This is a genomic window from Streptomyces sp. NPDC093252 (genome assembly GCF_040683675.1).
Classification (GTDB): Bacteria; Actinomycetota; Actinomycetes; order Streptomycetales; family Streptomycetaceae; genus Streptomyces.
In genome coordinates this window covers 114395-171069 of the sequence record NZ_JBFBEM010000014.1, presented here as the reverse complement: position 1 = coordinate 171069, position 56675 = coordinate 114395, and the positions used below count along the sequence as shown (strand labels likewise).

Below are 56675 nucleotides of genomic sequence, written 5' to 3'. Positions count from 1 at the left end.
TGCGGGGCCTTCTCGCCGAACTGCCGCAGATGGACCTTGCTGCTCTTGTAGGAGCAGTGCTCGGACCACATCACCGAGTACATGGCCAGCTCGGCGCCGGTCGGGCGGCGGCCGAGGATCTCCACGACCCGCTCGTACTCGTCCTTCTTCAGCCCGAGCTCGGCCCAGGGCAGCTCGACGTCGGGGGTCGCGGTCGCATGCTCGACCGTGTCCAGAGGCGTCCGGCTCATGCGGTGACCAGCTTCTTGAGAATGGAGGTGAAGAAGGGGAGACCGTCGGTACGGCCGCTGCCGATCAGCGGCTCGACGGCGTGCTCGGGGTGCGGCATCAGACCGACGACGTTCCCGGCCTCGTTGGTGATGCCCGCGATGTCCCGCAGGGAGCCGTTCGGGTTGACGTCCAGGTAGCGGAAGACGACCCGGCCCTCCGCCTCCAGCATGTCGAGGGTGCGCGCGTCGGCGACGTACCGCCCGTCCATGTTCTTCAGCGGGATGTGGATCTCCTGCCCGGCGGTGTAGTCCCCGGTCCAGGCGGTGCCGGTGTGCTCGACGCGGAGCTTCTGGTCGCGGCAGATGAAGTGCAGGTGGTCGTTGCCGAGCATCGCGCCGGGCAGCAGATGGGCCTCGGTGAGGATCTGGAAGCCGTTGCAGATGCCGAGCACCGGGAGACCGGCCCTGGCCTGCTCGATGACGGACCCCATCACCGGCGAGAAGCGGGAGATGGCACCGGCGCGCAGATAGTCGCCGTAGGAGAAGCCGCCGGGCAGGACCACGGCGTCGACCTGCTTCAGGTCCTTGTCCTTGTGCCAGAGGGCGACCGGCTCGGCGCCCGCGTGCCGGATGGCGCGCTGGGTGTCCCGGTCGTCGAGACTGCCCGGGAAAGTGACGACGCCAATACGAGCGGTCACTTCGCGGCCCCCGCGACTTCCGCCGCCCCTTCGACCTTCACCGTGAAGTCCTCGATCACCGTGTTGGCGAGGAAGGATTCCGCAAGATCATGGATACGGGCGAGCGCGGCCTCGTCGACCGGGCCGTCCACTTCCAGTTCGAATCGCTTTCCCTGACGAACGTCCGAGATCCCGTCGAAACCGAGGCGGGGCAGCGCACGCTGGACCGCCTGGCCCTGGGGGTCGAGGATCTCCGGCTTGAGCATGACGTCGACTACGACGCGTGCCACGGGCACTCCCGGTGTGTGGTGCTGAGCAGGTCCCTGCTGGGTCGCTTCAGACTACCCGCACAAAATTTCTACGCGCGTCGACTTGTAGGAAGCTACGTAGCTGCCGCGGGGATGTCCGTGCCTGCCGCAGGGACGCCCGTACATGTCACAGGGACGCCCGTAGATGCAGCAGGGGCGCCCTGTGAGTGTGCTCACGCGCCCGCACGGAGAACCGCCGTCCGTGAAAATTTCCGGGAAAGATCCCGGATCGACACCCGGTACCTATTGCGTTCGGACACGCGGAAGGATTTAGTCGAGCCTCGCAATACATTGTCAGGCACTGTAGAAGTAGAAATGAATTCGGCACCGTGCCGTACGAAGGGACCGATATTCGTGGCGCAGAAGGTCGTGGTCACGCTCTTTGACGACATCGACGGCTCGGAAGCGGCGGAAACGATCGCCTTCGGACTGGACGGCAAGTCGTACGAGATCGACCTGAATGAAGCCAATGCCAAGAAACTGCGTAAGGCGCTCGCGCCGTACGTGGAGGCCGGCCGCAAGCGGTCGAAGTCGGGCCGGGCGTTCAAGCAGACCGAGGTCGCTCCCGACCCGGCGGCGGTCCGCGCCTGGGCCCAGGCGAACAAGATGGACGTACCGGCGCGGGGCCGGATCCCCAAGAAGGTCTACGAGGCGTTCGCGGCGGCGCGCTGACGCGGGGCGCCGTGCCGGTGGGGCCGCCGGGGGGGAGTCCCCGTCCCGGGTGCCGTCCAGGGCCCGGCAGGGGCCGCCCCCGGGTGCCCAGGGAGCCCGGCAGGGCCCGTCCCGGGTGCCGGTCGGGTCGCGGCAGGGCCCGGGTGCGGGTGGTCGGGTGTCCTCAGGGTCCGTCAGTGGGCCCTGGGAGCAACCGACTTGCGTTACCCCCCTGCTGATCAGCTAGTGTCTGGAGCACGCCACCGGGCGGGGCCGAAAAGCCCAGCTCAAAAGGTCGCGCGGGTGTAGTTCAGTAGTAGAACATCCCCCTTCCAGGGGGAAGGCGCAGTGTGCAATCCCTGTCACCCGCTCTGCATCACCGTCCTGACCACTCGATTGGATCAGGTAGGGTGGTGCTCGCGCCGATCGGTGAGAGCCGGTCGGAGGCAATGCGGACGTAGCTCAGTTGGTAGAGCGCAACCTTGCCAAGGTTGAGGTCGCGAGTTCGAACCTCGTCGTCCGCTCCAGTTGAAGCCCCCGGTTTCCGGGGGCTTTTTCGTGCACCCATCTACTCCCCTCCCCCGGCCTCCCCCTCCCCGTCTGACATTTGTCATGTCGGGTGATGACAGCGCGCACTGCCGATCCGTCCCGGCGGCCGGGACGCTGAAGGTATGGAAACCAACGAGCACGTGATCGAGGTCACCGGGCTGCGACGGGTGTACGGGGGCGGGTTCGAAGCGGTCCGGGGGATCACGTTCTCCGTCGGCCGGGGTGAGATCTTCGCGCTGCTGGGCACCAACGGGGCCGGCAAGACCTCCACCGTGGAGGTGCTGGAGGGGCTCGCCGAGCCCACCGAGGGCGAGGTCCGCGTCCTCGGCCACGACCCCTACCGCCACCGGGACGCCGTACGGCCGCGCACCGGGGTGATGCTCCAGGAGGGCGGCTTCCCCTCCGAGCTGACCGTCGCCGAGACGGTACGGATGTGGGCCGGATGCGTCAGCGGGGCCCGGCCCCGGCGGGAGGCGCTCGGCCTGGTCGGGCTCGCCGACAAGAGCGACGTACGGGTCAAGCAGTTGTCCGGCGGGGAGCGGCGGCGGCTGGATCTGGCGCTGGCGCTGCTGGGGCGCCCCGAAGTGCTGTACCTGGACGAACCGACCACCGGACTGGACGCCGAGGGCCGCCGGGACACCTGGGAACTGGTCGCCTCGCTGCGCGACACCGGCACCACCGTGCTGCTGACCACGCACTATCTGGAGGAGGCCGAGTCCCTCGCCGACCGGCTGGCGATCATGCACAAGGGGCGGATCGCGGCCACCGGGACCCCGGCCGAGGTGACCGCCGCGCAGCCGTCCCGGATCTCCTTCGAACTGCCCGACGGCTACTTCCTCGGCGATCTGCCGCCCCTGGCCGAGCTGGGCGTCAGCGGCCACGAGGTGCACGGCAACGTCGTCCGGCTGCGGACCATGGACCTCCAGCGGTCGGCCACCGCAGTGCTGGTGTGGGCCTCGCGGGCCGGGGTCGAGCTGCGGCGGCTGGATGTGCGGTCGGCGTCGCTGGAGGAGGCGTTCCTCGGGATCGCCGGACGCGCGGCGGCGGCCCACGACGACGGGGCGCCGGAGACGGCGGCGAAGCAGACGGCAGGCATGAGCACGAGGGGGACGGGACGATGAGCAGCACGACGACCGGGACGGGGCGGGACCGCCGGGGCGGCACGACGACGGGGACGGGGCAGGACCGCCGGGGCGGCACGACCACCGTGACCGGGCGGCTCGGCGCACTGGCGCGGGCCGAGCTGACCCTGCTGGGGCGCAGCCGCGCCACCCTGGTGACGGCGGTGTTCGTACCGCTGGTGGTGCCGTTCAGCCTGCGCGGCGCCGCCGGGGAGATGGACCTCGCGGAACACGGCCTGGATGTCGGCACCATGCTGCTGCCCGCCGCCATCGCCATGTCCCTGCTGTTCGCCGTGTACGCGGCGCTGACCGGGGTGTTCGTGGTGCGCCGGGAGGAACTGGTGCTGAAGCGGCTGCGCACCGGGGAGCTGCGGGACAACGAGATCCTGATCGGGGCCTCGCTGCCGTCGCTGGCGATCGGGCTCGGCCAGTCGGTGCTGCTGGCGGCGGGCTGTGCGCTGCTGCTCGACATGGAGGCGCCCCGCGCGCTGCCGCTCGCGCTCCTCGGCCTGCTGCTCGGGCTGGTGATGTGCGCGGCGCTGGGCGCGGTCACCGCCGCCTGGACCAGGACCGCGGAGAGCGCCCAGGTCACCAGTCTGCCGCTGCTGTTCGTGTCGCTGCTGGGCTCCGGGGTCGCGGTACCGCTGGAGGTGCTGCCGGACCGGATCGCCACGGTGTGCGAGCTGCTGCCGCTGTCGCCGGTGGTGACGCTGATCCGCGGTGGCTGGACCGGCGCGCTGTCCGCGGGCGAGGTGCTGGCCGCGGTGGTCACCGCACTGGCCTGGACCGTTCTGTCAGTGTTTGCTGTACGGCGGTGGTTCCGCTGGGAGCCGCGGCGCTGACCGCGGGACGGTGGGCCACCGGGCAGTGACCGGCAATCGGTAGCCGGCAGCCGGTAGCCGGTAGCCGGTGGCTGGTGGCTGGTGGCTGGTAACCAGTAGCCGGTGATGTGGCGGCGGGCAGGCGCCGACGAAGAAGGACGCGAGGGCACGACGAGATGCGCGAGAACATGCGCGGGCCCGCCGGGTGGTGGCGGAGCAAGAGCAACCCGGCGAAGGTGGAGATCTACACCCGCTGGTCGTTCCATCTGTTCGTGGTCATGGAGATCGGCCTGTTCGGTCTGCCGCTGTTCCTCCAGCCCGGACACCCCGCGGTGATCTGGCTGTTCCCGGCCATCGCCGTGCACGGACTGCTCTGCGGGCTGACCGCCTCGCACGGCCTGGACTGGGTGCGCGGCCAGCGCGAGCAGCCGGTGCTGCTGATGTGGGTGCTCGGGGCGGTCAGTGTGCTGGTCGCCTGCGGCAGCCTGGTCGCCGCAGGCGACGCCACCGGCGACGAGACCACGGGCGCGCTGGGCGCGCTGGCCGGCGGTGTGCTGATCTTCGGCGCGGGCGCCCTCACCATCTCGCAGCGCTGCCGGCGGCACACCGTGTACGTGGTGCTCGGCTTCGCGACGGTGGTGGGCGCGCTGTCGATCGCCGTCGGCGCGTCCTGGTCCGCCGTGCTCACGGCCGTGATCGGCATCCTGCTCGGCGGTGCCTTCTTCGCCGCCGCCTCCTACTTCTCCGTCTGGCTGGTGAGGGTCGTCTACGAACTCGACTCCGCCCGCGAGAACCGGACCCGGCTCGCGGTCGCCGAGGAGCGGCTGCGGTTCGGGCGGGATCTGCACGATGTGATGGGCCGCAATCTGGCGGTCATCGCCCTCAAGAGCGAGCTGGCGGTGCAGCTCACCCGACGCGGGCGGCCGGAGGCCGTGGAGCAGATGATCGAGGTGCAGCGGATCGCGCACGAGTCGCAGCGCGAGGTGCGCGATGTGGTGCGCGGCTACCGGGAGGCCGAACTGGGGGTCGAGCTGGCCGGTGCGCAGGGGGTGCTGACGGCGGCCGGGATCGACTGCGAGGTGCGCGGGGAGGCGCTGGCGGGCGGGTTGCCGGCCGAGGTGCAGTCGGCGCTCGGCTGGGTGGTGCGCGAGGCCACCACCAATGTGCTGCGGCACGGGGACGCCGGGCGGTGCACGGTGGGGCTGCGGGTCCGGGAGGGGTTCGTGGCGCTGACGGTGGAGAACGACGGGGTGGGGGTGGGGGTGCGCGAGCCCGGGGACGGCGGGGACAGCGGGGGCGGCGAGGGTGCTGTTCCGGCTCCGGCGGGTGGGGGTGCCGGGCTCGCCGGGCTGCGCGAACGGCTCTCCGCGGTCGGCGGGACGCTGGCGGCGGGGCCGGTGGGCGGGGACCGCTTCCGGCTGCTGGCCGAGGTGCCGCTGGGCGCCCCGGTGGCGGGCAGGCTGAGCGGGATCGTGGCGTGACGGACGCGTCCCGCCGAACGGCGGACGGGGCGACGAGGACGGACGAGTCGGTGAGGGACGGGACAGGGATGTACGGCGGCACGGGCGGCACTGACCGCGAGGACGGCGGGGGCCGGAGAGGGGAGGGCGTCGCGTAATGGTCAGGGTGCTGCTCGCGGACGACGAGCATCTGATCCGGGGGGCGCTGGCCGCGCTGCTGTCGCTGGAGGACGATCTGGTGATCGTCGCGGAGGCGGCGAGCGGACCGGAGGCCCTGGCGATGGCACGGGCGCACCGGCCCGATGTGGCGGTGCTGGATCTCCAGATGCCCGGCGCGGACGGTGTGAAGGTCGCCACATGGCTGCGCGCCGAGCTGCCCGCCTGCCAGGTGCTGATCGTCACCAGCCATGGCCGCCCCGGGCATCTGAAGCGGGCGCTGGCGGCGGGTGTGCGGGGGTTCGTCCCGAAGACGGTGAGCGCGCAGCGGCTGGCGGAGATCATCCGGACCGTGCACGACGGAAACCGCTATGTCGACCCCGAGTTGGCCGCCGACGCGATCTCCGCCGGGGACTCGCCGCTCACCGCGCGGGAGGCGGAGGTGCTGGAACTGGCGGCCGACGGGGCCCCGGTGGCGGAGATCGCCGAGCGTGCCGCGCTCTCCCAGGGGACGGTACGGAACTATCTCTCGTCGGCGGTCTCCAAGCTCGGGGCGGAGAACCGGCATGCCGCGGTCCGGCTCGCCCGGGAGCGGGGTTGGGTATAGTTGGCGTCGCGCCGGGGCGTTTCCACGTCACAGCGCGGTGCGGACGTAGCTCAGTTGGTAGAGCGCAACCTTGCCAAGGTTGAGGTCGCGAGTTCGAACCTCGTCGTCCGCTCTGGATCATGAGAAGGCCCCCGGTGTTCCGGGGGCCTTTTCGTATGCCGATGGCCGGTGGCCGGTGGCTGGTGACCGGTGGCCGATGGCTGGTGGCGGCCTGCGGTGGGGACTACGACCAGGTGAGCCCGGTGAGCCGCTCGTAGGCCTCGACGTACTTGGCGCGGGTGGCGTCCACGACGTGCTGCGGCATCGGCGGCGGGGGCTGCTCGCTGCGGCGGTCCCAGTTGGCCTCCGGCGAGGTCAGCCAGTCCCGCACGAACTGCTTGTCGTACGACGTCTGCGCGCGGCCCGGCTGCCACTCCTCGGCCGGCCAGAAGCGGGAGGAGTCCGGGGTGAGCACCTCGTCGGCGAGGACCAGGGTGGTGCCCTCGTAGCCGAACTCGAACTTGGTGTCGGCCAGGATGATCCCGCGGTCACGGGCGATGTCCCGGGCGCGGGAGTAGATCGCCAGGGTCGCCTGGCGCAGCTCCGCGGCGGTCTCGGCGCCGACCTGGCGGGCGACCTCCTCGTACGACACATTCTCGTCGTGCTCGCCGACGGCGGCCTTGGTGGCCGGGGTGAAGATCGGGGCGGGGAGTTCGCTGCCGTCGGCGAGGCCCTCGGGGAGGGCGAGTCCGCAGACCGTGCGGGAGTCGTTGTACTCGGTCAGGCCGGAGCCGGTGAGATAGCCGCGGGCGACCGCCTCGACCGGGATCATGCGCAGCGACTTGCAGATCAGGGTGCGGCCGGTCCAGTCGGCGGGGGCGCCGGGCGGGAGGTCGGTGCCGAGGACATGGTTCGGGGCCAGATCGCGGAGCTGGTCGAACCACCACAGGGACAGCTTGGTCAGGATCCGGCCCTTGTCGGGGATCTCGGTCGGCAGGACCCAGTCGTAGGCGGAGATCCGGTCGCTGGCGACCATCACCAGCTCGCCCGCCGCGTTCTGGTACAGCTCGCGCACCTTGCCGGTGTGCAGGTGTGTCAGGCCCGGAATCTGCTGCGGCTCGGGCTTTTCTACGAATCCGGACACGGTTCCTCCCCGTCCTTCTGACCAATGGGGTCGATTCTTCCGTATGGGGAGGATCGGTGTGCGCCAGGGGTCGGGGTCCGGGGTGGGGCGCGGTCCGGTGGGCGGGGTTCAGTCGCGTTTGCAGATGCGGTCGAGGAGGTTCGCGGTGGCGCGCTGGACGCGGGGGTCCACATGGCCGGGGCGGTCCAGCGCCGGGGACCAGGCGAAGGTCCCGGACGCGAAGACCAGCGCGCCGGAGGCCGCCCGGTACAGGGAGGTCTCCTGGTGGCGGCGGACACCGTCGGCGTCGGTGTACGGGGAGTGCGCGAGCAGGGTGCGCTCCTCGTGGGGCGGCAGCGGGGTGCGCGGGAAGTAGCGGTCGGCCTCGGCGGCGACCATCCCGGGCAGTGCGTCGCCCTCGTGGGCGCCGGTCGCCTCCCAGAGCCAGTGATCGGCGTTGCGGACGATCAGCGGATGCGGCTCGGGCACCCGGCCCGCGTACTGGATGCCGATCGTCTGCTGCTCGGCCCGGTCGATCTCCCGCCAGAGCACCGGGCGGCCGGGGCCCCGGCGCTTGCGGCAGGTCAGCAGCCGGTCGGGGACGCCGGACGGCGACGCCGCCAGCTCCACCTGCCAGTACATGGTGTTGGCGGCCAGGAAGACCAGGGACGTACCGCCGTCGCGGGCCCGGTCGACGGTGCGGCGCATGGGCGCCGACCAGTACTCGTCGTGCCCGGGGAAGATCAGGCCCCGGTAGCGGGCGGGGTCGATCCGCCCGGCGTGCAGATCGCTGGCGTCGGCGTAGGCGAGGTCGTAGCCGTAGCGCTCGGCCCAGCGGATGAAGTCGTAGGCGTGCCCGATGTGCAGGGGCAGGCCCGCGCCCGCGTAGGGGCGGTCGAAGGAGACGGTGGTCGCCGCGTCGGCCTCGCCGAGCAGCCGGCCGCCGCCGTCCCAGGCGTGGTACAGGCTGGCGCCGGTACGGCCGTCCTCCGGGTAGAGGTTGTACGCCTGCCAGGTGATGTCCGGGAGGAGCAGCAGCAGATCGGCCGGGTGGGCGTCGCGGACCGTGAAGGGGATGTGCGAGCGGTACCCGTCGGCGGTGGTCAGCACGGCGACATACGCCCCGATGCTCCAGTACGAGGGGATCTGGAGCCGCCAGGACAGCCACCAGTGGTGGCAGGAGACCGTGCGGTCGGCGGCGAGCGGCGGGGGCTGCACGATGCCGGAGAGACGGGGGCTGGTGGTGATCTTCGCGGCGCCGTCACCGCCGTAGTGGCCGATGCGGTAGATGTCGACGGCGAACTCCTGGGGCGGATCGACCGTGATGTGGAAGTCGACGGCCCCGCCCGGGGCGACCGCGCCGGTGGAGATGAAGCCCTTGATCTGACGGTGGACGTCGTCGGCGGAGGTGATGGTGGCGATGGCACCGGCGTCGGCACCGGTACCGGCACCGGTACCGGTACCGGCGCGGCCCGGCTCCGGTGGTCGCCGGGGGTCGGGGTCGACGTACCAGGGCACCAGCCGGCCCGTGTCGTCGGCGTAGGTCTCGCTGCCGCGCAGCCAGGGGACCGGGCCTTGGCCGAAGGGGTCCGACACCGCGTGCGCGCGTGCTCCCGACTCCCAGCGGCGGACACGTTTCGGCGCCATGCTCCCCTCCCTCTGCCCCCGTGTGCGTATGCGCACGCGCGTGCTTCGCGTGCTTGCGCGCGTGCGCTGTGCTGTGGCCGCGCGCGTGGCTGCCCGCATCCGGTGCGGCGGACGGGCGCGATCGGTCCCAGCACATCACATTGCGCACTTGATCCGTCACGGTTCGTCTTCGATTGGTCGAAAGTGGATGACGGAGTTCCGGTACGGGGAGAGGGGTTCCGGTATGGGGAGGCGTCGAGGCGGATGGGTCAGGGGGTCAGGGGGTCAGGGGGTCAGGGGGTCAGGGGGTCAGGGGGTCAGGGGGTCAGGGGGTCAGACCAGGCGTACGGGCTTCTCCGGGCGTATGCCTGTCTTGGTGAGCCAGCCTCGCAGGGGGGTGGGGTCGCCGCGCTCCAGCAGGCTGAGGACCTTCGGGGTGAGGTCGGTCGCCCGCTCACCGGCGACCATCAGCGACGGCCCGTCCAGCCAGTCCAGGCCGGGCTTGGCGCCGGCGGTGTCCATCGCGGCGCAGCACACCATCGCCGTGACATGGTCGGCGAGCAGCTCGCGGGGGCTGCGGGGCGGCTGGAGGGGGAAGAGGGGGAGGGCGCCGTCGTCCCAGAGGTCGATGCCGGGGCTGGCGCTGCCGCTTGTGGGGCGGTTGTCCGCTCCGGTGTCCGAGCCTCCGGCGGGGTTGGTGGTGGTGCCGGTGGTGGACTGAGCTGCCTGAGCGGCCTCCTCGCGGGCGAGTTCGCTGCTCAGCCGCTCGGCGAGGGTGGTGCTGCGGGCGGTGGTGGTGGGGATCAGGTCCTCTTCGAGACCGGGGAAGGGGAAGGGGTCGGGGGGGAGGTCGGGGGACGACCCGGGGTCGGGGAGGGGGTGGTCACCGGGGCCGGGGAGGGGGGAGTCAACGGGGTCGGGGTCGGTGGGGCTGGCGCCCCCGGCGGGTCCCGTGGGTCCGGCTTTTGGCTTCGGCTCAGCGGGGCCGGTAATCGGCTCGGTAGGCCCGGTCCTCGGCTCGGCGGCGCCGGTCCTCAGCTCGGTGAGGTGGTCGAGTACGCGGTCCAGGGTGGGCGCGTCCGCGTGGGGGCCGCCGGTGCGGCGGACGCCGAGGGCGTCGAGGACCCGGTGCAGCCGGGCCGCGTCGGTCCGCCATTTGCGGTCCACGACCTCGTCCGGGTAGTCCTGCCAGTCCACCGGTGACCAGTCCGGCCCCGGCTCGGCGGGGCCGCCGTGGAACAGCCGGGCGGCGAGCAGCGAGGTGGCCTCGTCCACCACACCCGGCTCTTCGAGCAGATCGCAGGCGGGGCGCTCACCGAGGCGGGAGGCGAAACCCTCGGCCAGCCGGTCGCGGCGGGACAGCTCGGTGAGCGCGGCGACCACACCCGCGTCCAGCCGGGACGGCCAGCGGCCCATCCGCCAGGCGGGCAGCGCGACCCGGGTCAGCAGCCGGTCCCAGCCGGCGTAGGCCAGCCCGACCTGCTCCTGGGCGACGATCCGCAGCCCATAGTCAACCGCCTGGGCGCGCTCGGCAGCGGCGGCGGCGACGCCGCGCTCCATCTCGGCCGCGTGCACCCGGCAGGCGCGCAGCAGCGTGCGGGCCACGGAGCCGATCCCGGCGAGGACCGCGCGGGAGACGGGATCGCGGCCGGGCGCGGCGGCGACCGCGACGGCGGCGTCCAGCCCCCGGACGAAACGGCGGGCGGCGGCTATGTCGGGGTGCGCGGAGGGTCCCGTACCGGCGACGACCGGGGCGAGGACCGCGCGCAGTTCGCCCACCCGCATCCACCACAGGAACGGGGAGCCGATGACCAGCACGGGCGCCGCCGCACCCCGGCGGTGCGGACGGCCGACGCCCGCTATCTCGTCGGCGTGGCCGGACGGGGGCGGGCCGCTCTGGGCCAGGTGGGTGCGGTCCTCCAGCCAACTGTCGCAGTCGGGGGTGAGCGCTATGGCGGAGGGCGCCGGGACGTCGAGCCGGTCGGCGAGGTCGCGCACCAGGCGGTAGAGATCCGGGGCGGACTCCTCGGGGATCGGGACCGTGGGCGTCACGGCCGGGCGGGCGCGGGCGACCACCAGGGCGACGGTCCCGGCCGCGGCCAGCACCAGCAGGGCCGACACCCCGGCCACCCACCGCGCGATGTCCCACCCCTCGCCCGCGAGCTGCCCGGTGGAGCCGCCGACGAGCAGGATCACCGCGGCGGCTGCCGGCAGCAGGGCCAGCGCCAGCGCACGGCTGCGCACCCGCAGTACGGCCAGCGCCCGCGCACGCGCGCTCTGGGCTCCCGCCTCCACTCCGATCCCGCTCACGACCGGACCTCACCCCCTCCCTGCCGTACCACTGACCGATTCAGGTGTTGCCGGCGTTCTGGCGCTTTCCCGGCTTTTGCTCACTCCCCCACTGTGGCACCCGCCACTGACATCGCAATGCCGGTGGGCCAAGTGCCCGAACGCTTGCGCCGCACCCTAGTTGGGGGTGGGGCCGTCGTCAGCCGGATGGGGGAGCGGTCACTCGATGGAATGGCTTTGGGGAGAGGTGGATGACACTGGGCAAGGATCAGGCCCCGAATCCTGAGACGGTTCCGGGGCCCGAAGGGTTCAACGGGGTTCAGCGGGCCCGTGCTCGGTGGCTCGGGCTCAGCGCAGGGTCATGGCGCCTCGGACTCGACGGCTCGGGCACGGTGGCCGCTCGGGTCCGATGGACGGCCCCGCTCAGCCGCGGGCGTCGGCGGCGGCCCTCGCCGCGATGTCCGTACGGTGCTGGGAACCGTCGAGGCCGATGCGGGCGACGGCCCGGTAGGCGCGCTCGCGGGCCTCGGTGAGGTCGTCGCCGGTCGCGGTGACCGACAGGACCCGGCCACCGGCGCTGACCACGGCGTCGCCGTCGCGCCGGGTCCCGGCGTGCAGGACATAGGCGTACGGGGCGTCCTGGGCGGCGATCCGGTCGAGGCCGGTGATGGGGTCGCCGGTGCGCGGGGTGCCGGGGTAGTTGTGGGAGGCGACGACGACGGTGACGGCGGCGTCCTCGCTCCAGCGCAGGGGGGCCAGGTCGGCGAGGGTGCCGTCGGCGGCGGCGAGCAGCACTCCGGCCAGCGGGGTCTTGAGCCGGGCGAGGACGACCTGGGTCTCGGGGTCGCCGAAACGGGCGTTGAACTCGATGACCCGGACGCCCCGCGAGGTGATCGCGAGCCCGGCGTAGAGCAGCCCGGAGAAGGGCGTACCGCGGCGGCGCAGTTCGTCCACGGTCGGCTGGAGCACGGTCTCCAGCACTTCCTCGACCAGCTTCGGATCGGCCCAGGGCAGCGGGGAGTAGGCGCCCATACCGCCGGTGTTGGGGCCCTCGTCGCCGTCGAGCGCGCGCTTGAAGTCCTGGGCGGGCTGGAGCGGGACGACCGTCTCGCCGTCGGTGATCGCGAAGAGGGAGACCTCGGGACCGTCGAGGTACTCCTCGATGACGACCCGCTCGCAGGCGTTGGCGTGCGCGCGGGCGGCGTCGAGGTCGGCGGTGACGACGACGCCCTTGCCTGCGGCGAGACCGTCGTCCTTGACGACGTACGGGGCGCCGAAGGCGTCGAGCGCCTCCTCGACCTCGTCCGGGTTCGTGCAGACGTACGAGCGGGCGGTGGGCACCTGGGCCGCCGCCATCACATCCTTCGCGAACGCCTTGGAGCCCTCCAGTTGCGCGGCCTCCCCGGAGGGGCCGAAGACCGGGATGCCCGCCTCGCGCACGGCGTCGGCGACCCCCGCGACCAGCGGTGCCTCCGGCCCCACGACGACCAGCCCGGCGCCGAGCGAGCCGGCGAGCGCGGCCACGGCCGCCCCGTCCAGCGCGTCGACCGGGTGCAGCTCGGCGACCTCGGCGATACCGGCGTTTCCGGGCGCGCAGTACAGCGCGGTGACGGAGGGGTCGAGGGACAGGGAGCGGCACAGGGCGTGTTCGCGGGCACCGCTGCCGATGACGAGGACCTTCACGGGGTCAGCCTAACGGCAGCGGGCGGGGGGCCTTTGTGGGGTTGCTGAGGGGGTGGGGGCGGCGGGTTCGTACCTTCCTCCAAGGGGCGGGCCGGGCCGGAACGGGAACGGGTCCCCCGCCCCCGGCGCTGGCGCCCTTCCCACCACCGGAAGGATCACTCGTTCACAAACTCGTCCATCACCGTGGCGCCCAGCTCCCGCACGATCAGGTCCTGCCCCGACAGCGCCGACTCGTCGAGATCGGGATCGTCGTCCTCCGGAACGTCGTCCTCCGGGGAGACCGGGACGGGCGCCGGGGGTCTGACGGAGGCAGGGGCGGGCGGGGTCGCAGCCGCGGGGGCGGCGGGCGCCGGAGCGGGCCGGGCGGGCGCCGCGGCGGCCCGGGGCGCGGGTTGCTGCTGCACGGCGGCGGGGGCGCCGCCACCGCCGTAACCGCCGCCGCCGTAACCACCTCCGGGCGCGCCCCCACCGGAGAAGCCGGCCCCGGCCCCTCCCCCACCGACAGGACCGGCGGGAGCGGCGGGGCCGGAGCCGTAAGGGCCGCCGCCGGGGGCCGCCGGGGGCGGGGGCGCGGCCGAACCGCCGGAGGGGTCGATGACGGCGTCGATCTTCCAGTGGACGCCGAACTGCTCGACCAGCGCCTGCCGCAGCACGTCCTCGCTGCCGCTGCTCACGAAGTTGTCCCGGGCCCCGGCGCTGGCGAACCCGAGTTGGAGGGTGGTGCCGTCGAAGCCGGCGATCTGGGCGTTCTGGCTGAGCAGGATCCAGGTGAAGCGACGCCGGTTCTTGACCGCTTCGAGGATGTTCGGCCAGAGAACCCGGGGGTCGAGGCCACCCGGGGAGGGAGGCGGGGCGGCGGCCGGAGCGGGAGCAGGCGGGTGAGCGGACGTGGGCGAGGGGGCCGATACGGAAGAGGGGGCCGGTGACGCGGCACCGGGCCAGCCCCCCGGTCGGCGCCCGGCAGGGGCGCTCGGAGGCCCGGCGGCGGGAGCGGGCCCCGCGGGCGCGGAAGGCTGCCCACCCCCCGCGACCACACCGGGACCACTGTCGACCGCAGGGGCCACCGATGGCGGCGTCGGCGGCACGGGCGGCATGGGCGGCACGGGCTGGGCGGGATACCCGTGTGAGTCGGGCCCGGGAACGAACCCCATGGCGGGCATCCCGGCAGGCGCCCCCGAAACCTGGACACCACCACCCGTACCACTGATGCCGCTCATGCCGCTGATCCCCCGCTCCAGCCGGTCCATGCGGGCCATGACGGACCGCTCGTCCCCATAGGCGGCGGGGAGCATGACGCGGGCGCAGATCAGTTCGAGCTGGAGGCGTGGGGAGGTGGCACCACGCATCTCGGTGAGGCCCTCGTTGACGAGGTCGGCGGCGCGGCTCAGCTCGGCGGCGCCGAAGACCCCGGCCTGGGCCTGCATCCGCTCGACGACATCGGCGGGGGCGTCGAGCAGCCCCTTCTCCACGGCGTCCGGAACGGCGGCGAGGATCACCAGATCGCGGAGCCGCTCCAGCAGATCGGCGACGAACCGCCGGGGGTCGTTGCCCCCCTCGATGACCCGGTCCACGACCTCGAAGGCGGCGGCCCCGTCACCGGTGGCGAACGCCTCGACCACCGAGTCGAGCAGAGAGCCGTCGGTGTACCCGAGAAGAGACGTGGCCATGGCATAGGTCACACCCTCGCTGGTGGCACCGGCGAGGAGCTGGTCCATCACGGACATGGAGTCACGCACAGATCCGGCACCGGCGCGCACGACGAGCGGCAGCACCCCGTCCTCGACCGGGATGTCCTCCTTCTGGCAGACCTCACCGAGGTAGTCGCGCAGGGTGCCGGGCGGGACGAGCCGGAACGGGTAGTGATGGGTCCGGGACCGGATGGTGCCGATGACCTTCTCGGGCTCGGTGGTGGCGAAGATGAACTTCAGATGCTCGGGCGGCTCCTCGACGACCTTGAGGAGCGCGTTGAACCCGGCCGACGTGACCATGTGGGCCTCGTCGATGATGTAGATCTTGTAGCGGCTGCCCGCGGGCCCGAAGAACGCCTTTTCGCGCAGGTCACGGGCGTCGTCCACACCACCGTGCGAAGCGGCGTCGATCTCGATGACGTCGATGGACCCGGGCCCGTTGCGCGCGAGGTCCTGACAGGACTGGCACTCCCCGCACGGTGTGGGCGTCGGCCCCTTCGCGCAGTTCAGACAGCGGGCCAGGATGCGCGCGCTGGTCGTCTTCCCGCACCCGCGCGGCCCGCTGAACAGGTACGCGTGATTGACCCGGTTGTTCCGCAGCGCCTGCTGCAACGGGTCGGTGACATGCTCCTGCCCGATGACCTCGGCGAACGACTCCGGGCGATAACGGCGGTACAGCGCGAGAGACGACACGCATACGAGGTTATAGGCGCCCACTGACAACCGGACCCGGACAACCGGACCCGCCCCCAACGCAAGCGCCCCCCACGCACCCGCCAGAGCCAACCTACCCTTGCTGCCTTCCGGCCCTGGGGGAGTTCAGTCAGATAGCGCCGCGTGAGGGGCTACGCAGAGGGTACCCGATGTGAGGTGCGGGAACGAGTTCGCGAGCACTCCTCTCGGTCATGTAATGTTTCCGGCGGAGGATTCGCCTAGAGGCCTAGGGCGCACGCTTGGAAAGCGTGTTGGGTTCACACCCTCACGAGTTCGAATCTCGTATCCTCCGCAGTCGCCAGAACAGGCGCGATGAGAACCCCGGACCGCTCAGCGGCCGGGGTTCTCGGCTGTACCGGTCTCGGGTCTGGTTTCATCCGTTTCTGGCATAAGGAACTTTTCTCAGCCTCGCCCTGTCGCTGACCGGTCGACCGGTCGACCGGTGGGGCAACGTCTGCACTCCCAAGGGGCTTCCTGCCGTCGCCGGACTCGGATGTCCCCGCAATGCGCCATTCTGGAGCGTGTGCAGGACCGGTTCCGGTTCGAAGAGCAACTTCGAAGAGCAACAACGTCGTCTTGGTGAGGTGCCCTATCGGCAAGCCCAGCGGATCGACTCTGGCCTCGTGGCTGAGTGGTCTGGAAGTCGGCCCGCTTGAGCAGATCCTGGCGAGTCGCCCGGATGCCGTGTCCCCGCCGGAGCCACGATCGTTCGGCGAACTCGCGGACCGCCTTCAGCGCCCGGCGTCGGTTGCCGCCGTGATGGCGGAGCTCGCGCGGCCACCGCTGCAGGTGGCTGAGGCCCTGGCGGCATGGGGAACCGTTCCACGTGCCGCTCTGGCCGATCTGCTGGACGTGACCGGGACGGAGAGCGAGCGCGGGCTGAACACGGCCCTGCAGACACTGGCCCAGCACGCGCTCGTCTGGCCGGACGGCCAGGGGCTGCTGCACATGTCGGCGCCGTTGCGGCAGGCATGGGACGCGCCGCTGGGGTTGGACGCGCCGCTCGCCCGGCTGCTGGGGGACACGGCCTCCGAGGAACTGCGGCGCATGCTGGTGGCCCTGGGCATCCCGGCGCCCGGCACCACCAAGAAGGCGCGGCTGGCCGCCCTGCTGGAGCACCACAGCGATCCGGAGCGGGTGACCGCGGTGGTCGCCTCGGCACCTGTGGCCACGCGGAAACTGCTTGAGCGGCGAGCCCGTCACCAGGGTGAACAGATGGCGGCACAGGCGGAATTCATCCTGCTCGGAGCGCCGCAGGCCGACCCCGAACCGGGTGCGCGGTGGGCGCTGGAGCGGGGACTGCTGGTCCGGGACCGGTACTCCGGGTACGGGCCCGCACGCATGCCGGCCGAGGTGACGCTCGCGCTACGAGGGGCCGACTGGCACGCCCCGTTCGAGCCGTTTCCGCCCCTCGTGCAGACGGTGTCCGTCACCTCGGCGGAGGTCGACCAGGAGGCGGCGGCAGCCGCCACCGCGTTCGCCGCCCATGCGGCCTCGGTGCTGGCGGCGTGCGCCGCGTCTCCCCCGGCCCGGCTGAAGTCCGGCGGGGTCGGGGCGCGTGAGCTGTCCCGGATCGGCCGGGCCGCGCAGTGCGACGACATCCTCGTACGCCTCGCCCTGGAGACGGCGTACGACGCCGGGCTGCTGGTCCGGGACGGCGACCGGGTCGTGGCGACGGAAGGCTACGACGCCTGGGCGGAGCGGGAACCGGCGGAGCAGCTCACCGTGCTGCTCCAGGCGTGGCGGACGCTGCCGCTGACCGCCTCCCGGGCCCGCGACGAGGACGGCAGGGCGCTGCCCGCGCTCGCCGGAACACCACCCTGTGACGGCTGTGTGCAGGCCCGGGACGGACTTCTCGCCGCGGCGGGGTCGCTGCCGGCGGGCCAGGGGGTGCGGAGCCCCGTCCAACTAAAGCCGCTCATCGCCTGGCACCGTCCGTTCGCCCATCCGCTCCCCCGGGATGCCACGCCCTTCGCTTCCGTGGCCCGCGAGGCGGAGCTACTCGGTGTGATGGCCCGCGGCTCCCTCTCCCGCATCGGTGCTGCCTTGCGGGCCGATGACGGCGAAGCACTGGCCGCGGCCGGGCGGCGGCTGCTGCCGACGGCCACCGGCACGGCCCGCTTCGGCGCGGACCTCACCGCCGTCGTCACGGGCACACCGTCGGCCCGCCTGGCCGCCCTGCTGGACGCCGTCGCGGACCGGGAAACCGCCGGCACGGCATCCGTGTGGCGGTTCAGCCAGGGCACCATCCGCGGTGCCCTGGACTCCGGCCGTACGGCCGACGCCATCGCCGCCGACCTGACCGATGTCGCTGTCGGCGCCCTACCCCAGCCGCTGTCGTATCTGATCCACGACACCGCGCGCGCTCACGGCCGTGTGCGTATCGCCCCCGCGGCGTGCGTGATCCATGGAGAAGAGCCCGCCCTCCTCGCCGAACTCGCCGCCCACAAGAAGCTCGCCGCACTCGGTCTGCGTCGGCTGGCGCCGACCGTGCTGGTCTGCCGGACTCCGCTCGACGAGGCCCTCGCCGCGCTCCGGGCCGCCGGCTACGCCCCGGTCGCGGAGAAGGCCGACGGAACCGTACGCGCCGAGAGGACCCGGCACCCACGTGCCTCCACCCCGGCTCCGGTCCCGCTCCCGCTCCCACTCCCGGGCCAACGGCGGCGGCTTGTGCCGGCGCGGACCCCGGTGGACAGCGGCCTGAGCGCCCTGGCCGCCAGGCTGCGGGACGCCCCGCCGACCCTTCCGGATCCCGACCCGTTCGGCACCGGGGTCCCCTATGGCACGGACACCGAGGAGATCATCGCCGGGTACGCGAAGAACCTGACGTACAGCGATGTCCGCCAGCTCGCCCACGCCGTCGACGCCGGCACGGCCATCGCGGTCGAGTACATCGCCGCCTCGGGCAACCGGACCGTACGCACCCTCAGCGAACTCGATCTCGGCCCGCCCCATCTGTATGCCTGGTGCCATCTGCGCGAGGACGAACGGGTCTTCACCCTCTCCCGCATCCTCGGCGTCATGCCCGCGTAGCCTCCGGCACGGCCCACCCACCGAGCACGGGTCAATGTTCGAAGAGTCGTCACTACGATCGCCGGTCGTGGAGCGGGGCGCGCGCGCCGCGCAGGCCGGGCAGTGGACGAGGAGAGGGTGCGGGCTCCGCACAAGCCGGGGCCATTCCTGTCCTGTACGCGTGCTCAGCCGGGGTCAGCAGGACGCCGACGGCGAGCTGCGGTACGCGTGGTGGAACAGGTCCGGCGACCGCTGCCCGCCGAGCACGGGCCCTGTCACCGGACGACGCCCGCTTGTCCCTTCCCTCACCTGGTGAGTGACGGGGTGGCGCGCCGCGCGGGAGCCGTCCCTGTTCAGCCGGATGAGTCGGAGGCTGGATGAGTCGGGGGCTGGATGAGTCGGGGCTGGATGAGTCGGGGCTGGATACTCTCGCGGCTCAGGGTTGCCGGCATCGGAAAGGTCGAGGCCCGCCGGGCCCGCCGCCTGCTGGCCGATGGCAAGCGCACCGCCACCACGGTCAGCCCGTGATCGACTCGGCAGATTTATCGCCATCCAGGCATGAATAGGCGGGAATCGGCCGAAGACGTCAGAAGGATGCGCCGTGAGGCATTGCCGACCGCAACGATAAGGGGGGAAGGCAACCCGTAGGTGAGACAAGGAGGAGCATGGGGAAGCAGGTCAAAGTGCGGGTCGACCAAGACCGCGACGGGTAAGCGGTGCCAGAACCCGGCGATGATCGGGTACTCGCGCTGCCAGTTGCACCGTGGCGAATGGGCCCCGGTGCAGAGGAAGAAGACCAAGAAGCGCTGACCCGAGAGGGGTCGGCCGGTCGGTCCCTTCACTGGCGATGGTGGTGATCGAACGGGACGGCTCGACAAGATCACGGCTGTACCGAGTCATCCCCACCCGTCGCCCTTCTGCCTCCGCCACCCGATCGCGGAACGACAGCCCATGACGCTAGCGCGGAGGCAGCGGGACCAGGGCCCTCAGCCAGGGCCTGACGCAATCAGCCGGTCATGCCGACCGGAATCCACCGTGTGCGCAGGATGCGAGTCGTCTCGCAGAGACCTGGCACGACCGTCCGCTCTCGATACCACGGTCGCCGAAGCCTTGGTACACGCGCACTCACGGGGTCATGCGGGTGGTGGGGTGGGGTCGGCTGAGGAGGGTTTCTGCATTACCCCGGACGTCATCGACCCCGCCCGCCCTCCGGTGCCACGATCGGTTCGTACCCGCCCGGCAAGCACCGGCCCCATCAGCTCCGGAGGATGTCATGACCGCCGTCACCGCCTACGCCATAGCCCGGCTGCACAACCCCGCCCCGCACGCGGATGTCGCCGAGTACATCGAGCGGATCTCCGGCACCTTCGAGCCCTACGGCGGGCGGTTCCTGGTGCACGGTGTCCGGCACGAGGTGACCGAGGGGGAGTGGCCCGGGGCCGTCGTGGTGATCGGGTTCCCGGGGATGACGGCCGCCCGTGCCTGGTGGGACTCGGCGGAGTACCGGGAGATCGCCCCGCTCCGCTCGCGGCACATCGACGGGGACATCATCCTCGTCCCGGGTGTCCCGGACGGGTACGAGCCCGCGGCCACCGCGCGGGCGATGCGGGACGGGCTCGCCGCCCGGGAGGGCGTGGGGGGATGAGGGCGGCCGGCGCCCGTCCTCAGCGTCCCTCGTCCCGGGTCAGCCAGTCCTCGTAGCGGGTCGCCGCCCGCTCCACGCCGGGGTCGTCCGTGCCGGTCAGTACGTCCGGCATGCCCGCGAAGAGGCTCGCGGTTTCGTCGGTGACGACCGTGCGGCCGTCCGGGTGGGCGGCGAGGGTCAGCTCGCCCAGGTGGTCGAGACCGTGCACCTCCGGGCCCGCGACGCGGTGGACGGAGCCGGTCGGCTCGCCCCGCGCCGCCCGTGCCACCGCCCCGGCGACATCCGCCGACGCGATCGGGCGCAGCGGCAGCGACGGCAGCCGTACCTCCGTGCCCCGGGTGGACAGGTCCATCACCGGCGCGACGAACTCGAAGAACTGGGTCGCCCGCACGATGCTGAACGGCACCCCGCTCTCCCGCACCGCCCGCTCCTGGGCGACCTTGGCCAGGTAGTAGCCGTAGTCCGGGACCCGGTCCACCCCGACGATGGACAGCGCGACATGGTGCCGTACCCCGGCCTCCCGCTCGGCGGCGAACAGGTGTTCCGCCGAACGGGTGAAGAAGTCCAGCGCCGGTCCGGCCTCGAAGGATGGCGAGTTCGAGACGTCGACGACCACTTCGGCGCCCCCGAGCACCTCGGCCAGGCCCTCTCCGGTGTAGGCGTTCACCCCGGTGGAGGGGGCGGCCGGAACCGTCTCGTGCCCGGCCCCGCGCAGCAGTTCCACCACCTGCGAGCCGATCAGACCCGTACCGCCGATCACCACGATCCTCATCGCTGTCTCCGTTCGCTCCGTGTTCCGTGATGCGCGATCCGCCGGGGGGCGGTTCGCTGGTCCCAGGTGCTTCAGGTATTTCAGGTGCTTCAGGTGCTTCGAGTGCTTCAAGTGCTTCAGGTGTCCTCTCATTGGTGGGGCGCGGCAGCAACACGGCGGGTCGGCCGGTGAGGGCGGTGGGTGAGGAGGTGGATCGTGGCACGGAGCCGGCGGCTGATCCTCAGCGCGCCCGAGGATGTCTGGGCGCTGCTCGCCGACGGGCGACGGTACGGGGAGTGGGTCACGGGGACGCGGGCGGTGCTCGCGGTGGATCCGGACTGGCCGGGGGTCGGCTCGCGGCTGCGGGTCCGGGTGGGGGCCGGACCGCTGACGCTGGACGACACCGTCGTCGTACGGATCTGTGAGCCGGGGCGGCGGCTGGAGCTGGAGGCGCGGGCCGAGCCGTTCGGGGCCGCGCGGATCGCCATGCGGCTGCTGCCCTGGGGCGGGCACACCCTGTTCACCCTCGACTGGCATCCGCTGCGCGGGCCCGGCACCCGGATGCACGGGCTGCCGGTCGACTATCTGGTGGCCGTGCGGAACGGGATGATGCTCACCACGTTCGCCCGGATCGCGGTACGGGAGTCCCGTCCCGGGTAGCAGGGCCGTCAGCCCAGCAGTCGGCGGGCGTTCGCCGCCGCCACCGCGCCCGCCCGGGTGTCGACGCCGAGTTTGTCGTAGATCCGGCGCAGATGGGTCTTGACGGTGGCCTCGCTGATGAAGAGGGCGCGGGCGATCTCCCGGTTGGGCAGGCCCTGGGAGAGCTGGGTGAGGATGTCGCGCTCGCGGGCGGTGAGGGCGGGGGCGGGGCTGCGCAACTGGGCCATCACCCGGCCCGCCACCGGCCCGGACAGCGCCGTACGGCCCCGGGCCGCCGCGTGGATCGCCGCGAACAGTTCCTCCGGGCCCTCCGCCTTGAGCAGATAGCCGGTGGCGCCCGCCTCGATGGCGCGGGTGATGTCGGCGTCGGTGTCGTAGGTGGTGAGGACGAGGACGTGTGGGACGTGTGGGACGTGTGGGGCGTGCGGGGCGGGGGCGCCGGGGGCGTGGGGGGCTCGGTCGGCGACCAGGCGGCGGGTCGTCTCCACGCCGTCCATGCCGGGGCCTAGCTGGAGGTCCATCAGGACGACGTCCGGGCGCAGTTTCCGGGTCATCGCCACGGCCTCCTCCCCGCTGCCCGCCTCGCCGATCACCTCGATGCCGGGGGCACTGCCCAGCAGCGCGAGCAGTCCGGCGCGGACCACCGCGTGATCGTCGCAGAGGAGGATGCGGACGGGGGTGGGGGCCGGGGGAGGGGCAGGAGGGGTCATGTGGGGGTGCCTTCCAGGGGGTGGAGGGGGACGGACGCCGAGACGACCGTGCCCTCGCCGGGGGCCGACTCCACCGTCAGAGTGCCGCCGAGCTGGCGCAGCCGGGCGCGGCCGGCCGGGAGGCCTTGGCCCCGGACGCCGGACGCGGTGATGGGGCGGGCGGTGGGGTCGAAGCCGGTACCGTCGTCGGCCACGTCCAGCACGATCTGGTCGTCCAGGCAGGTCAGGGTGACGGTCACGGTGGTGGCGCGGGCGTGCTCCCGTACGTTGGCCAGGGCGCCCTGCGCGATCCTGAGCAGCGCGGCCTCGACGGGGGGCGGGACCGGCAGCGCCGGGGTGCCCTCGGTGTGCACCCGGACGGTGAGGCCGTCGGCGCCGGCCGCCCGCACCCGCTCCGCCACCGCCCGCAGCGCCCCCGCGAGCCCGCCCGCCTCCGCCAGGTCGGCCGGGGTGAGGTCGTGCACGAAACGGCGGGCCTCGGCCAGATTGCTCTCGGCGATGGCGGCGGCGGTGTGGATGTGGCCCCGGGCCGTCGCGCCGTCCGTGTCCCAGAGCCGGTCGGCGGCCTGGAGCAGCATCCGCTGGCTGGACAGGCCCTGGGCGAGGGTGTCGTGGATCTCCCGGGCCAGCCGCTCCCGCTCGGCGAGGGTGCCCTCGCGGCGCTCGGTGGCGGCGAGTTCCCGGCGGGTGCGGATCAGATCGTCGATGAGGGCGCGCTGCCGGGCCGTCTGGCGTTCCATCGTGACGAAGACGGTGGTGGCGACGGCGGCCACGGCCGGGGGCGCCAGCAGGATGTTCGGGTCGGCCCAGCCCGCCAGCTTCGACTGGGCGGCGACGGTCAGCGCGGTGAGCAGCACCACCAGCGCGACGGCGGCCCGCAGCGGGAGGGTCCGCAGCCCGGTGTAGAAGAGCGGCACCGCGCACCAGGCGAAGCTCGGCGCCAGCACGACCAGCACCGCCCAGGCGGCCACCACCACGCCGAGCCAGGTCACCCGGCGCAGGGTGAGCCGGGCACCGAGGGCCGGACCGAGCACGTACAGCACCGCCAGCAGCACCGACAGGGCGACCACCAGGGGGGTGAGCGGGTCGCCGGGGTGGCGGGAGAGATAGCGGGCGAGGGAAGCGCCGAGCAGCACGAAGAAGGCGGTGTGCATGACGAGGGTGAGGGCGCGGGTGCCGTCGGTGGGGGGTGTGGATCCGAGTGGGGGGGCCATGGGGTCGTCGTCCTCCTTTCTGCTCCGGTGGGTTCGGTGGGTTCGGCGGCGCGCGCTGCTGATCTGGGCAGACACTCGGGCAAACACCTCCATTGTTCCCCGGCCGGGGCCATCGGCGGTCATCCGTTCGGACGACACCGCCCTCCCCCGATCCGGGCCGCGGACCGAGCCCCTCCGGCGACGGGGGCGGAGCGCTTCCGCGCCCAGGATCGAAGGGTCACATCGATCGCATCGGCATCCCGACCGCATCGATCACGCCGATCACGCCGATCGCTCGCATCGATCACCTCGACACCCCAGAAACGCACCCGGAGGGCCCCACCATGCAGCACACCGCCAAGCACCGCGTCCGTTCCGTCTCCCGCCGTGCCCGACTGTTCACCGGCGGTGCCGTGCTCGCCGTCGTCGTCGCGGGCGGGGCCGGTACGGTCGCCGCGAACGCCGCCGGTTCCGCCCCGGCGGGCGGCCAGTCCGGCACCCAGTCCGGCGCTCAGTCCGGTACGTCGGTCTCGCGGTCGTCCGCCGGGGACCCGGCCCGCGGGAACCTCACCCAGTCCACCCACCTCACCGTGGACGCCGCCACCGAGGCCGCGCAGGCCGCGCTGGACGCCGCCGAGAAGGAGAACCAGCGCGTCTCCGTCGCCGTCGTCGACCGCAACGGCAACACCCTGGTCACCCTGCGCGGCGACGGCGCCGGCCCGCAGTCCTACGAGTCCGCCGAGCGCAAGGCGTTCACCGCGGTGTCCTGGAACGCCCCCACGTCCGAACTGGTCAAGCGGCTGGCGCAGACGCCGAACCTCAAGGACATCCCGGGCACCCTGTTCCTCGGCGGAGGTGCCCCGGTCGCCGTCAAGGGCGCGCCGATCGCGGGCATCGGGGTCGCGGGGGCGCCGAGCGGCGACCTGGACGAGAAGTTCGCGAAGGCGGGCGTGGCCGCGCTCAACCGCTAGACCTCCCGGGCCATACACCTAGGGCAGCACCCGCAGGGTTCCGGTCTCGCTCACCTGGTCCAGTTCGGAGACCCGGACCGTCAGTCTCATGGTCCAGGTGCCCTCGATGGGCAGGGTGAGCGAGTCCGTCGCCCAGTAGCCGCCGCGGTCGGTCAGCTCGGCGTCGATCGGGCCCAGTTCCTTGTCGGGCAGGGTGAACGACAGCCGCAGCTCGGGCAGGATCGTCAGCCCGCCGTCCGCGCCGAAGACGACGGCCTGGACGGAGTTGTCACCGACCCGGGCCGGGTCGAGCGTGATCTCCACCGTGCCGGACCCGCCGGGCGTCCCGGTGTCGAAGGGCACGGTCACGGCGGCGGTGCGCGGCTGCGCGGCCACCGGCACCTGGATCCCGGCCTCCGCCGCCGCCTCCCCCGCGGCCCGGCCGGGCAGGGTGGCGGTGAGCACGGTGGTGACGAGCAGTACGGCGGCGGCGACGGCGGCCTCGGCGAGCACGGACCGGCGCAGGGCGCGGCGGTACCGGCGCTCGGTGCCGCCGTCGTCTTCGCCGTTGCCGTCGTCGCCGAAGTCCGGGCAGCCCCCCTCGGGAACGGCGTCCGCCCCGGTACCGCCCCCGACAGCCACCGGCACAGACACGGACACCGGTTCCGGCACCGCCTCCAGCACCGGAACCGATTCCGGCTCCCGCTCCCGCACCCACTCCCGCTCCCGCTCCCGCTCCCGCGCCTCCGCCTCGCCCACCCCCGCCCACCCCCGCACCACCCGGCGGGAGACCCCCGCCGCCGCCAGCAGCGCCGCCACCGCGAGCAGCTTCAGCAGCAGCACCCTCCCGTACGCGGTCCCGGTGAGCGCGGACAGGGAGCCGAGCCCCCGCCAGGACTGGTAGACCCCGGTCACCACCAGCACCGTCACCGCCATGAAGGCGATCCGGGAGAAGCGCCGCACCACCCGCAGCCCGAGCGGCCCCGGCGTCCCCCGCAGAGTCGCCGGCAACGCGACCAGCCCGCCCAGCCAGACGCCCGTCGCCAGCAGATGCAGCGTCGAGGAGGCGACGGCCACCGGCACCTGGATCCCGGCCGAGGCGTGCTCGGCCGCCGACCAGGTCACCGCCAGCCCGACCGCGACGACGGCCGCCGCGCCGGTCAGCACCGGAGTGCGCCGCCGGGACAGGCGGACCAGCAGCAGCGCGGCGGGGACGAGCAGCAGCAGCCGCGCGGCCAGCAGGATTCCGGGGCGGCCGGAGAGGGTGCGGGTGAGGGCACCGGGGTCGAAGGCGGTCGCGGGGCCGGTGCCGGCCTCGTAGGGGGCGCGGAGGAGCAGCAGGGCGAAGGTGGTGACCAGCAGCGTCCACCAGGCCGTCCGCAGCAGCGGGCGGAGCGGCCCGGTGCCGGGCGGACGGCACAGCAGCGCGAACGCGGCCACCCCGATCAGCACGGCCCCGGCGAGATACGCCAGATAGCGGGCGGTGTTCTGGAGCGCGCCGGTGGCCCGGTTCTCGGGCGGGCCGGTGTCGACGGCGGGCGGGGCCGGGGAGGGGGCGCCGATGGAGAAGGTGAAGGCGCCGGAGACGGGGTGGCTGTCGGAGGACACCACCCGCCAGGCCACGGTGTAGGTGCCCCGGTCCAGGCCGGTGGCGGGGAGGGCGATCCGGAGGGTGTCCGCGCTGCCGGGGGCGTGGCCGACCGAACGGGGGCGGAGGCGGTGGTTGCCGGGGTCGTAGATCCGGATCGACCCCTCCAGCAGGCCGACGGACTCGGTGAAGGTGAGAGTGAGTTCGCTGGGGGCGGTGGCGACGACGCTGCCGTCGGCAGGGGTGGTGGAGCGCGGGGCGGCGTGCGCGGAGGCCGGTCCGGCTCCGGCGAGGAGCAGGACCGGCAGGGCGGCGAGCAGCACCAGGGCCCGCAACCGACGCCGCCACCCGTCCTCCCCCACGCCGCGCACTGCGCCGTCATCGCCCATCACGTCGTCTCTCCGTCGTCACCACTGCTTCGGGTACGGGGAGGGATACGGACGGCGGGGGACTTGTGCTCAGCGGCCCGGGACGGTCCCCTCCCCACCGAGGGCGTGCGGCCCTCCCGGAAACACCGACTCCCGCTCCAGAAAGGCGAGCTGCGCTCTCTTCTCCGGCAGATAGACCTCCGGCAGATCCACCTCCGGAAGGACCACCACCGGGCCCGGGGTGAAGCCGCAGCGGACCATCCTGGCCAGGGCCTTCGCGTTGCGGGTGTCGGGGTCGACGACGATCCGCCGCCGGTCCAGGGTCACCAGGGCGAAGCCCATCAGCACCGACATCAGCGCCGTGCCCCAGCCGGGCCGCACCCCGCCCGGTCCGGCCGGGGCGACCAGCAGATGGACGCCGATGTCCCCGGGCCGAACCTCGTAGCAGTCGCCGACCCGGTCGGCCTCCGGCTCATAGGTCTGGAAGAGGGCGACCGGGGTGTGGTCCTTGACCACCAGATAGGCGTGATGAGTGTTCAGGGTCTCCATGTGGGCGTAGATCTCGGTGATGCCCCGGCGGTCCACCCCGGTCATGCCCCAGAACACCGCCCGCTCCTCGCTCACCCAGCCGTGCACCGCCGGGGCGTCCCGCTCGGGGTCCAGGGGCAGTACGCGTACGGTGCCGAAGCCGTCGATCGCGCTCTCGTGGACCGCACGGCGGTGGGTGTAGTCAGGCATCGGCATCTCCGTCGGCATCTCCGTCGGCAGCGGTATCGGTGGCGGCATCGGTAGCGGTGGCTGCATCAGTGGCGGTATCGGTGGCTGCATCGGTGGCGGGCTCCTTCTCCTCGGTGAGCCGGTCCCAGTCGGTGACGACGGGGGCGAGTTCCCCGGCGAGCCACAGCGGGAGCTGGTCGCGGTGGTGGGGGGAGCCGGGGACGCCGGACGCGCCGAACGGCACCACCCAGCGGCTGTTCTCGCGCCGGGCCAGGTCCCAGACATAGCGGGCGGCCGGGCCCCGTACGGCCAGGTCGGTGACGCCGGGGACGGACGAGGTGCACAGCACGCAGTCGTGGTCGCCGGAGAGGGCCGGGAGGGCGGCGTTCCCGGGGGAGGTGTGCCCGGGGCCCGGCATCCCCGGCGTGCCCGGCGTGCCCAGCGTCTCCGGCGTCCCCGGGGGCCAGGCCCGCCAGGGCGCCAGGCGGTGCGTCTCACCCCACATCCGGCGCTCCGCCGCAGGCCGGGCCGCCGTCTCCTCCAGCGCCTCGCGCACCAGCGGCCCCCGCTCGACGCCGTACAGCTCCTCCGCGTCGAGGAGGTGTTCGAGGGCAAGGCCGATACGCGGGCGCAGGGCCAGCCAGGGCTGGAACGGCTCGGGGTAGGCGGGCGGTTCGCCGAGCGGGGCGAACACCGGGTGCGCGGCGAGCCGCCGGACCACCGCGGAGCGCAGCGCGGCGAACGCGGCGGCGTCCCTGCTGGTGGCCTCCATCCGGCGGTCCCAGCGCAGCAGCCGGTCGCGCAGATCAGTGGCGGCGGGCGTGAGGGCGTCGGCGGGCAGCGCGGCGATGCGGTCCAGCAGGGCCCTGGCGCTGAGCAGCAGGGTGTCGGTGTGCAGCGCGGCCAGGGCGTCGGCGGACCAGTGCCGGCGTTCGGCGAGCCGGGCGGTGATGCGGTCGGCGCGGTGCGGGGCGGAGAACTCGACGCCGAGCGGGGCGGCGGGGCCGCGCTGGTTGGCCATCACGGCGATGCCGTCGGTGAGCCGTGCGACCCGGGGGGTCTCGTGCCAGCCGGTCCACTCGTGCCCGGGTTGCCAGGCGGGCACCGGGCGGATCCGGTTGGCGTCCGCCCGGACCGGCACCCGGCCCGCGACCCGGTGCAGGGTGGCGCCCCCGGTGTCGGCGGCGAGCACCACGTTGACCGGCTCCACCCAGCGGTCGAGGGCCCGGTCGACATCGGCGACGGTCCGGGCCCGCAGCAGCGGCAGCAGCGCGCCGAAGCCCAGCTCGGCGGTGACACGGGGCGGATGACGGAGGCTGAGGGCGAGGGGGGCGGGGGGGACGAGAGGGTTGGAGGGAGCGGCGTCCGCGGGAACACCGACCACGCCCTCCACGCCCTCCCCGCCGTCATACCCCTCCAGCCCCTCCAGCCCTTCCGGTCCCCCCGCGATCACCGGCCCCCGCGCGGTCTCGATCACCTCCACCGGTACCGGCTCCTCCCCCGCCACCGACACCGTCTCGGTATAGCGGCGGGCGCGCCTCCAGCGGCCGTCGGGGTCGAGGGCCTCGACGCCGATGCCGGTGCGGCGCAGGCGTTCGCGGTACAGGTCCTGGTAGTCGGCCATGGCGTTGGTGATGGCCCAGGCGACCGTGCCGGTGTGGCCGAAGTGGGCGATGCCGGGGACGCCGGGCACGGCGAGGCCGACGACGTCGAACTCCGGGCAGGCCAGCCGGATCTGCTGGTAGACGCCGGGGTCCTCGATGACCCGGTGCGGGTCACCGGCGAGCAGGGCGTGCCCGGTGACGGTCCGCTCCCCGGCGACCAGCCAGCCGTTGCTGCCCGCCGTGCCGGGGCCGTCGGTGGCGAACAGCCCGACCGCGGCCGGGCCCAGCCGCCGTACCGCCTGCTCCCGCCAGAGCTTGAGCGGCAGGCCCGTGAACAGCACATGGGTGGACAGCCAGACGCCGAGCGGGGTCCAGGGCTCCCAGCGGCCGGGGGCGAGGCGGGCCGCGGCGAACTCGGGGGCGCGCCGGGCGCCTTCCACGAGCCCGGCGTTGACGCCCTCGGTGTAGGCGGTGACCCACTCGGCGCTCTCGGGATCCTCGTCGGCGAGTGCGGCGAAACAGCGGCGGGCGGTGTCGGCGAACAGGGCGCGGCGGGCCAGGACGTCCCAGGGCAGGGCGGTCGTACCGAGGAAGGCGGCGGAGGTGCCGAGCAGGCGGTGGCGTTCGGTCTCCAGTTGCCAGGCCCGGTCCAGGGCGGTGACCCGGCCCTGGGCACGGGCGAGTTCACGGGCGCTCGCGGCGCGCAGATGCGGGATGCCGTGGGCATCGCGGTAGGTCTCGGTACGCACCCTGATTCTGTTCCCCTGCCGTGTCGGTGCCGTGTCCAGTCGGGCGATTTTAGGTTAGGCTTGCCTAAGTAACCCGCTGGGGAGAGAGCGTACGCGACCCGCGAAGGGACACCGGAGCAGCACCGGAGCAGCACCGGAGCCCGACACCGAAGGGACACCATGGGCCAGGGTCAGAGTCAGGGCCGGAGTCGGGATCAGGAGCAGAGGCCGGGGCACGGCTGGCAGGGCACGGTCCTGAAGTGGATGGGCGCGAAGGACTTCGTGCTGACCGTGACCGGCGTCGAGGACGTGGGCCCGGCCTACCGGCGGCTGCATCTGTCGGACGGCGACCTGCTCGCCGCGTACGGCCCGCATCCCACGATGTGGGTACGGCTCTGGTTCGACCGGGCGGGCAAACCGCACCAGCGCGCGTACACGCTGGTCGACCCGGACCGGGAGACCGGCACGTTCTCCCTTGAGTTCGCACTCCACGAGGGGTGCGCCAGTGACTGGGCGCGGGCGGCGAAGCCCGGTGACACGATCGAGGCGACGGTGCAGGGCACGGGCTTCCAGCGGCCCCGGCCCGAGCCCTCCCACGTCTTCGCGATCGGCGATCCGGCCTCGCTGCCCGCGCTCAACTCCCTCTTCGACGCGCTCGGCGCGGCCCCGGCCACCCTGTGGTTCGAGGGCGGCCTGGACGGCCTGCCCTGCCGGGCCGACCCCGGCCGCACCACGGTCCACGAGGTCCCGCGCGCGGGCTCCGCCCTGGCCGACCGGGTCCGCGCCGACCTGCCCGCCCTGCTGCGCGCCACCCCGCACCCCTACGTCTGGATCGCCTGCGACACGGCGACCACCCGCACCCTCTCCTCCTATGTCCGCCGGGAACTCGGCGTCCCGAAGGACCGGATGCACGCGCTGGGCTACTGGCGCGCGTAACCACGCCCGGCGGGGGATCATCGACGCATGGACGTCAGCCTGCACCTCGCCCAGGACCCGGACGCCGACGCGCTGCTCGGCCGCTCCCCGCTCGCCGCGCTGACCGGGATGCTGCTGGACCAGCAGGTCCCGATGGAGTGGGCGTTCAAGGGGCCGCGCACCATCGCCGACCGGCTCGGGGCGGACGACCTGGACGCGCACGAGATCGCCGCCCGCGACCCGGAGGAGTTCGCGGCGCTGCTCTCCGCCAAGCCCGCCGTGCACCGCTACCCCGGGTCCATGGCCAAGCGCATCCAGCAGTTGTGCCAGTACCTGGTGGACCACTACGACGGTGACCCCGAGGCCCTGTGGCGGGACGCGGACACCGGCGCCGAACTCCTGCGCCGCCTGGAGGCCCTCCCGGGCTTCGGCAGGCAGAAGGCACAGATCTTCCTGGCCCTGCTCGGCAAGCAGCTCGGCGTACGGCCCACCGGCTGGCGGGAGGCGGCGGGCGCGTACGGCGAGACCGAGGCGTACCGTTCGGTCGCGGACATCACCGGCCCGGAGTCCCTGGCCCTGGTCCGGGCCCACAAACAGGAGATGAAGGCGGCGGCAAAGGCAGCGAAGGCGGCGAAGACAACGGGGACGACCGGGAAACGGCCCTGACCTGGGCCGGGTACGACGGTGATCAGAGGCGCCCGGCGACCCGGTCGCTCAGCCGGACGACGGCGAGTTCGATCTGACCGAACATGTCCTCCCACCCGGCCACCCCCACACACCCCTCCTCCCCCTCGCCGAGCCCCGCACGGGCGGACCCGTGCACCGGCATCAGACCCTCCTCGCCGTCGGTGCAGAAGTGCCCGAGGTGGGCGCGCAGACCGGGATGGGCGACGGAGGCCAGCGCCCCGGCCCACTCCGCCCCGGGTCCCGTCGTGAACGGCACCAGGTCCCCCGGCGTCCGACCGGTGTCCAGGGCGGCGCACAGGGCGCCCAGCAAGGTGCCGTCGGAGACCAGCCGGGGGAAGAGGACCCTCCAGGTACCGGCCAGCGCCGGGTCGGCGAGATCGACGCCGTGCCGCTCCAGCAGCGGGGCGAGATCGGCACCGCGGACGAGGCCGGGCGAGAAACAGACGTCGGCGACATCACCGGCGAAGCCCTCCGGGAGCGCGGAGGGTTCCGCGCCGGACGCCTCCGGCACCCCGACCACCCCACCCTCCGGCACCCCACCCCCTGCCCGCTCCCCCATCGCCCCCACCCCCATCGCCCCCACCCCGAACACCGACCCACCCGCGTCGAAGACCGGGCTGCGGTCGGACTCGTCGAAGACCGGGCAGTCCCAGACGACCGGCAGCGCACCGCGCAGCGCGGCCGGGCGCACCCACTCCGGGTCGCGCAGGAACCCGGCCTCGTCGATCAGATTGCCGCCGATCCGGGCGGCGTACACCGCGTCGGGGTCGTACTCCCCCAGCGGGCGGCCGAGCAGGGCGGCGAAGGCGTCGGCGAGCTGCCGGTCCCAGGCGTCGGGCGCGGCGGTGGACGGGGCCGACGGCCCGGAGATCTCACGCGTCATGGCGGCACCGTAGCGACGGCCTCTGACAACGGGCCGGCGGGCGTTCCGGCGACGGGTCGGCCGAAGCCCGACAACAGATCGGCCGGAGTTCCCGCGACGAGTCGGCCGAACCCCGGCAGCGGGCCGGGGGCGCGAGAGGACCGGGGACGCGCCGCCCGGTCAGCCGCTTGGCCCGCCCCCGGTGGCGGGCCCGTCGCGCGCGGTCCAAGCATGGATCATGACCGAGCCATCGAGCGGTCCCTCCCGGGACCCCGAGTACGACGACCGCAAGGTCCGCACCGGGCACCCCGGCGGCAACCGGTACGACCCCGAACCGCCCTTCGAGGGCCCGCTGCACGCCCTGTCCCGGGCCGCCTGGCAGGTGGTGCTGGTGACCGGCGTCGCCTCGCTGGTCCTGGGTCTGCTGATCCTGATCTGGCCGGGGCCCTCCCTGCTCGTCGCCGGTGTGCTGTTCGGCCTGTACCTGCTGATCAGCGGCATCTTCCAGCTCGCCGCCGCGTTCGGCACGCACCGGACGACCTCGCTGCGGGTGCTGGCCTTCATCAGCGGCGCGCTGTCGATCGTGCTGGGCCTGTTCTGCTTCCGCGGTCCGACCCAGTCCATCCTGCTGCTGGCCCTGTGGATCGGCATCGGCTGGCTGATCCGCGGCATCACGCAGACGCTGGCCGGCTTCTCCGACACCTCGATGCCCGCCCGGGGCTGGCAGATCTTCCTCGGCATCGTCACCTTCCTCGCCGGGATCGTGCTGATCGTCTCCCCGTTCGAGTCGATCGCCGTACTGACCCTGGTCACCGGCATCTGGCTGCTCGCCGTCGGCATCGTCGAGATCATCACCGCCGTCCGGATGCGGGGCCGCGCACGAGAGGTGCCGCGGACCCTGTGAACGGAGGGCGGGGCAGCCGGGGCGGGCTACGCCGAGCGGGCGGTTGTGCCGTCCGCCGGGCAGCCGTCACCACCCCGCCGGGGGACACCCCCTCCATGCCCCGCTCGCCCCGCCCCCCGGCCCGCCGCACCTGGCTGCGGATCGCGGTCCTGCTGCTGGCCCTGCTGGTCCCGGGCGCGCACAGCGGGGCCCACGCCCTCCCCCTGACACCGGCGGTCTGCGAGAACGGCGGTACGACGGCCGAGTACGACGTCCTCGGCACCGCGCTGCGCCCGGTCACCCGGAGCGCCCAGCACCCGGCCGCCCCGCCCCGCCCCGAGCCGCTCCGGCCCGCCGGACCCGCTCCCGCCGCCCACCCCGGACACCAGGCATCTCCCCTGGCCCCCCACTCCCTGCACTGCCTCCGCTCGGTGGTCCTGCGCTGCTGATCCCGGCGCCCGGCCCCACCCCTGATGACTCATCACGCACCGAGCGAGGTACTCCGTCATGCCCACAGACCCCTACGCCGTCCTGCGCGCCCTGCTGCGCGCGGAAGCCCACCGCAACACCCCCCGACCGACCGACCCACAACCGCAACCGCAACCGCAACCGCAACCGCAACGGGCCCAGCAACCAGAACGCATCGAACCCTCCGAACCCGCCCTCTCGACACCTTCCTCCACCCCCTCTCCCGCCACCCCGAGCCCGAGGGAGCGGCACGGAACCCGCTGACCCCGAGCCGGGCGCCTCCCGCATCCCCCCCGGGGGGCGCCCTCAGCGGCGCCGGGCCGTCCCGAGCACCGCACGGCTGATCTCCCGCCCGATCCGCGTACCGAGCGACCGCGCCGGCGACTTGAACATGCCACTGCCGACCAGCCGACCCCTTTCGAGCGACTGCTCCTGGGTCCGGTTGAGCTGGAGCACCTTGGACAGCAGCACCGGGCCGAAGCTGGTGACGGTGGCCCGCAGCGGGATGCCGTGCCCGATGCCGCAAAGCGCGTAGAACTCGGCGGGGAAGCCGGTCGCGGCGGGCGGGGCCGGAAGCGGAACCGGAGACGGGACCGGAAGCAGGGGAACCGGGAACGCGATCGCTGTCGCTCATGCCAGACCTCTGCGGTCAGACCTCTGCGGTCGGGACTCTGCGGTCAGACCTCCGCGGTCGGGACTCTGTGATCGGGTCTCTGTGGCCAGGACTCTGTGATCGGGTCTCGGCGGTCGGGTCTCTGTGTCGAACCTGCGTCGACAAGTCTTCCGGTTTGCCCCACTTGACGGCATCTTTTCCGGTGCCGCGCTGCCTCTCCATGGCTGCGCCGTGAAGCGCTTGCCCGGTAGGCTTTCCGTGTGATCTTCAAGCGCATCGGAAACGGCCGGCCGTACCCCGACCACGGCCGGGACAGCACCCGGCAGTGGGCCGACGTCGCGCCGCGCCCGGTCCGCCTCGATCAGCTCGTGACCACCAAGCAGCAACTCGACCTGGAGACGCTGCTCGCCGAGGACTCCACCTTCTACGGCGACCTCTTCGCGCATGTCGTGAAGTGGCAGGGCGATCTGTATCTGGAGGACGGACTGCACCGCGCGGTGCGCGCCGCGCTCCAGCAGCGCCAGGTGCTGCACGCACGCGTCCTCGAACTGGACTGACCCGGCCCGCCGCCGCCCCGGCCACACCCCCGCGGAGCGCCTCGCGGGGCGCCTGTTGGCCCTTTCGGGTTGGACTGGGCGACGTCGAATGATCATCTAGTAGGCATCACCGCTCAGGCGCACTACGCTGCGCTCATGAGCATGCTGACTCCCCCCGGCATGGGTGGCCAGTACCGGATCACGGGGGACAAATACCCGCGTATGCGTCGGCCCCGGCGACGGGGACGGCTGGCGCTCGCCGTGGTGGCGTCGACCACCGCGATCGGCCTGGTCGGCTGGGGCACCTTGCAGCTCATCGATGTCTTCACCGGCGGCGGCGACTCCGCCGCGGCGGCTGCCGGGACCAATGGGCACTGCCCCGGGACAGCGAGCCCGTCACCGGGCGCCGCGCGCTCCGCGGGCGCGGACACCCCGGCCGCCGGACCGCCCCCGGCCCCCGGGAAGATCACCGTCAACGTCCTGAACGCCACGACCCGCTCCGGCCTCGCCAAACGCACGGCGGACGAGCTGGCGAAACGTGGCTTCAAGATCGGCGAGGTGGGGAACGCGGCGAAGCAGTACGACAAGAAGGTCAAGGGCACGGCCATACTGCTCGGCCCCACCGCCTCCCTGCCGGTCCTCGCCACCCAGCTCAACACGGCGGAACGCCGCACGGACGCGTCCCGCAAGGGCATGGAGATCGACCTGATCCTCGGCGACGCCTTCAAGTCCCTGGACACCCGAACCAGGTCAACCCAGGCCCTCACCGCCCTGACCAGCCCCCAACCCACGACAACGGCAACGCCCAAGGGCTGCTGAAAAGGGCATTCGTCTTTCAGGGGCGCGGGGAACCGCGCACAGCACAGTCACCCCCGGCACAATTCAAACCCACCCAAGAACAAACACCCTGCTTCTAAAGGGGCGCTGGGGGTACCCCCTCTGGGGGAGGAACTGCGCGACCAGCCACACTCCACCCGCACCCAACCACCGCAAACACCCCCGCCCCCCAACCCCCTACTCCGCAGCCCCGTACATCCGATCCCCCGCATCCCCCAGCCCCGGCACGATGTACCCCTGCTCGTTCAACCGCTCATCCACCGACGCCGTCACCACCGTCACCGGCGTCCCCGCCAGGTCCCGCTCCATGACCTCGACCCCCTCCGGCGCGGCCAGCAGCACCACCGCCGTCACATCGTCCGCACCGCGCCCGATCAGTTCCTTGATCGCCGCGACCAGCGTCCCGCCCGTCGCCAGCATGGGATCGAGCACATACACCTGCCGCCCGGACAGATCCTCGGGCATCCGCGTGGCGTACGTGGACGCCTGGAGCGTCTCCTCGTTGCGGATCATGCCGAGGAACCCCACCTCCGCCGTCGGCAGCAGCCGCACCATGCCGTCCAGCATGCCGAGCCCGGCCCGCAGGATCGGCACGACCAGCGGCCGGGGATGGGACAGCTTGACGCCGGTCGTGGCGCTGACCGGGGTGTGGATGTCGACCTGCTCGGTACGCACGTCCCGGGTCGCCTCGTAGGCGAGCAGGGTGACCAGTTCGTCGGCGAGCCGGCGGAAGGTCGGGGAGTCGGTGCGCCGGTCGCGCAGGGTGGTGAGCTTGTGAGCGACCAGGGGGTGGTCGACGACATGGAGACGCATGCCCCCACAGTAACCGCGCCCCCTCCCCCCGCGCGCTGGCATCAAACCGCCCGTCCGGGGGAAAGTGGGATGGATCGACTGGGGTGGTGAAACCATGCGTGACCTGCCGGACCGGCCCGACGCGCCGGACGCGCCGGACGCCTACGACGCGGACCACGGCGCACGGGAGGCCGACGCGGAGCGACGGCGGCGCCGGGCGCAGTTTCTGCGGGAACTCGCCGAGGCACGCGCCCTGCGCGACCGCGTACAACCCCGCCGGGCCAAGACCGCCCGGCTGCGCCGCGCGATGCGCATGCGAACATTCCGCTGGTAGAGACGGCACCGCGGGCACGCCGGGAAGATCCGCACCGGGCACGGGCGTTGACCGGGTGGTCGTGCGAGGCGCCGGAGAAAAGGCGCGTACGATCCGCAGGTGGCGGCGGCAAGCGCGCTGGTGACTCTTTGCTCACGTGCGATCAAAAGTGCCAGACACAGGGAGCCGAAGACGTCCCCTGGGCGCCTTGTTTCTGCCACGATTCCGAGTGGGTGGGGCTCGGAGCACCGGACCTCCACCCGCAACCTCCGCCGGGGGGAACCCCAACCGGCACGCCTATGACCAGTGGGAGAGTCACGGTGTACTTCGCCGCACTGCTCGCGCGCACCGAAGACGGGTGGGAAGCGAGCAACACAGAGCTCGACGATGTGGAGACCCTGTCGGATCTGGCCGACCTGGCCCGGGACGCCGCCCCCGACGAAGACACGGTGCTCGTGCTGATCGAGCAGGAGGACGCCTGGTTCGGCGTCGTCCGCTTCGACGGCGAGGACGACCCGCGGATCTACGTCTCCGACGCGGTCGCCGCGGCCCGCAGCAGCTACGGAGAGATGCTGCTCACCGACGAGCTGCTCGGCCGGGACCCCGACGAGGGCGACGACCTCGACACCCTCGACCTGGATGGCACCGAGGACGGCGAGCCGGACCGCGGCGACCCGGAGGACGGCGACGGGGACGACTCCCTGCCGCACGGCCCGGTCGGGGACCCCGCGATCCTGGACGACCTGGGCGTCAGCGAGAAGGAACTGCGGTCCCTGTCCGAAGACGCCCTGGGTGAGATCGCCGAGTCCCTGGGCGTCTCGGAGGTGCTGGAGACCGTCCGCTGACCCCGCCCGCCCCGTCCCCGCCTCCCCCGTCGCGTCCCGCCGCCGCCGACCCGGTGCGCGACCCCTGGCGGGCCGCCATGCGGCTCGCCCTGGACCAGGCCGCAGCAGCCGTCGCCGCCGGTGACGTCCCGGTCGGCGCGGTCCTGCTGGGCCCGGACGGTACGAGTGTGCTGGCGGCCGGGCACAACGAGCGCGAGGCCACCGGCGACCCGACCGCGCACGCCGAGGTGCTGGCGATCCGCCGGGCCGCCGCCGCGCTCGGCCAGTGGCGGCTCACCAACTGCACCCTGGTGGTCACCCTGGAGCCCTGCACGATGTGCGCGGGCGCCCTGGTGCTCGCCCGGGTGGACCGGGTCGTCTACGGCGCCCGGGACGCCAAGGCGGGCGCCGCCGGGTCCCTCTGGGACGTGGTGCGCGACCGCCGGCTCAACCACCGGCCCGAGGTGATCGAGGGCGTGCTCGGCGACGAGTGCGCCCGGGTCCTGACGGACTTCTTCCGGGGCCGCTGAACCCCGCCGGGAGCCGTCCTCCACCGCCCGATACCGATTTCAAACCAGGCCGCCGCTTGCTGTAAGGTCTCCCTCGGTAGCGTGTCCGAGCGGCCGAAGGAGCTCGCCTCGAAAGCGAGTGTGGCGCAAGTCACCGAGGGTTCAAATCCCTCCGCTACCGCCAGTCGAATTGAGAAGGGCCCCGTCGAAAGACGGGGCCCTTCTCGTGCATCCCGTATGCCGGTGGGTCGGGGGAGACGGTCGCGGGGGATCGGCCGTCTCCCCCGGCGGGGGCGGACCTCCAAGTACACGCCGGTCACGGGGAGACATGGCGCGTACCCCGCAGTGGGGGTCCGTCCCTGGCCGCCGCGGGACTCCTGCCAGTACCGCCCGGCGGCCACAGCCCCATGGTGGCCCCGGGACCCGCGCCGGGCACGGTGGCGAACGGCCCCGCCGGTTGGGCCGTTGGTCCTCAAATCACACCGGAAGCTACACTCACCCGCGGTCAGCAGCGACACGGATCACCGTCGCGGGTCACAGGCGCGGATTGCAGGCGCGGGTCACAGGCGAAGGTCGTAGGGGAGGCCGCGATGGCGGTGCACGCGAAGAAGATCGCGGTCTATGTGCTCGTGGTCTTCGTGCTGTATTTGATCATCACGGACCCGGCGAAGGCGGCGGACTACGTCCAGATAGGCTTCGAGGGCATTTCGGACGCCGCCAAGGCCATCGGCGACTTCATGACCTGGGTCGTCAACGGAGGGAACTAGGGAACTCATGATCCGCCACCTGGTGCTGTTCAAGCTCAACGAGGGCGTCTCCCCGGACGACCCCCGGGTCGCCGCCGCCGTCAAGTCCTTCGACCGGCTGGACGACCGGATCGAGGAGCTGCGCGAGTGGGAGCTGGGCCGCAACATCAGCGACCGCCCCATCGCCTACGACTTCGCCGTCAACTCGGTCACCGAGGACCGCGACGCCCTCCAGCGCTATCTGGTCCACCCGGACCACCAGGCCGGGGCCGCGCTCTGGCGCGAGGTCGCCACCTGGGTGGTAGCCGACTACGAGTTCTGACCGTTCCCGAGCCCCGGGAAACCCCCGGTCAGTGAGCCCTTCGCCGCAATGGCGGAGGGCTTTCCCCTTCCTTCCCCCCTCGCACGACCCCAACTTCACCCTCAACACGGCGTAATGCGGTGCTTGCACACGGTGCACATGTCTTGTGATGCTATGACCGCTTTTGACGAATGAGTTGACAGATTACGAGGTGGAGTTGACCGTGCCGGCCAGTACTGCGCCTCAAGCACCGCCCCAGGGGTCCCCCGGGCCGGGCACCCCTCTCCAGCCCCCGGCCCAGACCTCCCCCCAGACCGCCCCGCAGCCGCCCTCCCCGTCCTCCCAGCCCTCTCCCCAGCCCCCGGTGGCGGGTGCGGCGCCGCAGCGGAGCAGCCGGGGGGCGGACACCCGGGCCCTCACCCAGGTGCTGTTCGGCGAGCTGAAGCAGCATCAGCCGGGTACGCCGGAGCACCACCGCGTGCGGGGGGCGCTCATCGAGGCGAATCTCCCGCTCGTGCGCTACGCCGCCGCCCGCTTCCGGTCCCGCAACGAGCCGATGGAGGACGTGGTCCAGGTCGGCACCATCGGGCTGATCAACGCCATCGACCGGTTCGACCCGGAACGGGGTGTGCAGTTCCCCACGTTCGCCATGCCGACCGTCGTCGGGGAGATCAAACGGTACTTCCGCGACAATGTGCGCACGGTCCATGTCCCGCGCCGCCTCCATGAGCTGTGGGTGCAGGTCAACAGCGCGACCGAGGACCTCACCACCGCCTTCGGGCGCTCCCCCACCACCGCCGAGATCGCCGAGCGGCTGCGGATCTCCGAGGACGAGGTGCTGTCCTGCATCGAGGCCGGACGGTCGTACCACGCGACCTCGCTGGAGGCCGCCCAGGAGGGCGACGGCCTGCCCGGACTCCTGGACCGGCTCGGCTACGAGGATCCCGCGCTGGACGGGGTCGAGCACCGGGATCTCGTCCGCCATCTGCTGGTGCAGCTTCCGGAACGCGAACAGCGAATTCTGCTGCTCCGCTACTACAGCAATCTCACCCAGTCCCAGATCAGCGCGGAACTCGGCGTCTCCCAGATGCATGTCTCACGGCTGCTGGCGCGCAGTTTCCAGCGGCTGCGGACGGCCAACCGGATCGACGCCTGAGACCCGGCGTCCGGCCGGGCGCGGGCCCAACCGGAGTCCTCGCTGACGCGTGACCGGCTGGGCGACCGGGCGGTAACCGGAGCGGACCGGCCGGGCCCCCCAGGGACGGCGACGGCGATATCCGGAAGAGCCGGGGAAACGGACCGGCGCACAACCGAAAGCCAGAGCGACCCGTCATCACCGCGAGCGAATCGCTCACCAGGGATGTTGGCATCGGAATCGGGTTGAAACACCGTCACACCCCCTCTTTCCAGGGCTGATTCGCGTCTCGCATGTCGACATGTCACTACAGCGTGTTGCCGACATGTGACATTCTGCGGGAAGCGCGTTTGCCGTGGCTCCGGCTCCGGTATTCAGGTGAAGGCTGCGCTCCTCGGCAGAGGAGTGGCCACGACCGTCCCGCGACCCAAAGGGGGTGGCATGTCCGCAGACCAGGGCAGCTCGAAGGTGCTCACGCTGACGAAGAGCGAGGAGGCGCCCGAGGCGCTCGCTGCGCTCGGCCCCATCGACACCATCGACGCCTCGCCGGCTCTCGACGCCACCTCGGCCCTCGCGGCCGTACCGGCTCCGGCCGTCCCGGCCGCCTCGGAGGCCATCGACACCCGCACCCTGTCCCGCTCCCTGTTCCTGCGGCTCGCCGCGCTGGACGAGAACAGCCCCGAGCGCGCCTACGTCCGGGACACGCTGATCGAGCTGAACCTCCCGCTGGTGCGGTACGCGGCGGCCCGGTTCCGCTCGCGCAACGAGCCGATGGAGGACATCGTCCAGGTCGGCACGATCGGGCTGATCAAGGCGATCGACCGGTTCGACTGCGAGCGGGGGGTCGAGTTCCCGACCTTCGCGATGCCGACGGTCGTCGGGGAGATCAAGCGGTTCTTCCGCGACACCTCGTGGTCCGTGCGCGTCCCGCGCCGCCTCCAGGAGCTGCGGCTCGCCCTCACCAAGGCCAGCGACGAGCTGTCCCAGAAGCTGGACCGCTCCCCGACCGTCACCGAGCTGGCCTCGGTCCTCGGGGTCTCCGAGGAGGACGTGGTCGACGGCCTCGCGGTCGGCAACGCGTACACCGCGTCCTCGCTGGACTCCCCGGCGCCCGAGGACGACGGCGGCGAGGGCTCCCTCGCGGACCGCCTCGGCTACGAGGACACCGCCCTGGAGGGCGTGGAGTACCGGGAGTCCCTCAAGCCCCTGCTGGCCAAGCTGCCGCCGCGCGAGCGCCGGATCATCATGCTCCGCTTCTTCGCCAATATGACCCAGTCGCAGATCGGCGAGGAGGTCGGCATCTCCCAGATGCACGTCTCCCGGCTGCTGACCCGGACGCTGGCGCAGTTGCGGGAAGGGCTGATCTCGGACTGACCGGATGCGTCGCCGGATGCATCGCCGCCGCCCCGCACCTGCCGAGGTGCAGGGAGCCGGGCCCGGGGTAGGAACGGGCCATGGATCTGGGGGCGGTGCTGATCGCGGTGACCGGTGTGGCGGGGACGCTCGGCGGGGTGGTGCTCACCCAGCGGGGCGCGGACCGGGCGAAGACCCGTGAGCTGGAGCTGACGCGGGCGATCGAGGAGGCCCGGCTCCAGCGCGAGCTACGGCGGACCTGCTACACGGAACTGCACCGGGACGCCCGGCAGTTCGCGACCGCCCTGAGCGCGCATCTCTATGTACTGCGGGACGGCACGCGCGGGGACGAGGAGACCCGGGCCCTGGAGAACGCCAAGGCCGCGCACCGCGACCGCTGGTCGGAGACGTTGATGATCGCCCCGGACACCGTCCTCGCCCCCGCCTCCGCGCTGAACCGGGCACTCACGCAGGTCTACGGCCAGGTCAAGCGGCTGGAGAGCGGACAGCCCCGGCCGGGCGAGACCCTGCGGTCGGCAGCCGAGGCCCAGGAGGGGCTGTGGGTGCTGGTGCGGGGCGTCCGGGAGGCCATGCGGCGGGATCTGGGGGTCGCGATCGGCGGGGACGCGCGCCGCACGGTGCCGGGGCCTCCCCCGGGCGACCCCGGCGCCATCGCCGACGACTTCACCGAACCGCCCCCGGGCGACGGGACCGCCGACCGGGGCCGGACAGGATCCTGACAGCGGGGTTCGTCGGCGGTCGGCGACCCTCGTTACCTCAGCGCCAGCCAGGCCACCGCCGCCACGATGACGACCGCCGCGACGACGCCGATGATCAGGCCCAGCTTCGGGCCGGAGGACGTCTGCTGCGGGCGGCTGCCCTGGGGGTCGTCGACGAAGGCGCGGAACATCTGAGTGCTGCCCGCGGGGTCCGGGGTGCCCTGGGGATTCTGGGAGTTGGCCATGGGCTGAGACCCTAGCGAAGTCGCCGGCGCGGGCCCAAGCGGGGGTTGCCTGCCGACCGGGGTGGGGGTTGCCTCCCGGCCGGGGTGGGTGGGGTGGTGGCCGGGGTTCGGTTCTCCGGGGGCTCCGCCCTCGGGCCAGGTCGGCCCGGTCGGCCCGGTCGGCCCGGTCGGCCCGGTCAGCCCGGTCGGCCTCGTCCTCAAGCGCCGGACGGGCCGGTGGGGGCCGGGTCCGGCTCGCAGGGGTGTGGGGCCGTGGTCCCCGGCGGCTTCGCCGCCCCGCGCGCCTCACCAGCCCCTTTACACCCGCCAATACTTGCCTTTGCCAAATTTTTGCTGCCCTTAGCATCTTTTTGTTTGCCCTCGGCAACCAACCGCTTCTACGGTTGCCTGAAGCAACGAAAAGGGGAGGGTGGCCCGATGGCCGAGCCGACGCTCTATGCCGAACTGGCGCGGCAGCTCAGTGCCGTTGGCGCGGTGAAGCGGGATCTGGCGCGGCGGCTGCCGCCCTCCTGTCCCGCCGGGTCCGTCGCCGCGCTGCTGGTCGTCGAGGAGCACGGGGATCTCCGGATCGGGCGGCTGGCGGAGCTGCTGGCCGTGGACATGTCCGTGACCAGCAGGCATGTCGCCCATCTCGCCGACCGCGGGCTCATCGAACGCACCTGCGACCCGGCCGACAAACGCTCCCGCATTCTGCGGCTGACCCCCGCCGGGCACGCCCTGCTCGACGAGTTGCAGCGGCGCAGTACCGCGCTGCTGGCCGAGCGGCTGAGCGACTGGACCGACGACGACGTCGGCGAACTGACCCGGTTGATGTCCCGGTTGCGGGCGAGCTTCGACGACACCCGCCCCGGTGCGACCGCGAACAGCACCACCTGACCACCACGGACCACTTCAGGCGGCCCCAACGCCCCGTCACAAGAGAAGGAAGCCCATGGCAACGACCACGCCGGCCGGTGTGCGGGCCCATGCCGAGCACGGGGGAGGCGCAGGAGCCGTCCCCGGTGAGCCCATGACCCACCGGCAGATCATGGAGGCGCTCACCGGGCTGCTGCTCGGCATGTTCGTGGCGATCCTGTCGTCCACGATCGTCTCCAACGCGCTGCCCGACATCATCACCGACCTCGGCGGCGGCCAGAGCGCCTACACCTGGGTCGTCACCGCCTCCCTGCTCGCGATGACCGCCTCCACTCCGCTGTGGGGCAAGCTCGCCGATCTGTTCTCCAAGAAGCTGCTGATCCAGATCGCGCTGGTGATATTCGTGCTGGGCTCGGCGGCGGCCGGACTGTCGCAGAACCCGGCGACCCTGATCACCTTCCGGGCCGTGCAGGGCGTCGGCATGGGCGGGCTGTCCGCGCTGGCGCAGATCATCCTCGCGGCGATGATCTCCCCGCGCGAGCGCGGCCGGTACAGCGGCTATCTCGGCGCCACCTTCGCCACCGCCATGGTCGGCGGACCGCTGATCGGCGGGGTCATCACCGACACCGACTGGCTCGGCTGGCGCTGGTGCTTCTACGTGGGGGTGCCGTTCGCCGTCGTCGCCCTGGTCGTGCTCCAGCGGACCCTGCATCTGCCGGCCGTCGCCAGGCGGCGGGTCAGGGTCGACTGGGCCGGTGCCTTCTTCATCACCGCCGCGGTCTGTCTGCTGCTGGTCTGGGTCACCTTCGCCGGGGACAAGTACGACTGGGTGTCCTGGCAGACGTACGCCATGGTCGGGGGGACGCTCGGGCTGCTGCTGGTGTTCGGGGCCGTGGAGTCCCGGGCGGAGGAGCCGATCATCCCGCTGCGGCTGTTCCGCAACCGGACGATCACGCTGGCCTCGCTGGCCTCGCTGTTCGTCGGGATCGCGATGTTCGCCGGCACGATCTTCTTCTCCCAGTACTTCCAGCTCGCCCGGGACGAGTCGCCCACCATGTCCGGGGTCCTGACCATCCCGATGATCATGGGTCTGTTCCTCTCCTCCACCGTCTCCGGGCGGGTCATCACCCGTACCGGCCGCTGGAAGGGCTGGCTGCTCACCGGCGGGGTGCTGATCACCGCCGGGCTCGGGCTCCTGGGCACCCTCGCCTACGACACCGCGTACTGGCGGGTCGGCGTCTTCATGGCGCTGCTCGGGCTCGGGGTCGGCATGATGATGCAGAACCTGGTGCTGGCCACCCAGAACCAGGTCGCCCCCCGCGATCTCGGCTCCGCCAGCTCCGTCGTCACCTTCTTCCGCTCGCTGGGCGGCGCGGTCGGTGTCTCCGCCCTCGGCGCGATCCTCACCCACCGGATCAGCCACTACGTCGAGCGGGGCGCCGCCGACCTCGACCCGCGGTCCGCCGCCGCGCTGGCCGGTGCGAGCGACACCGGCGGCTCCCTCCCCGACATGGACACCCTGCCCGGCCCCCTCCGCACCCTCATGGAGAGCAGCTACGGCAGCGGTATCGCCGATGTCTTCCTCTACGCCGCGCCCGTCGCCCTGCTCGCCCTGGTCTGCGCCCTGTTCATCAAGGAGGTGCCGCTGCGCACCCAGGGGGCGCTGGCGCAGGCGGCGGCGGAGGGGGGTCCGGGGGAAACCCTGACGGAAAGGGGAGGGGAGAAGGCGGGCGGGACGGTGGTGCGGGGGTTCGTGCGCGGGGGCGCGAGCGCGTCCGTGCCGCGGGCCGCGGTCACCCTGGTCTCGCCCGGCGGTCGCCGGCTCGGCCGGTCCGTCGCCGGGGACGACGGCTCCTACACGCTGGACGCGCCCGGCGCCGGGTCCTACGTCCTGATCGCCTCGGCCGACGGCTTCCCGTCGCAGGCGTCCACCCTCACCGTCGGCGGTGAGCCGGTCTCGTACGACATCGTGCTCAGCGGGATCGGTGGGATCGATGGGGTCGGTGGGGTGAAGGGGAGCGTGCGGGACGGGGTGGGCGGGTTGCCGGTGGTGGGGGCGACGGTGGTCGTGACCGATGTCCGCGGGGAGTTGCTGGCCACCCGGACCACCGGGGAGGAGGGCGGGTTCTCCTTCGGTGAGCTGGTGCCGGGTCGGGTGACCGTGGCCGTCACCGCCGCCGGGTTCCGGCCGCGCGCGCTGCCCGTGGAGGTCGGGGGCGGCGGGGTCGCCCGGGCCGATGTCGCTCTCGACGCGGGCGCCCGGATCGGGGGCGTCGTCCGCGCCCCGCACGGGCCGCTGGCCGACGCCCGGGTCACCCTGGTCGACGCCGCCGGGAACCTCGTCGGCGCCACGACCACCGGACCGGACGGGGTGTACGCCTTCACCGGTCTGGACGGCGGCGAGTACACGGTCATCGCCACCGGCTATCCCCCGGCGGCGACCCCCCTGACCGTCTCCGGGCACGGCGTCGTCGACGACCACGACATCGACCTCGCCCATCCAGGAGGGGACCGCGCACGGCAGTGACCGGCGCGGGCGGGGTGCCGCGCCCCCGAGCGACCGGAAGCCGGGCCTCGCCCCTACGGTGTTCGGTCGTATTTCTCGCCCTCGGTGTCGATGTGGGGGAGGATCCGGTCGAGCCGGCGCGGGGTCCACCAGGCGTGTTCGCCGAGGAGGGTCATCACCGCGGGGACCAGCAGCAGGCGGACGACGGTCGCGTCGATGAGGACGCTCACCGCCAGGCCGAGGCCCAGCATCTTGACCACGATGTTGTCGCTGATGATGAACGCGGCGAAGACACTGACCATGATCAGGGCCGCGCAGGTGATCACCCGGGCGGTGATCTCCAGGGCGTGCGCCACCGCCGCCTTGGCGTCCCGGGTGCGCAGCCAGCCCTCGTGGACCCGGGAGAGCAGGAAGATCTCGTAGTCCATGGACAGCCCGAAGATGATCGCGAACATCATCATCGGGACGTAGCTCTCGATGGGGACCGTGCCCGAGACACCGAGGGCCGGGCCGCCCCAGCCCCACTGGAAGACGGCGACGACCACCCCGTACGAGGCGGTGATCGACAGGACGTTGAGGACGGCCGCCTTCAGGGCGACCAGCAGGCCGCGGAAGACGGCCAGGATGATCAGGAAGGCGAGGGCCACCACGACCCCGATGATCAGCGGCAGCCGACTCGCCACGATGTCCCGGAAGTCGACCTGGGCGGCCGTCGAGCCGGTGACATAGCCCTTGGCGGCGGTGCCCTTGACCGCGGCGGGGAGGGTGTCGTGGATCAGGCGGTTGGTGAGGGCGGTGGTGTCGGCGCTCTGGGGGGAGGTGGCCGAGTAGACGGTGGAGACCAGGACATCGCCGTCCCCGGCCGGGGTCAGCGGGGTGACCGTCGCCGCGCCCGGGACGGCGTTCAGGGTCTGCTGGGCCTGCGTGGTGAGGGCCCGGCGCTGGTCGGCGGGGACGGACGACTGGTCGATGACGACGGTCAGCGGGCCGTTGGAGCCCGGTCCGAAGGCATCGGTCATCAGGTCGTACGCCCGCCGGTCGGTGAAGGACGTGGGGTCGGCGCCGTCGTCGATATGGCCGAGCTGGATGGAGAAGACGGGGATGGCGAGGATGCCGATGGTCACCACCCCGGCCGCCAGATAGTGCAGCGGTCTGCGCTCCACGCGGCGGGCGTAGCGGTGCCACACGCCCTGCGGGGCCTCGCCGGGCGGGGCGTCCGTCTCCGCGACCGGACGGCGTACGTGCCAGCGGTCGATCCGGTCGCCGATCAGCCCCAGCAGCGCCGGGACCAGGGTCAGCGCGCCCAGCACCGCCGAGATCACGGTCACCGCGGCGGCGGCGCCCAGCTTGCCGATGAAGGAGACACCGGAGGCGTACAGGCCCGCCAGCGCCACGATCACCGTGCAGCCGGAGACCAGCACCGCCCGGCCGCTGGTGGCGTTCGCCAGCCCGGCCGCGCGCACCGGGCTCTCGCCGTCGATGAGCCGCTGCCGGTACCGGGTGATCAGAAACAGGGCGTAGTCGATGCCGACGCCGAGGCCGATCATGGTGGCCAGGGTCGGGGAGACGGTGGCGAAGGTGAAGGCGGCGGCGAGCAGTCCGAGCACGGCCAGTCCGCCGACCACCCCGATCAGCGCGGTGAGGAGGGGGACGAAGGCCGCGATGACACTGCCGAAGCCGATCAGCAGGACGACGACGGCCACCGCGAACCCGATCAGCTCACTGATCCGGTCGTTGGCCATGGGCCGGGCCAGCTCGCCCAGCGATCCCCCGTACTCCACCTCCGCCCCGGCCGCCCGCAGCGGCTGTACGGCGTCGTCGACCCCGTGCAGATAGTTCTCGCCGAGGTTGGAGGGCATGATGTCGAAGCGGACGGAGAGGTAGGCGGTCTTTCCGTCGGGGGAGAGCGGGCCGGTGCCCGGGGCGGCCGACGGGGTGGTCAGCGGGTTCTGCACCGCCAGGACGTGCGGGAGTTTCTGGAGGGCGCCGACCGTCTGCGCCATCGGGGTGCCGAGGTCGGTCAGCGGCTGTCCGGCGTCGTGCAGCACGATCTGGGCGCTGTAGCCGTCGGAGGCCGGATTGTGCTGCTGGAGGACGTCCATGCCCTGGTGGGACTGGGTGCCGGGGAGCTGGAAGTCGTCCGCGTAGGTGCCGCCGAAGGCGTGCTCCAGGGCTTGCAGTCCGCCGACGGCGGCGAGCCACGCCACGATCACGATCACGAAGTGGCGTGCACACCATTCCCCGAGGCGTTGCAGGAAGCCGGTTCTCGCCCGGTTCGTGGCGCTGGCGCTGGACACGCCTTCAGTAGACGCGGGGGCGAGCGGGTACGGCATCCCGGCGGGGGCCGTTCGAGGGGTGCCCCGGGGCCGCTCGGCCCCCGGGGCACGTGTCTCTAGGGCACCTGTCTCTAGGGCACGTGCCTCGGGGGCACCTGTCTCTAGGGGCGGCGGCCGGTCAGCCCGTGGCCGTCGGGGCGACCGGCTGCGTCAGGTCGTAGAACGTGCTGCTCCCGGCCGTGACCTCGGTGAAGTTCTCCTGGACCCAACTGGAGATCTGGGTGGCGGTGCCGTCCTCGCCGCCCCGGCCGCCGTCGTCGGCGATGAAGTAGTGGATCTGCCCCTCCTCGACGTACTGCTGGAACTGGGCCAGCGTCGGGGACGGGTCGGTGCCGTTGAAGCCGCCGATCGCCATCACCGGGTCGCCGGTGGCCAGTTGGTAGCTCGCCGCGTTCTGCGCGCCGACCGCCGCCGCGGCCCAGGTGTGACCGGCGGAGTCGGTCAGCAGTTGGCGGGCCTCGTCGCTGACGGCGGCGCCGTCGAGGAGCCCGCCCATGCCACCGCCGGTCCGGCCGCCGGCCGGAGGGGCCGGGGCACCGGCCGCGGGCTGCCGGTCCGTCCCCTGCGGGGGCTGTCCGCCACCCCCGCCACCGGGGAAGCCCCCGCCTCCCCCGAAGCCGCCCCGGCCGCCCGCCGCCGCCGGGCCCGCCGTCACGATCGAGCCGGTGTGCCCGGTGTCCAGGGTGCTCAGGCTGTACGCGGTCGGACCGGCCAGGGTGGCGACCGCGCCGAGGCCGACCACCCCGAGGGTCAGCGGACGGCCCAGATGGGTGACGAAGACCAGACCGAGCGCGGCAATCAGCCCGCCGACCAGTACCAGCCACTTCAGCCAGGGGAAGTAGTCGGGCGTCCGGTTGAGGAGGACGTACCCCCAGGCCGCCGTGGCGGTCGTCGCGGCGGCCAGGGCGAGGGAGACCCAGATCCGGCCGCGTTCCTCCCAGAGCACCACCGCGCCCATGCCGGTCAGCGGGGCGATGTAGGGGGCGAGGGCGACGGTGTAGTACTCGTGGAAGATGCCCTGCATGAAGCTGAAGACCACCATGGTGATCAGCAGGGAGCCGCCCCAGAGCAGGAACGCGGCGCGGGCGGTGTCCGTGCGGGGCGCCCGGCGCAGCAGCCACAGGGCCGCCGCCAGCAGGATCAGCGCGGCCGGGATCAACCAGGAGATCTGGCCGCCGACCGAGGCGTTGAACATCCGGTCCCAGCCGACCTCGCCCCAGCCCCGGCCGCCCCCGCCGCCGACGCTGCCGGTCTCCTCGCCGTTGAGGCGGCCCAGGCCGTTGTAGCCGAAGGTCAGTTCCAGGAACGAGTTCTCCTGGGAGCCGCCGATGTACGGGCGCGAGGACGCCGGCCAGAGTTCGACGATCGCGACCCACCAGCCGCCCGCGACGACCATCGCGAGTCCGCCCAGCAGCACCTGGCCGATCCGCCGCCGTACCGGTGTGGGCGCGCAGACCAGATAGACCAGGGCCAGCACCGGCAGGATCAGGAACGCCTGGAGCGTCTTGACCAGGAACGCCAGCCCGATCACCGCGCCCGCCCACACCAGCCACCGGGTCTGCGCCTTCTCCAGCGCGCGCAGGGTGCAGTAGAGGGCGAGGGCCATCAGCAGGGCGAGGGAGGCGTCCGGGTTGTTGAAGCGGAACATCAGCGCGGCGACCGGGGTCAGCGCGAACACCGCCATGGTGAGGAAACCGGCCCCGGCGTTGAAGCGGCGGCGGACGGCCGCGTAGAGCACTCCGGCGGTGGCGACCGCCATCAGCACCTCGGGGAAGAGGATCGCGAAGGAGTTGAGTCCGAGCAGCCGCACCGACAGGGACATCGGCCACAGCGACGCCGGGGGCTTGTCGACGGTGATGGCGTTGGACGCGTCGAGCGAGCCGAAGAAGAACGCCTTCCAGGACTCGCTGCCCGCCTGCACGGCCGCCGAGTAGAAGGAGTTGGCGTAGCCGGAGGAGGTCAGGTTCCAGGTGTAGAGCGCGCCGATGACGACGAGGGCTCCCAGGAACGCCGGGCGCACCCAGCGCGGATCCTCCGGCCGCCCCCGCCATACGGGCCCGAGCCGGCGGTACGGGGCGGACCTCGGCGGCACGGGGGGTGCCGTCGCCGGGTCGGTGTCGTGCGGGGTGGTCGTCGACGTCATCGGGGGTTCCTTGGATCCGTCGTCGGGTCGGTGTCGTGCGGGGGATGGCCTCCGCAGCCGGGGGGACAGGGGGTGGGGGCGCCTGCGGCCGGGTGCTGGTGCGGCCCGTCGGGGGTGCTCCCGGTGGTGCCGTACGGCTGCTGGTGCCAGGAGGGGGTGGCCCCGGCGGTGCCGGACGGCTGCCGCTGCCCGGAGAAGGTGCCCCCGGTGGTGCCGTACGGCTCGCGGTGGTCGGCGAAGACCCAGACGCGGAACAGCAGGAACCGCAGTACGGTCGCGGCCAGGTTCGCGGCGATCAGCACGGCGAGTTCGGTGGAGTGCCCGGGGTCGCCGCTCGCCGCGTCCAGGGCGGCGAGCGAACCGCTGGTCAGGATCAGCCCGATGCCGAACACCAGCAGCCCCTGCGCCTGGTGCCGGACCACACCCGCCCGGCCGCGCACCCCGAAGGTGAGCCGCCGATTGGCCGCGGTGTTGGCGAGCGCGGACAGCAGCAGCGCCAGCGCGTTGGCCGTCTGCGCCCCGGCGAAGCCCCGGAAGGCGGTGTAGAGCAGCAGATAGAAGAGGGTCGACAGCCCCCCGACGACACAGAACCCGACGAGCTGCCGGGCCAGCCCCTTGGGTACGTTCGTCAGCTCGCGGTCGCGCGGATCGTCACCGAACGGCCGGGTGAGCCGGTCCAGCGGCAGCGAACCGGTGGCCAGCGCCCGGCCCACCCGCCAGACCCCCAAGAGGTCGTCGGCGGCGGTGCGCAGGATCCGTACGGTGGAGTCGGGGTCGTCGACCCAGTCCACCGGGACCTCGTGGATCCTGAGGCCCGCCCGCTCGGCGAGGACCAGCAGCTCGGTGTCGAAGAACCAGCCGGAGTCCTCCACCAGCGGCAGCAGCACCTGGGCGACCTCGTGCCGGATCGCCTTGAAACCGCACTGGGCGTCGGAGAACCGGGCCAGCAGCGAGCCGCGCAGGATCAGGTTGTAGGAGCGGGAGATGAACTCCCGTTTGGCGCCGCGCACCACCCGGGATCCGGTCGCCAGCCGGGAGCCGATGGCCAGGTCCGAGTGGCCCGAGATCAGCGGCGCCACCAGCGGCAGCAGCGCGTTGAGATCGGTGGAGAGATCGACGTCCATGTACGCCAGGACCGGGGCGTCGGAGCCGGACCAGACCGTGCGCAGGGCCCGGCCGCGGCCCTTCTGCTCCAGCCGCACCGACCGCACCTCGGGCAGCCCGGCCGCGAGCCGCGCGGAGACCTCGGGGGTGGTGTCGGTGGAGGCGTTGTCGGCGACGGTGATGCGGAAGGGGTAGGGGAAGGTGCGGGTCAGATGCTCATGGAGCCGCAGGACGCAGGGCTCCAGGTCCTTCTCCTCGTTGTAGACGGGGATCACTACATCGAGGACCGGCACTCCGACTGCCACGGCCGGGAGGTGTTCCCGGGCCGGCAGAGTGGGGGGCGGGGCGCCCGGTACGGGCGCCCGGGAGTCGGTTCGCATACAACCGACTGTTGTCAGGCGCCCTGTCGCACCCGTGTGGTGGCACTGTGCTGTGGCTGTGATTGGTGTTGCGGGTTCGTTGCGTGCTGGGGGGGCGCTTGCCGCTGGTCGGCGGGGGTGGGGTGCTGGTCGGTCGGGGCGGGGTGCTGACCGTTGGGGGTGGGGTGCTGGCCGTTCGCCACGGGGTGCTGCTGGCTGCTTGGTGCGGGGTGCTGGCCGTTGGGGGTGGGGTGCTGGCCGGTCGGGGTGGGGGCCTGACCGTTTCGGGCGGGGTGCTGGCCGTTGGGGGTGGGGTGCTGGCCGTTCAGCACGGGGTGCTGCTGGCTGCTCTGGGCGGGGTGCTGCTGGCCGTTCGCCACGGAGTGGTGCCCGCTCTGGGCGGGGTGCTGTCGGCCGTTCAGGGACTGGCGCGGTGGGGTGTCCGCAGCGGCCGCGGCCGGGAGATGGACCGTGAAGGCGGTGTGTCCGGGTCTGCTGTCGACGCTCACCGCGCCGCCGTGCGCGGTCGCCACCGCCTCGACGATGGCCAGGCCGAGCCCGGTCGAGCCGGTCGCCCGGGTACGGGCGGTGTCGCCGCGCGCGAACCGTTCGAAGACCCGCGGCACCAGTGCGGGCGGGATGCCCGGCCCGTCGTCGCACACGTCCACGCACAGCCAGGGCCCGCTGCGGCGCACCCGGGCGGTGATGGTGGTGCCGGGCGGGGTGTGGGTGCGGGCGTTGCCCAGCAGATTGACCAGCACCTGCTGGAGCCGGGCCGCGTCCCCGCAGACCGGCGCCGGTTCCTCGGGCAGCGCGAGCCGCCAGGTGTGGTCCATGCCGGCCGCCCGCGCGTCGCTGACGGTGTCCACGACCAGGGGGACGAGATCGGTCCGCTCGAACTGGAGCGGCCGGCCCGCGTCCAGCCGGGCCAGCAGCAGCAGATCCTCCACCAGCAGCGTCATCCGGTCGGCCTCGGACTCGATCCGGCGCAGCGCGTGCCGGGTGTCGGGGCCGATCTCCTCCCGGCCGCGCCGGGTCAGCTCGGCGTAGCCGCGGATCGAGGCCAGCGGGGTACGCAGTTCATGGCTGGCGTCGGCGACGAACTGGCGGACCCGGGTCTCGCTCTGCTGGCGGGAGTGCAGGGCCCCGTGCACATGGTCGAGCAGGCGGTTGAGGGCGAGTCCGACCTGGCCGACCTCGGTGTGCGGGTCGGTCTCGGACTCCGGGACCCGCTCGTCGAGGTTCACCTCGCCGCTGTGCAGGGGGAGTTCGGAGACCCGGGTGGCGGTGGTGGCGACCCGGCGCAGGGGGCGGGTGGCGACATTGACGATGACCGCGCCGGCCAGCGAGGCGGCGATCAGCCCGGCGGCGGTGACACTGATCTCGATCAGCAGCAGGGTGCGCAGGGTGTTGTTGACGTCGGTGGTCGGTATGGCCACGTAGTACTGGCGGATGCCGTCCGTGGCGGAGGTGAACTGCACCCGGTACTGGCCGAGTCCGGGGATGTCGGCGGTGTGCGGGTGGCCGTCGCGGGGGACGGCCAGCAGGGCGGCGGTCTGGAGCGGGTCGAGCGGCTGGGCCTCGGGGGACGATCGCTCGCCGACCTGGGCGTCGGTCACCGTCCCGCCGATCAGCTCGGCGCCGATGGTGCCCTGCGGCTGGGGGCCGCGGGTGACGAAGTCGCTGAGATCGATCGGCTCCTTCTTCCCGCCCTTGCCCGGCAGGTCGACGAACGCGATCCGCTCCACCGACTCCGACAGCCGCCCGTCCAGCTCCGCGAAGAGATGGGAGCGCAGGGCGACGGTGGTGACGGTGCCGATGACCGCGCAGACCACGGCGATCAGCACCACCGAGGCGACGACCAGCCGGGTCCGCAGGGTGCGCGGCTGGCCCGTCGGCCGCCGCCGCGGGAGCGGCTGTCGCCACCGGGTCATGAGGCGGCGGGCTTGATCAGATAACCGGCGCCGCGCCGGGTGTGGATCATCGGCTCCCGCCCGGCGTCGATCTTCCGCCGCAGATAGGAGATGTACAGCTCGACGACATTGGCCTGGCCGCCGAAGTCGTAGGACCAGACCCGGTCGAGTATCTGGGCCTTGCTGAGCACCCGGCGCGGATTGCGCATCAGAAAGCGCAGCAGCTCGAACTCGGTCGCGGTCAGATGGATGCCCTGCCCGGCCCGGGTGACCTCGTGGCTGTCCTCGTCCAGGGTGAGATCCCCGACGACCAGCACGGACTCGGAGCGGCGGTCGGCGGCGCCGGAACGGCGGATCAGCCCGCGCAGCCGGGCCACGACCTCCTCCAGGCTGAACGGCTTGGTGACATAGTCGTCCCCGCCCGCCGTGAGTCCCGCGATCCGGTCCTCCACCGCGTCCTTCGCCGTCAGGAACAGCACGGGTACGTCGGGCAGTTCGCGGCGCAGCCGCCCCAGGACGGTGAGCCCGTCCATGTCGGGCAGCATCATGTCCAGCACGACGGCGTCGGGCCGGAACTCCCGCGCCGTCTGCACGGCCCCCTGGCCGTCCCCTGAACTCCGGATCTGCCATCCCTCGTAGCGCAGGGCCATGGACAGCAGCTCGGTGATCGACTGCTCGTCGTCCACCACAAGCACGCGGACGGGGCTCCCGTCCGGCCTCAGCAGTTCGGTGCGCCCCTGGGGCGAGGTCGTGGTCATACGGCACACCCTGTCCGCGACCTCTGAGAGCGCCCTTTCCACAACCTGTGATTTTCCTGAGAAACACACAGGGGGGACTCAGGATTGGCCTGGGGAGGGTGGGGCGGAGGGGGGCGGGAGGCGGTTCCGGTTCAGAAGAGCCCGTCCTGCCGGTGCAGGTCCCGCGCGTACTCCCTTACCGGCACGGACAGTTCACCCGACCCCGCCCCCGACCCCACTCCCGCCCCTGGAGCCGCCCCCGGCACCGGCACCAGCGCCCATCCCCGCATCAGCCGGGTGTCCAGCACCACCACCCGCGCCCCCGTTCCCTCCCCCACCCCCTCCCCCATCCGAAGATGCAGATCCGGCCCGGCGGCGGCCACCAGCTCACCCCCGACGACACCCCCCGCCACCAACTCCCGTACCTCACCGAAGGCATCCGGCAGCCCCGCCAGCCCGAACACCCCCACATGGTCCACCGCCCGGAACGGCGCCCGTCTCAGCGCCTCCGGCCAGCCGCCCAGCGCCACCGCCCGCCCGTGCAGCTCCGCGATCTCGGCGGCCCGGTCCGCGGCGTCCGGCGGCAGCGCGGAGCGCACCGCGCGCTTGTCGGCGTACGGAATCCGGTCCGGCACGCCCAGGGCCGCCCGCAGCAGTTCCTCCGCCCGGCGCGCGGACATTAGCGGCCCCGCGCCAAGCCAGCTAGAACAGACCGCGCCCTGCTCCAGCAGCCTTGCCGGGCCCCGCTCGACGGCGGTGATCCCGACCTTGGTCATGCCGGGCCCGAACCAGGCCAGATACACGTGGTACGGCCGGGGGTCGTCGGCGATCGTGTCGGCGGCCACCGAATGCGCCCGGTCCAGCCGCGCGCACTCCTCGCACCGCGCGCCCGTACTGCGCCCCGGCACCGGGACCCGGCGCGGGCAGGGATGGCCCCGCGCGCCCGTACAGGTCCGCCCGCTCCCCTCCTCCCCCGCATCCCCCAGCACCCCGAACGCCACCCGTTTCCCCCAGGTCAGCGCGGATCGCCGCCCCCCGTCCCACTCCAGCTCGGGTCCCCGCGCTGACCATCGGAGCCCGGAGCAACGCCATTGCCCGTCCATTGCTTCACAGCGTAGGACGCGGCACTGACAACGCCCCTGTCCCCCGTCCCGCTAGCTCCGCCCCAACCCCTTGAGCGCCACCTCCGCCGCCCTGGCGACGACCTCGTCACGGCGTTCGGCGTTCTCCTCGTCCCGGCTGGTGAGGACGGAGAGCACGATCGGGTTGCCGCCGTTCTCGGGCCACAGCACGGCGATGTCGTTCCGGCCGCCGTAGCCCGCCGTACCGCTCTTGTCGCCGACGGTCCAGCCGTCCGGGACCCCGGCGGCGACCAGGGTCTCGCCCGTGGTGTTGGTCCGCATCCAGGTGGCGAGGAGTTCCCGTTCCTCACGCTTGAGGGCGTCCCCGAGCAGCATCGCGCGCAGGCTGCCGGTCATCGCGCGGGGCGTGCTGGTGTCCCGCGGGTCCCCCGGCCTGCCCTCGCTCATGTCGGGCTCGTAGCGGTCCATGCGGATGACGTCGTCGCCGAGTTCGGCGAGAACGGCCTCCAGGGCGTCGGGCCCGCCGAGGTCCTCCAGGAGCAGATTGACGGCGGTGTTGTCGCTGTACCAGACGGTGGCCGCGCACAGCTCGCGCAGACTCATCCCGCTCTCCACGAAGTCCTCGCTGATGGGCGAGTTGGCGACGATGTCCTCCTTGGAGTAGTGGATGACCTTGTCCATCCCGTCCACCCCGTACTTGCGCAGCACGGCACCGGCGGCCAGCGCCTTGAAGGTGGAGGCGTAGGCGAACCGCTCGTCCGGCCGGTGCCCGACGGTCCGCCCGCTGCCGGTGTCCAGCGCGTAGACACCGATCCGGGCGTCGAACTCCTTCTCCAGCGCCTGGAAGTCCCGCTTCACACTCTTGGCGTCGGGCTGTTTCCCGACCTCCTGACCGGCGGACGCCGCCCCCGCGACCCCCGTCCCCTGTCCCCTCTGCTCCCCCTGCTGCCTCTGTTCCCCTTGGGCGCAGGCGGGCAGGGCGGTGAGCGCGAGCACCCCGGCCACCGCGGCGGCACCCCGGCGAACCCTCAGCACGTACGACGTCATGACATGGCCTCCAGACAGCGACGAACAACGCCAACGCGACGCAGTACACGCACCCTCGCCCCCGCCCACCCCCACCGTCCAAGACGCACCCGCACGCATCCATGCCGAATCGGCATGGCCGACCCGGCACCCGGGCACCCCGGCGCCCTGGCCTCCCGGCACCCCGATGTCCCTGTGCCCCGGCGCCCCCACGATCCGCTGCCTCTGCGCCCCGCTGCCCCTGTGCCCCGGTTTGGCATAGTGAGAGCTGTGGATCTTCTGGGGGCAT

49 protein-coding genes, 5 tRNA genes, 1 other RNA gene and 3 pseudogenes (2 of these 58 running past the window's edge) are annotated in these 56675 nt (G+C 72.7%); 32 read left to right on the top strand and 26 right to left on the bottom strand.

All coding sequences use genetic code 11. The features are described from left to right. The 3 genes in view from purL to purS are tightly spaced (each overlapping or abutting the next) and all read right to left on the bottom strand, a layout consistent with a single transcriptional unit that may run on beyond the window. Positions 1–230, bottom strand: the start of a protein-coding gene (gene purL, locus AB0O01_RS27775; protein ID WP_365317504.1) for a phosphoribosylformylglycinamidine synthase subunit PurL. It extends 2029 nt beyond the left edge of the window; the window shows 230 of its 2259 coding nt (coding positions 1–230); it begins with the start codon at positions 228–230; its stop codon lies off the left edge, out of view. Then, positions 227–907, bottom strand: coding sequence for a phosphoribosylformylglycinamidine synthase subunit PurQ (gene purQ, locus AB0O01_RS27770; RefSeq protein ID WP_365317502.1), 681 nt, complete (start codon positions 905–907; stop codon positions 227–229). The genes purL and purQ overlap by 4 nt, the downstream gene beginning before the upstream one ends. After that, positions 904–1176, bottom strand: coding sequence for a phosphoribosylformylglycinamidine synthase subunit PurS (purS, locus tag AB0O01_RS27765; RefSeq protein WP_365317501.1), 273 nt, complete (start codon positions 1174–1176; stop codon positions 904–906). Before purS ends, purQ begins: the two co-directional genes overlap by 4 nt. Positions 1177–1548: 372 nt before the next feature. Between purS and AB0O01_RS27760 the strand changes: the two genes are divergently transcribed. From AB0O01_RS27760 to AB0O01_RS27725, 8 genes are all read left to right on the top strand, one after another. Then, entirely contained in the window at positions 1549–1866 is a 318-nt protein-coding gene (locus AB0O01_RS27760; RefSeq protein ID WP_365317499.1) for an Lsr2 family protein, read from the top strand. Positions 1867–2144: 278 nt separating this feature from the next. After that, a tRNA-Gly gene (locus AB0O01_RS27755) sits at positions 2145–2216 on the top strand. 80 nt (positions 2217–2296) lie between these two features. Next, a tRNA-Gly gene (locus AB0O01_RS27750) sits at positions 2297–2372 on the top strand. Between the two features lie 144 nt (positions 2373–2516). Further along, the gene (locus tag AB0O01_RS27745) at positions 2517–3515 is read left to right on the top strand and encodes an ABC transporter ATP-binding protein (protein WP_365317497.1); all 999 of its coding nucleotides are present in this window, start codon (positions 2517–2519) and stop codon (positions 3513–3515) included. Further along, the gene (locus AB0O01_RS27740; protein ID WP_365317495.1) at positions 3512–4357 is read left to right on the top strand and encodes an ABC transporter permease; all 846 of its coding nucleotides are present in this window, start codon (positions 3512–3514) and stop codon (positions 4355–4357) included. The genes AB0O01_RS27745 and AB0O01_RS27740 overlap by 4 nt, the downstream gene beginning before the upstream one ends. 167 nt (positions 4358–4524) lie before the next feature. Then, the gene (locus AB0O01_RS27735; RefSeq protein ID WP_365317619.1) at positions 4525–5817 is read left to right on the top strand and encodes a histidine kinase; all 1293 of its coding nucleotides are present in this window, start codon (positions 4525–4527) and stop codon (positions 5815–5817) included. A 136-nt stretch (positions 5818–5953) separates the two neighbouring features. Beyond that, positions 5954–6559, top strand: a complete 606-nt coding sequence (locus tag AB0O01_RS27730) for a response regulator transcription factor (RefSeq protein WP_365317493.1) — start codon at positions 5954–5956, stop codon at positions 6557–6559. Positions 6560–6598: 39 nt separating this feature from the next. Then, positions 6599–6671 (top strand) — tRNA-Gly (locus tag AB0O01_RS27725). Between the two features lie 111 nt (positions 6672–6782). Here AB0O01_RS27725 and AB0O01_RS27720 read toward each other — a convergent pair. The 6 genes from AB0O01_RS27720 to ffs all read right to left on the bottom strand — a co-directional run bounded on the left by AB0O01_RS27720 (position 6783) and on the right by ffs (position 15797). After that, positions 6783–7682, bottom strand: coding sequence for a phosphoribosylaminoimidazolesuccinocarboxamide synthase (locus AB0O01_RS27720; protein WP_365317491.1), 900 nt, complete (start codon positions 7680–7682; stop codon positions 6783–6785). 108 nt (positions 7683–7790) lie between these two features. Beyond that, a complete protein-coding gene (locus AB0O01_RS27715; RefSeq protein WP_365317489.1) occupies positions 7791–9308 on the bottom strand; it encodes a N,N-dimethylformamidase beta subunit family domain-containing protein in 1518 nt (505 codons plus the stop codon). Between the two features lie 312 nt (positions 9309–9620). Next, positions 9621–11597, bottom strand: coding sequence for a hypothetical protein (locus AB0O01_RS27710; RefSeq protein WP_365317487.1), 1977 nt, complete (start codon positions 11595–11597; stop codon positions 9621–9623). Between the two features lie 402 nt (positions 11598–11999). Further along, complete coding sequence (gene purD / locus AB0O01_RS27705; protein ID WP_365317485.1) at positions 12000–13259, bottom strand: phosphoribosylamine--glycine ligase; 1260 nt, start codon at positions 13257–13259, stop codon at positions 12000–12002. Positions 13260–13414: 155 nt separating this feature from the next. Beyond that, a complete protein-coding gene (locus tag AB0O01_RS27700; protein ID WP_365317483.1) occupies positions 13415–15640 on the bottom strand; it encodes a DNA polymerase III subunit gamma and tau in 2226 nt (741 codons plus the stop codon). Positions 15641–15698: 58 nt separating this feature from the next. Beyond that, positions 15699–15797: signal recognition particle sRNA small type (gene ffs, locus AB0O01_RS27695), an RNA gene on the bottom strand. Between the two features lie 71 nt (positions 15798–15868). Here ffs and AB0O01_RS27690 point away from each other — a divergent pair. The 4 genes and pseudogenes from AB0O01_RS27690 (at position 15869) to AB0O01_RS27675 (ending at position 20318) form a co-directional block, all read left to right on the top strand. Continuing rightward, positions 15869–15953, top strand: a tRNA-Ser gene (locus AB0O01_RS27690). A gap of 497 nt (positions 15954–16450) precedes the next feature. After that, positions 16451–18694, top strand: a complete 2244-nt coding sequence (locus tag AB0O01_RS27685) for a helicase-associated domain-containing protein (protein ID WP_365317481.1) — start codon at positions 16451–16453, stop codon at positions 18692–18694. 163 nt (positions 18695–18857) lie between these two features. Continuing rightward, positions 18858–19000: pseudogene (locus AB0O01_RS27680) on the top strand (restriction endonuclease); the annotation flags it as partial. Positions 19001–19946: 946 nt separating this feature from the next. Beyond that, a complete protein-coding gene (locus tag AB0O01_RS27675) occupies positions 19947–20318 on the top strand; it encodes a DUF1330 domain-containing protein (RefSeq protein WP_365317479.1) in 372 nt (123 codons plus the stop codon). 19 nt (positions 20319–20337) lie between these two features. Here AB0O01_RS27675 and AB0O01_RS27670 read toward each other — a convergent pair whose 3' ends face one another. Beyond that, complete coding sequence (locus AB0O01_RS27670; RefSeq protein WP_365317478.1) at positions 20338–21090, bottom strand: SDR family oxidoreductase; 753 nt, start codon at positions 21088–21090, stop codon at positions 20338–20340. A 195-nt stretch (positions 21091–21285) separates the two neighbouring features. Here AB0O01_RS27670 and AB0O01_RS27665 point away from each other — a divergent pair, with 195 nt between their 5' ends. Next, on the top strand, positions 21286–21729 hold the full coding sequence (locus tag AB0O01_RS27665; RefSeq protein WP_365317476.1) for an SRPBCC family protein: 444 nt from the start codon (positions 21286–21288) through the stop codon (positions 21727–21729). An 8-nt stretch (positions 21730–21737) separates the two neighbouring features. Here the strand turns inward: AB0O01_RS27665 and AB0O01_RS27660 are convergent, their stop codons facing one another. Further along, a complete protein-coding gene (locus tag AB0O01_RS27660; RefSeq protein WP_365317475.1) occupies positions 21738–22439 on the bottom strand; it encodes a response regulator transcription factor in 702 nt (233 codons plus the stop codon). Next, complete coding sequence (locus AB0O01_RS27655) at positions 22436–23653, bottom strand: sensor histidine kinase (protein ID WP_365317473.1); 1218 nt, start codon at positions 23651–23653, stop codon at positions 22436–22438. The genes AB0O01_RS27660 and AB0O01_RS27655 overlap by 4 nt, the downstream gene beginning before the upstream one ends. Before the next feature lie 323 nt (positions 23654–23976). On the opposite strand from AB0O01_RS27655, the gene AB0O01_RS27650 reads away from it, so the two are divergent. Beyond that, a complete protein-coding gene (locus AB0O01_RS27650) occupies positions 23977–24603 on the top strand; it encodes a heme-binding protein (RefSeq protein WP_365317471.1) in 627 nt (208 codons plus the stop codon). A gap of 18 nt (positions 24604–24621) precedes the next feature. Here the strand turns inward: AB0O01_RS27650 and AB0O01_RS27645 are convergent, their stop codons facing one another. The 3 genes from AB0O01_RS27645 to AB0O01_RS27635 all read right to left on the bottom strand — a co-directional run bounded on the left by AB0O01_RS27645 (position 24622) and on the right by AB0O01_RS27635 (position 29608). Beyond that, complete coding sequence (locus AB0O01_RS27645; protein ID WP_365317617.1) at positions 24622–26496, bottom strand: copper resistance protein CopC; 1875 nt, start codon at positions 26494–26496, stop codon at positions 24622–24624. 132 nt (positions 26497–26628) lie between these two features. Further along, positions 26629–27276 carry a GNAT family N-acetyltransferase gene (locus tag AB0O01_RS27640; RefSeq protein WP_365317469.1) on the bottom strand — a complete coding sequence of 216 codons (648 nt, stop codon included), beginning with the start codon at positions 27274–27276 and terminating at the stop codon, positions 26629–26631. After that, positions 27269–29608 (bottom strand): penicillin acylase family protein, encoded by a 2340-nt coding sequence (locus AB0O01_RS27635; RefSeq protein ID WP_365317467.1) that lies wholly within the window; start codon positions 29606–29608, stop codon positions 27269–27271. Before AB0O01_RS27635 ends, AB0O01_RS27640 begins: the two co-directional genes overlap by 8 nt. 243 nt (positions 29609–29851) lie before the next feature. On the opposite strand from AB0O01_RS27635, the gene AB0O01_RS27630 reads away from it, so the two are divergent. Together AB0O01_RS27630 and AB0O01_RS27625 are read left to right on the top strand one after the other, a co-directional pair. Continuing rightward, on the top strand, positions 29852–30523 hold the full coding sequence (locus tag AB0O01_RS27630; protein WP_365317465.1) for a siderophore-interacting protein: 672 nt from the start codon (positions 29852–29854) through the stop codon (positions 30521–30523). Between the two features lie 27 nt (positions 30524–30550). After that, positions 30551–31168, top strand: coding sequence for an HhH-GPD-type base excision DNA repair protein (locus tag AB0O01_RS27625; protein WP_365317463.1), 618 nt, complete (start codon positions 30551–30553; stop codon positions 31166–31168). 22 nt (positions 31169–31190) lie between these two features. Here the strand turns inward: AB0O01_RS27625 and AB0O01_RS27620 are convergent, their stop codons facing one another. Continuing rightward, positions 31191–32072, bottom strand: coding sequence for a hypothetical protein (locus AB0O01_RS27620; protein WP_365317461.1), 882 nt, complete (start codon positions 32070–32072; stop codon positions 31191–31193). A gap of 217 nt (positions 32073–32289) precedes the next feature. Between AB0O01_RS27620 and AB0O01_RS27615 the strand changes: the two genes are divergently transcribed. Further along, on the top strand, positions 32290–32955 hold the full coding sequence (locus tag AB0O01_RS27615) for an HdeD family acid-resistance protein (protein WP_365317459.1): 666 nt from the start codon (positions 32290–32292) through the stop codon (positions 32953–32955). Positions 32956–33050: 95 nt separating this feature from the next. Then, entirely contained in the window at positions 33051–33383 is a 333-nt protein-coding gene (locus tag AB0O01_RS27610; RefSeq protein WP_365317457.1) for a hypothetical protein, read from the top strand. A 439-nt stretch (positions 33384–33822) separates the two neighbouring features. Here the strand turns inward: AB0O01_RS27610 and AB0O01_RS27605 are convergent. Continuing rightward, positions 33823–33960: pseudogene (locus AB0O01_RS27605) on the bottom strand (helicase HerA-like domain-containing protein); the annotation flags it as partial. 315 nt (positions 33961–34275) lie between these two features. Here AB0O01_RS27605 and AB0O01_RS27600 point away from each other — a divergent pair. Next, positions 34276–34572: a type II toxin-antitoxin system VapB family antitoxin gene (locus AB0O01_RS27600; protein WP_003991361.1), complete on the top strand. Its 297-nt coding sequence runs from the start codon at positions 34276–34278 to the stop codon at positions 34570–34572. A gap of 135 nt (positions 34573–34707) precedes the next feature. Continuing rightward, a complete protein-coding gene (locus AB0O01_RS27595) occupies positions 34708–35370 on the top strand; it encodes a LytR C-terminal domain-containing protein (RefSeq protein ID WP_365317455.1) in 663 nt (220 codons plus the stop codon). Positions 35371–35565: 195 nt separating this feature from the next. Here AB0O01_RS27595 and upp read toward each other — a convergent pair whose 3' ends face one another. Continuing rightward, positions 35566–36201 carry a uracil phosphoribosyltransferase gene (gene upp, locus AB0O01_RS27590; RefSeq protein ID WP_365317453.1) on the bottom strand — a complete coding sequence of 212 codons (636 nt, stop codon included), beginning with the start codon at positions 36199–36201 and terminating at the stop codon, positions 35566–35568. A 94-nt stretch (positions 36202–36295) separates the two neighbouring features. Between upp and AB0O01_RS27585 the strand changes: the two genes are divergently transcribed. The 9 genes from AB0O01_RS27585 (at position 36296) to AB0O01_RS27545 (ending at position 42101) form a co-directional block, all read left to right on the top strand. Next, positions 36296–36514 (top strand): hypothetical protein, encoded by a 219-nt coding sequence (locus AB0O01_RS27585; protein ID WP_365317452.1) that lies wholly within the window; start codon positions 36296–36298, stop codon positions 36512–36514. Between the two features lie 299 nt (positions 36515–36813). After that, the gene (locus tag AB0O01_RS27580) at positions 36814–37338 is read left to right on the top strand and encodes a hypothetical protein (protein WP_365317615.1); all 525 of its coding nucleotides are present in this window, start codon (positions 36814–36816) and stop codon (positions 37336–37338) included. Positions 37339–37415: 77 nt separating this feature from the next. Beyond that, positions 37416–37847 carry a tRNA adenosine(34) deaminase TadA gene (tadA, locus tag AB0O01_RS27575; protein WP_365317612.1) on the top strand — a complete coding sequence of 144 codons (432 nt, stop codon included), beginning with the start codon at positions 37416–37418 and terminating at the stop codon, positions 37845–37847. Positions 37848–37922: 75 nt separating this feature from the next. Next, positions 37923–38010: transfer RNA gene (locus tag AB0O01_RS27570), tRNA-Ser, on the top strand. Positions 38011–38416: 406 nt separating this feature from the next. Then, positions 38417–38593: a hypothetical protein gene (locus AB0O01_RS27565; RefSeq protein ID WP_365317450.1), complete on the top strand. Its 177-nt coding sequence runs from the start codon at positions 38417–38419 to the stop codon at positions 38591–38593. A gap of 7 nt (positions 38594–38600) precedes the next feature. After that, positions 38601–38894, top strand: coding sequence for a Dabb family protein (locus AB0O01_RS27560; protein WP_365317448.1), 294 nt, complete (start codon positions 38601–38603; stop codon positions 38892–38894). Positions 38895–39084: 190 nt separating this feature from the next. After that, positions 39085–40029: an RNA polymerase sigma factor SigF gene (locus AB0O01_RS27555; RefSeq protein ID WP_365317610.1), complete on the top strand. Its 945-nt coding sequence runs from the start codon at positions 39085–39087 to the stop codon at positions 40027–40029. 420 nt (positions 40030–40449) lie between these two features. Then, complete coding sequence (locus AB0O01_RS27550) at positions 40450–41382, top strand: RNA polymerase sigma factor SigF (RefSeq protein WP_365317446.1); 933 nt, start codon at positions 40450–40452, stop codon at positions 41380–41382. Positions 41383–41462: 80 nt separating this feature from the next. Next, entirely contained in the window at positions 41463–42101 is a 639-nt protein-coding gene (locus AB0O01_RS27545) for a hypothetical protein (protein ID WP_365317444.1), read from the top strand. Between the two features lie 32 nt (positions 42102–42133). On the opposite strand, the gene AB0O01_RS27540 is transcribed toward AB0O01_RS27545, so the two are convergent. Further along, positions 42134–42325 carry a hypothetical protein gene (locus AB0O01_RS27540; protein ID WP_365317443.1) on the bottom strand — a complete coding sequence of 64 codons (192 nt, stop codon included), beginning with the start codon at positions 42323–42325 and terminating at the stop codon, positions 42134–42136. 417 nt (positions 42326–42742) lie between these two features. Here AB0O01_RS27540 and AB0O01_RS27535 point away from each other — a divergent pair, with 417 nt between their 5' ends. Both AB0O01_RS27535 and AB0O01_RS27530 read left to right on the top strand, forming a co-directional pair. Beyond that, positions 42743–43201: a MarR family transcriptional regulator gene (locus AB0O01_RS27535; RefSeq protein WP_365317441.1), complete on the top strand. Its 459-nt coding sequence runs from the start codon at positions 42743–42745 to the stop codon at positions 43199–43201. 55 nt (positions 43202–43256) lie between these two features. Continuing rightward, on the top strand, positions 43257–45707 hold the full coding sequence (locus AB0O01_RS27530; RefSeq protein WP_365317439.1) for an MFS transporter: 2451 nt from the start codon (positions 43257–43259) through the stop codon (positions 45705–45707). Positions 45708–45760: 53 nt separating this feature from the next. Here AB0O01_RS27530 and AB0O01_RS27525 read toward each other — a convergent pair whose 3' ends face one another. The 7 genes and pseudogenes from AB0O01_RS27525 to bla all read right to left on the bottom strand — a co-directional run bounded on the left by AB0O01_RS27525 (position 45761) and on the right by bla (position 56407). Then, complete coding sequence (locus AB0O01_RS27525) at positions 45761–47983, bottom strand: MMPL family transporter (RefSeq protein WP_365317437.1); 2223 nt, start codon at positions 47981–47983, stop codon at positions 45761–45763. Between the two features lie 157 nt (positions 47984–48140). After that, positions 48141–50165 carry a glycosyltransferase family 39 protein gene (locus AB0O01_RS27520; protein ID WP_365317436.1) on the bottom strand — a complete coding sequence of 675 codons (2025 nt, stop codon included), beginning with the start codon at positions 50163–50165 and terminating at the stop codon, positions 48141–48143. Next, on the bottom strand, positions 50162–51649 hold the full coding sequence (locus tag AB0O01_RS27515) for a bifunctional glycosyltransferase family 2/GtrA family protein (RefSeq protein WP_365317434.1): 1488 nt from the start codon (positions 51647–51649) through the stop codon (positions 50162–50164). The genes AB0O01_RS27520 and AB0O01_RS27515 overlap by 4 nt, the downstream gene beginning before the upstream one ends. A 434-nt stretch (positions 51650–52083) precedes the next feature. Beyond that, a pseudogene (locus tag AB0O01_RS27510) lies at positions 52084–53562 on the bottom strand (HAMP domain-containing sensor histidine kinase); the annotation flags it as partial. Continuing rightward, complete coding sequence (locus tag AB0O01_RS27505) at positions 53559–54299, bottom strand: response regulator transcription factor (RefSeq protein WP_365317433.1); 741 nt, start codon at positions 54297–54299, stop codon at positions 53559–53561. The pseudogene AB0O01_RS27510 and the gene AB0O01_RS27505, both read right to left, overlap by 4 nt. A gap of 131 nt (positions 54300–54430) precedes the next feature. Beyond that, positions 54431–55381 carry a DUF2797 domain-containing protein gene (locus tag AB0O01_RS27500; protein WP_365317431.1) on the bottom strand — a complete coding sequence of 317 codons (951 nt, stop codon included), beginning with the start codon at positions 55379–55381 and terminating at the stop codon, positions 54431–54433. 51 nt (positions 55382–55432) lie between these two features. Beyond that, entirely contained in the window at positions 55433–56407 is a 975-nt protein-coding gene (gene bla, locus AB0O01_RS27495; RefSeq protein WP_365317429.1) for a class A beta-lactamase, read from the bottom strand. A gap of 249 nt (positions 56408–56656) precedes the next feature. On the opposite strand from bla, the gene AB0O01_RS27490 reads away from it, so the two are divergent. Further along, positions 56657–56675: the beginning of a LysR family transcriptional regulator gene (locus AB0O01_RS27490; RefSeq protein WP_365317427.1), read on the top strand. Its footprint extends 887 nt past the window's final position; 19 of the gene's 906 nt are visible here — the first part of the coding sequence; it begins with the start codon at positions 56657–56659; its stop codon lies off the right edge, out of view.

Coding starts and splice junctions, on each gene's coding strand:
- AB0O01_RS27745 (WP_365317497.1), top strand. CDS start 2,517: ATGGAAACCAACGAGCACGTGATCGAGGTCACCGGGCTGCGACGGGTG.
- AB0O01_RS27740 (WP_365317495.1), top strand. CDS start 3,512: ATGAGCAGCACGACGACCGGGACGGGGCGGGACCGCCGGGGCGGCACG.
- AB0O01_RS27735 (WP_365317619.1), top strand. CDS start 4,525: ATGCGCGGGCCCGCCGGGTGGTGGCGGAGCAAGAGCAACCCGGCGAAG.
- AB0O01_RS27730 (WP_365317493.1), top strand. CDS start 5,954: ATGGTCAGGGTGCTGCTCGCGGACGACGAGCATCTGATCCGGGGGGCG.
- AB0O01_RS27715 (WP_365317489.1), bottom strand. CDS start 9,308: ATGGCGCCGAAACGTGTCCGCCGCTGGGAGTCGGGAGCACGCGCGCAC.
- AB0O01_RS27675 (WP_365317479.1), top strand. CDS start 19,947: ATGACCGCCGTCACCGCCTACGCCATAGCCCGGCTGCACAACCCCGCC.
- AB0O01_RS27670 (WP_365317478.1), bottom strand. CDS start 21,090: ATGAGGATCGTGGTGATCGGCGGTACGGGTCTGATCGGCTCGCAGGTG.
- AB0O01_RS27660 (WP_365317475.1), bottom strand. CDS start 22,439: ATGACCCCTCCTGCCCCTCCCCCGGCCCCCACCCCCGTCCGCATCCTC.
- AB0O01_RS27655 (WP_365317473.1), bottom strand. CDS start 23,653: ATGGCCCCCCCACTCGGATCCACACCCCCCACCGACGGCACCCGCGCC.
- AB0O01_RS27650 (WP_365317471.1), top strand. CDS start 23,977: ATGCAGCACACCGCCAAGCACCGCGTCCGTTCCGTCTCCCGCCGTGCC.
- AB0O01_RS27640 (WP_365317469.1), bottom strand. CDS start 27,276: ATGCCTGACTACACCCACCGCCGTGCGGTCCACGAGAGCGCGATCGAC.
- AB0O01_RS27630 (WP_365317465.1), top strand. CDS start 29,852: ATGGGCGCGAAGGACTTCGTGCTGACCGTGACCGGCGTCGAGGACGTG.
- AB0O01_RS27625 (WP_365317463.1), top strand. CDS start 30,551: ATGGACGTCAGCCTGCACCTCGCCCAGGACCCGGACGCCGACGCGCTG.
- AB0O01_RS27620 (WP_365317461.1), bottom strand. CDS start 32,072: ATGACGCGTGAGATCTCCGGGCCGTCGGCCCCGTCCACCGCCGCGCCC.
- AB0O01_RS27615 (WP_365317459.1), top strand. CDS start 32,290: ATGACCGAGCCATCGAGCGGTCCCTCCCGGGACCCCGAGTACGACGAC.
- AB0O01_RS27610 (WP_365317457.1), top strand. CDS start 33,051: ATGCCCCGCTCGCCCCGCCCCCCGGCCCGCCGCACCTGGCTGCGGATC.
- AB0O01_RS27595 (WP_365317455.1), top strand. CDS start 34,708: ATGAGCATGCTGACTCCCCCCGGCATGGGTGGCCAGTACCGGATCACG.
- upp (WP_365317453.1), bottom strand. CDS start 36,201: ATGCGTCTCCATGTCGTCGACCACCCCCTGGTCGCTCACAAGCTCACC.
- AB0O01_RS27585 (WP_365317452.1), top strand. CDS start 36,296: ATGCGTGACCTGCCGGACCGGCCCGACGCGCCGGACGCGCCGGACGCC.
- tadA (WP_365317612.1), top strand. CDS start 37,416: ATGCGGCTCGCCCTGGACCAGGCCGCAGCAGCCGTCGCCGCCGGTGAC.
- AB0O01_RS27565 (WP_365317450.1), top strand. CDS start 38,417: ATGGCGGTGCACGCGAAGAAGATCGCGGTCTATGTGCTCGTGGTCTTC.
- AB0O01_RS27560 (WP_365317448.1), top strand. CDS start 38,601: ATGATCCGCCACCTGGTGCTGTTCAAGCTCAACGAGGGCGTCTCCCCG.
- AB0O01_RS27550 (WP_365317446.1), top strand. CDS start 40,450: ATGTCCGCAGACCAGGGCAGCTCGAAGGTGCTCACGCTGACGAAGAGC.
- AB0O01_RS27545 (WP_365317444.1), top strand. CDS start 41,463: ATGGATCTGGGGGCGGTGCTGATCGCGGTGACCGGTGTGGCGGGGACG.
- AB0O01_RS27540 (WP_365317443.1), bottom strand. CDS start 42,325: ATGGCCAACTCCCAGAATCCCCAGGGCACCCCGGACCCCGCGGGCAGC.
- AB0O01_RS27535 (WP_365317441.1), top strand. CDS start 42,743: ATGGCCGAGCCGACGCTCTATGCCGAACTGGCGCGGCAGCTCAGTGCC.
- AB0O01_RS27530 (WP_365317439.1), top strand. CDS start 43,257: ATGGCAACGACCACGCCGGCCGGTGTGCGGGCCCATGCCGAGCACGGG.
- AB0O01_RS27520 (WP_365317436.1), bottom strand. CDS start 50,165: ATGACGTCGACGACCACCCCGCACGACACCGACCCGGCGACGGCACCC.
- AB0O01_RS27515 (WP_365317434.1), bottom strand. CDS start 51,649: ATGCGAACCGACTCCCGGGCGCCCGTACCGGGCGCCCCGCCCCCCACT.
- AB0O01_RS27505 (WP_365317433.1), bottom strand. CDS start 54,299: ATGACCACGACCTCGCCCCAGGGGCGCACCGAACTGCTGAGGCCGGAC.
- AB0O01_RS27500 (WP_365317431.1), bottom strand. CDS start 55,381: ATGGACGGGCAATGGCGTTGCTCCGGGCTCCGATGGTCAGCGCGGGGA.
- bla (WP_365317429.1), bottom strand. CDS start 56,407: ATGACGTCGTACGTGCTGAGGGTTCGCCGGGGTGCCGCCGCGGTGGCC.